The organism is Arthrobacter sp. TWP1-1, assembly GCF_049897845.1.
Taxonomy (GTDB): domain Bacteria; phylum Actinomycetota; class Actinomycetes; order Actinomycetales; family Micrococcaceae; genus Specibacter.
Map to the genome: position 1 here is coordinate 115343 of NZ_JAFCXC010000009.1, position 57671 is coordinate 173013.

The 57671-nt window shown below is 60.1% G+C and carries 51 protein-coding genes (1 of these 51 cut by a window edge); 22 read left to right on the forward strand and 29 right to left on the reverse strand.

The window, feature by feature from the left end; all coding sequences use genetic code 11:
• On the reverse strand, window positions 1-651 hold the 5' portion of the coding sequence (locus ACP7B9_RS14790; RefSeq protein WP_425864582.1) for an ROK family protein. Its footprint begins 573 nt before the window's first position; the window shows 651 of its 1224 coding nt (coding positions 1-651); it begins with the start codon at window positions 649-651; its stop codon lies off the left edge, out of view.
• A 338-nt stretch (window positions 652-989) separates the two neighbouring features.
• Here ACP7B9_RS14790 and xylA point away from each other — a divergent pair, with 338 nt between their 5' ends.
• From xylA to mmsB, 5 genes are all read left to right on the forward strand, one after another.
• Window positions 990-2180: a xylose isomerase gene (xylA, locus tag ACP7B9_RS14795; protein WP_425864584.1), complete on the forward strand. Its 1191-nt coding sequence runs from the start codon at window positions 990-992 to the stop codon at window positions 2178-2180.
• Window positions 2181-2184: 4 nt separating this feature from the next.
• Window positions 2185-3642, forward strand: coding sequence for a xylulokinase (gene xylB / locus ACP7B9_RS14800; RefSeq protein WP_425864586.1), 1458 nt, complete (start codon window positions 2185-2187; stop codon window positions 3640-3642).
• A gap of 332 nt (window positions 3643-3974) precedes the next feature.
• A complete protein-coding gene (gene chvE, locus ACP7B9_RS14805) occupies window positions 3975-5099 on the forward strand; it encodes a multiple monosaccharide ABC transporter substrate-binding protein (RefSeq protein ID WP_425864588.1) in 1125 nt (374 codons plus the stop codon).
• Between the two features lie 106 nt (window positions 5100-5205).
• The gene (gene mmsA / locus ACP7B9_RS14810) at window positions 5206-6723 is read left to right on the forward strand and encodes a multiple monosaccharide ABC transporter ATP-binding protein (protein WP_425864676.1); all 1518 of its coding nucleotides are present in this window, start codon (window positions 5206-5208) and stop codon (window positions 6721-6723) included.
• Window positions 6723-7910, forward strand: coding sequence for a multiple monosaccharide ABC transporter permease (gene mmsB, locus ACP7B9_RS14815; protein ID WP_425864590.1), 1188 nt, complete (start codon window positions 6723-6725; stop codon window positions 7908-7910). Before mmsA ends, mmsB begins: the two co-directional genes overlap by 1 nt.
• Before the next feature lie 89 nt (window positions 7911-7999).
• Here mmsB and ACP7B9_RS14820 read toward each other — a convergent pair whose 3' ends face one another.
• The 3 genes from ACP7B9_RS14820 to ACP7B9_RS14830 form a co-directional block, all read right to left on the reverse strand.
• On the reverse strand, window positions 8000-9031 hold the full coding sequence (locus tag ACP7B9_RS14820; RefSeq protein ID WP_425864591.1) for a LacI family DNA-binding transcriptional regulator: 1032 nt from the start codon (window positions 9029-9031) through the stop codon (window positions 8000-8002).
• Window positions 9032-9143: 112 nt separating this feature from the next.
• Window positions 9144-10205, reverse strand: coding sequence for a LacI family DNA-binding transcriptional regulator (locus tag ACP7B9_RS14825; protein ID WP_425864593.1), 1062 nt, complete (start codon window positions 10203-10205; stop codon window positions 9144-9146).
• 20 nt (window positions 10206-10225) lie between these two features.
• The gene (locus tag ACP7B9_RS14830) at window positions 10226-11458 is read right to left on the reverse strand and encodes a Gfo/Idh/MocA family protein (protein ID WP_425864595.1); all 1233 of its coding nucleotides are present in this window, start codon (window positions 11456-11458) and stop codon (window positions 10226-10228) included.
• Between the two features lie 154 nt (window positions 11459-11612).
• Here ACP7B9_RS14830 and ACP7B9_RS14835 point away from each other — a divergent pair, with 154 nt between their 5' ends.
• The 5 genes from ACP7B9_RS14835 (at window position 11613) to ACP7B9_RS14855 (ending at window position 17426) form a co-directional block, all read left to right on the forward strand.
• Window positions 11613-12557, forward strand: coding sequence for a carbohydrate ABC transporter permease (locus ACP7B9_RS14835; protein WP_425864596.1), 945 nt, complete (start codon window positions 11613-11615; stop codon window positions 12555-12557).
• Window positions 12558-12569: 12 nt separating this feature from the next.
• A complete protein-coding gene (locus ACP7B9_RS14840) occupies window positions 12570-13472 on the forward strand; it encodes a carbohydrate ABC transporter permease (protein WP_425864598.1) in 903 nt (300 codons plus the stop codon).
• A 74-nt stretch (window positions 13473-13546) separates the two neighbouring features.
• Entirely contained in the window at window positions 13547-14881 is a 1335-nt protein-coding gene (locus ACP7B9_RS14845; protein ID WP_425864600.1) for an ABC transporter substrate-binding protein, read from the forward strand.
• Window positions 14882-15005: 124 nt separating this feature from the next.
• A complete protein-coding gene (locus tag ACP7B9_RS14850) occupies window positions 15006-16820 on the forward strand; it encodes a hypothetical protein (protein WP_425864602.1) in 1815 nt (604 codons plus the stop codon).
• 42 nt (window positions 16821-16862) lie between these two features.
• The gene (locus ACP7B9_RS14855; protein ID WP_425864604.1) at window positions 16863-17426 is read left to right on the forward strand and encodes a hypothetical protein; all 564 of its coding nucleotides are present in this window, start codon (window positions 16863-16865) and stop codon (window positions 17424-17426) included.
• A 114-nt stretch (window positions 17427-17540) separates the two neighbouring features.
• On the opposite strand, the gene ACP7B9_RS14860 is transcribed toward ACP7B9_RS14855, so the two are convergent.
• The 4 genes from ACP7B9_RS14860 to ACP7B9_RS14875 form a co-directional block, all read right to left on the reverse strand.
• Complete coding sequence (locus ACP7B9_RS14860) at window positions 17541-19265, reverse strand: ABC transporter family substrate-binding protein (RefSeq protein ID WP_425864606.1); 1725 nt, start codon at window positions 19263-19265, stop codon at window positions 17541-17543.
• Between the two features lie 83 nt (window positions 19266-19348).
• Window positions 19349-21466, reverse strand: a complete 2118-nt coding sequence (locus ACP7B9_RS14865) for a dipeptide ABC transporter ATP-binding protein (RefSeq protein WP_425864608.1) — start codon at window positions 21464-21466, stop codon at window positions 19349-19351.
• Window positions 21459-22385 carry an ABC transporter permease gene (locus ACP7B9_RS14870; protein ID WP_425864609.1) on the reverse strand — a complete coding sequence of 309 codons (927 nt, stop codon included), beginning with the start codon at window positions 22383-22385 and terminating at the stop codon, window positions 21459-21461. The genes ACP7B9_RS14865 and ACP7B9_RS14870 overlap by 8 nt, the downstream gene beginning before the upstream one ends.
• A 2-nt stretch (window positions 22386-22387) precedes the next feature.
• Window positions 22388-23371: an ABC transporter permease gene (locus tag ACP7B9_RS14875; RefSeq protein ID WP_425864610.1), complete on the reverse strand. Its 984-nt coding sequence runs from the start codon at window positions 23369-23371 to the stop codon at window positions 22388-22390.
• A gap of 540 nt (window positions 23372-23911) precedes the next feature.
• Here ACP7B9_RS14875 and ACP7B9_RS14880 point away from each other — a divergent pair.
• Window positions 23912-25723 carry a hypothetical protein gene (locus tag ACP7B9_RS14880; RefSeq protein WP_425864612.1) on the forward strand — a complete coding sequence of 604 codons (1812 nt, stop codon included), beginning with the start codon at window positions 23912-23914 and terminating at the stop codon, window positions 25721-25723.
• Between the two features lie 37 nt (window positions 25724-25760).
• Window positions 25761-26318, forward strand: coding sequence for an isopentenyl-diphosphate Delta-isomerase (idi, locus tag ACP7B9_RS14885; protein ID WP_425864614.1), 558 nt, complete (start codon window positions 25761-25763; stop codon window positions 26316-26318).
• 14 nt (window positions 26319-26332) lie between these two features.
• Here idi and ACP7B9_RS14890 read toward each other — a convergent pair whose 3' ends face one another.
• The 11 genes from ACP7B9_RS14890 to ACP7B9_RS14940 form a co-directional block, all read right to left on the reverse strand.
• Complete coding sequence (locus tag ACP7B9_RS14890; RefSeq protein ID WP_425864616.1) at window positions 26333-27172, reverse strand: SDR family NAD(P)-dependent oxidoreductase; 840 nt, start codon at window positions 27170-27172, stop codon at window positions 26333-26335.
• 10 nt (window positions 27173-27182) lie between these two features.
• Window positions 27183-27890 carry a hypothetical protein gene (locus tag ACP7B9_RS14895; RefSeq protein ID WP_425864617.1) on the reverse strand — a complete coding sequence of 236 codons (708 nt, stop codon included), beginning with the start codon at window positions 27888-27890 and terminating at the stop codon, window positions 27183-27185.
• 73 nt (window positions 27891-27963) lie between these two features.
• Entirely contained in the window at window positions 27964-28701 is a 738-nt protein-coding gene (locus tag ACP7B9_RS14900) for a TetR/AcrR family transcriptional regulator (RefSeq protein WP_425864619.1), read from the reverse strand.
• Between the two features lie 9 nt (window positions 28702-28710).
• Complete coding sequence (locus ACP7B9_RS14905; RefSeq protein WP_425864621.1) at window positions 28711-29514, reverse strand: triose-phosphate isomerase family protein; 804 nt, start codon at window positions 29512-29514, stop codon at window positions 28711-28713.
• 34 nt (window positions 29515-29548) lie between these two features.
• Entirely contained in the window at window positions 29549-30898 is a 1350-nt protein-coding gene (locus tag ACP7B9_RS14910) for an MFS transporter (RefSeq protein ID WP_425864623.1), read from the reverse strand.
• A gap of 199 nt (window positions 30899-31097) precedes the next feature.
• The gene (locus ACP7B9_RS14915) at window positions 31098-31877 is read right to left on the reverse strand and encodes an SDR family NAD(P)-dependent oxidoreductase (RefSeq protein WP_425864625.1); all 780 of its coding nucleotides are present in this window, start codon (window positions 31875-31877) and stop codon (window positions 31098-31100) included.
• Window positions 31878-31911: 34 nt separating this feature from the next.
• Window positions 31912-32889, reverse strand: a complete 978-nt coding sequence (locus ACP7B9_RS14920; protein ID WP_425864627.1) for a 3-hydroxyacyl-CoA dehydrogenase family protein — start codon at window positions 32887-32889, stop codon at window positions 31912-31914.
• Between the two features lie 2 nt (window positions 32890-32891).
• Window positions 32892-33380 carry a ribose-5-phosphate isomerase gene (locus tag ACP7B9_RS14925; protein ID WP_425864629.1) on the reverse strand — a complete coding sequence of 163 codons (489 nt, stop codon included), beginning with the start codon at window positions 33378-33380 and terminating at the stop codon, window positions 32892-32894.
• Complete coding sequence (dhaL, locus tag ACP7B9_RS14930; protein WP_425864630.1) at window positions 33377-35119, reverse strand: dihydroxyacetone kinase subunit DhaL; 1743 nt, start codon at window positions 35117-35119, stop codon at window positions 33377-33379. The genes ACP7B9_RS14925 and dhaL overlap by 4 nt, the downstream gene beginning before the upstream one ends.
• Before the next feature lie 16 nt (window positions 35120-35135).
• Window positions 35136-36137, reverse strand: coding sequence for a sugar phosphate isomerase/epimerase family protein (locus ACP7B9_RS14935; RefSeq protein ID WP_425864631.1), 1002 nt, complete (start codon window positions 36135-36137; stop codon window positions 35136-35138).
• A gap of 376 nt (window positions 36138-36513) precedes the next feature.
• The gene (locus ACP7B9_RS14940) at window positions 36514-37197 is read right to left on the reverse strand and encodes a GntR family transcriptional regulator (protein WP_425864633.1); all 684 of its coding nucleotides are present in this window, start codon (window positions 37195-37197) and stop codon (window positions 36514-36516) included.
• Window positions 37198-37281: 84 nt separating this feature from the next.
• Here ACP7B9_RS14940 and ACP7B9_RS14945 point away from each other — a divergent pair, with 84 nt between their 5' ends.
• The gene (locus ACP7B9_RS14945; protein ID WP_425864634.1) at window positions 37282-38337 is read left to right on the forward strand and encodes a hypothetical protein; all 1056 of its coding nucleotides are present in this window, start codon (window positions 37282-37284) and stop codon (window positions 38335-38337) included.
• 196 nt (window positions 38338-38533) lie between these two features.
• On the opposite strand, the gene ACP7B9_RS14950 is transcribed toward ACP7B9_RS14945, so the two are convergent.
• From ACP7B9_RS14950 to ACP7B9_RS14985, 8 genes are all read right to left on the reverse strand, one after another.
• Window positions 38534-39223 carry an FMN reductase gene (locus ACP7B9_RS14950; protein ID WP_425864677.1) on the reverse strand — a complete coding sequence of 230 codons (690 nt, stop codon included), beginning with the start codon at window positions 39221-39223 and terminating at the stop codon, window positions 38534-38536.
• A 55-nt stretch (window positions 39224-39278) separates the two neighbouring features.
• A complete protein-coding gene (locus tag ACP7B9_RS14955) occupies window positions 39279-40790 on the reverse strand; it encodes an amino acid permease (RefSeq protein ID WP_425864636.1) in 1512 nt (503 codons plus the stop codon).
• 52 nt (window positions 40791-40842) lie between these two features.
• Entirely contained in the window at window positions 40843-42276 is a 1434-nt protein-coding gene (gene aspA, locus ACP7B9_RS14960; RefSeq protein ID WP_425864638.1) for an aspartate ammonia-lyase, read from the reverse strand.
• 75 nt (window positions 42277-42351) lie between these two features.
• Window positions 42352-43320 (reverse strand): asparaginase, encoded by a 969-nt coding sequence (locus ACP7B9_RS14965; RefSeq protein ID WP_425864639.1) that lies wholly within the window; start codon window positions 43318-43320, stop codon window positions 42352-42354.
• Window positions 43317-44024, reverse strand: coding sequence for a FadR/GntR family transcriptional regulator (locus tag ACP7B9_RS14970; protein ID WP_425864640.1), 708 nt, complete (start codon window positions 44022-44024; stop codon window positions 43317-43319). The genes ACP7B9_RS14965 and ACP7B9_RS14970 overlap by 4 nt, the downstream gene beginning before the upstream one ends.
• A 205-nt stretch (window positions 44025-44229) precedes the next feature.
• Window positions 44230-44691 (reverse strand): hypothetical protein, encoded by a 462-nt coding sequence (locus ACP7B9_RS14975; RefSeq protein WP_425864641.1) that lies wholly within the window; start codon window positions 44689-44691, stop codon window positions 44230-44232.
• Window positions 44684-45568, reverse strand: coding sequence for a TIGR01777 family oxidoreductase (locus tag ACP7B9_RS14980; RefSeq protein WP_425864679.1), 885 nt, complete (start codon window positions 45566-45568; stop codon window positions 44684-44686). Before ACP7B9_RS14980 ends, ACP7B9_RS14975 begins: the two co-directional genes overlap by 8 nt.
• Before the next feature lie 5 nt (window positions 45569-45573).
• Window positions 45574-46239 carry a TetR family transcriptional regulator gene (locus tag ACP7B9_RS14985; RefSeq protein ID WP_425864642.1) on the reverse strand — a complete coding sequence of 222 codons (666 nt, stop codon included), beginning with the start codon at window positions 46237-46239 and terminating at the stop codon, window positions 45574-45576.
• Between the two features lie 86 nt (window positions 46240-46325).
• Here ACP7B9_RS14985 and ACP7B9_RS14990 point away from each other — a divergent pair, with 86 nt between their 5' ends.
• The 9 genes from ACP7B9_RS14990 to tcuA all read left to right on the forward strand — a co-directional run bounded on the left by ACP7B9_RS14990 (window position 46326) and on the right by tcuA (window position 53966).
• A complete protein-coding gene (locus tag ACP7B9_RS14990) occupies window positions 46326-46880 on the forward strand; it encodes a GNAT family N-acetyltransferase (RefSeq protein ID WP_425864644.1) in 555 nt (184 codons plus the stop codon).
• A 35-nt stretch (window positions 46881-46915) separates the two neighbouring features.
• The gene (locus ACP7B9_RS14995) at window positions 46916-47452 is read left to right on the forward strand and encodes a hypothetical protein (RefSeq protein WP_425864646.1); all 537 of its coding nucleotides are present in this window, start codon (window positions 46916-46918) and stop codon (window positions 47450-47452) included.
• 89 nt (window positions 47453-47541) lie between these two features.
• Window positions 47542-48210, forward strand: a complete 669-nt coding sequence (locus tag ACP7B9_RS15000) for a GNAT family N-acetyltransferase (RefSeq protein ID WP_425864648.1) — start codon at window positions 47542-47544, stop codon at window positions 48208-48210.
• Window positions 48211-48375: 165 nt separating this feature from the next.
• On the forward strand, window positions 48376-49032 hold the full coding sequence (locus ACP7B9_RS15005; RefSeq protein ID WP_425864650.1) for a GntR family transcriptional regulator: 657 nt from the start codon (window positions 48376-48378) through the stop codon (window positions 49030-49032).
• 165 nt (window positions 49033-49197) lie between these two features.
• Window positions 49198-49947: an amino acid ABC transporter ATP-binding protein gene (locus ACP7B9_RS15010; protein ID WP_425864652.1), complete on the forward strand. Its 750-nt coding sequence runs from the start codon at window positions 49198-49200 to the stop codon at window positions 49945-49947.
• Window positions 49948-50008: 61 nt separating this feature from the next.
• Entirely contained in the window at window positions 50009-50875 is an 867-nt protein-coding gene (locus ACP7B9_RS15015; protein WP_425864654.1) for a glutamate ABC transporter substrate-binding protein, read from the forward strand.
• A gap of 8 nt (window positions 50876-50883) precedes the next feature.
• Window positions 50884-51528, forward strand: coding sequence for an amino acid ABC transporter permease (locus ACP7B9_RS15020; RefSeq protein ID WP_425864656.1), 645 nt, complete (start codon window positions 50884-50886; stop codon window positions 51526-51528).
• A complete protein-coding gene (locus tag ACP7B9_RS15025) occupies window positions 51525-52382 on the forward strand; it encodes an amino acid ABC transporter permease (protein WP_425864658.1) in 858 nt (285 codons plus the stop codon). Before ACP7B9_RS15020 ends, ACP7B9_RS15025 begins: the two co-directional genes overlap by 4 nt.
• Window positions 52383-52469: 87 nt before the next feature.
• Window positions 52470-53966: an FAD-dependent tricarballylate dehydrogenase TcuA gene (tcuA, locus tag ACP7B9_RS15030; protein ID WP_425864659.1), complete on the forward strand. Its 1497-nt coding sequence runs from the start codon at window positions 52470-52472 to the stop codon at window positions 53964-53966.
• A gap of 109 nt (window positions 53967-54075) precedes the next feature.
• On the opposite strand, the gene ACP7B9_RS15035 is transcribed toward tcuA, so the two are convergent.
• Together ACP7B9_RS15035 and ACP7B9_RS15040 are read right to left on the reverse strand one after the other, a co-directional pair.
• Window positions 54076-54705 carry a CG0192-related protein gene (locus ACP7B9_RS15035; RefSeq protein ID WP_425864660.1) on the reverse strand — a complete coding sequence of 210 codons (630 nt, stop codon included), beginning with the start codon at window positions 54703-54705 and terminating at the stop codon, window positions 54076-54078.
• A gap of 40 nt (window positions 54706-54745) precedes the next feature.
• Complete coding sequence (locus tag ACP7B9_RS15040; protein WP_425864662.1) at window positions 54746-57622, reverse strand: hypothetical protein; 2877 nt, start codon at window positions 57620-57622, stop codon at window positions 54746-54748.
• Between the last annotated feature and the right edge of the window lie 49 nt (window positions 57623-57671).

The following is a 57671-nucleotide window of genomic DNA, read 5'->3' on the forward strand; positions in this document are numbered from 1 at the left end:
AATGTGCTGACGTGCCCCACGGCCGGAGCCAAAGGTGCTTTCCGCAGAGATTGCCGCGGAGGCATCGTTGGCAGAGACAACGGGAAGGCCCAACGCGTCGCTGAGCATCGCCGAAAAGGGGACGTTGTGCCAGTCAAGGTGCGGGGCAACAACAACTTCACCATCGGTACCGCGGACCAGCCCCGGCACGGCAACACCCACACCCACGGTACGGAATGAACTATCCAGCTCACCGCGCATGCCCGCCACCACGGCGCCAACAATGTTGACCACTTCCTCGGGGGTGGGAACGCGGGCAGTGTCATATCGAATGCGCTTGAGGACCTTGCCCGAGAGTGAGACGAGCCCAATGGTCACGGCATCAATTTCAGGGTTGACGGCAATGGCGACAATGTCCTCGCGGGGAACGATGATGGCACTTGGCCGGCCAGCATGGTTCGCTGCGCCGGGTTCCTGCTCAACCACCAGCCCCAGTTCCACCAGCTCGGCAACGAGGCCGCCAACCGTCGAGCGGTTCAGCCCGGTCATCCTGGTGACCTCCGCACGGGAAACCCTCCCCCGCACATGGGCCAGCCCCAGCACGATGGCGAGGTTGTTGCGCCTCACGTCGTCGAGGTTGTTGCCCCTTTGTGCCGGACGGGCTTGTTCCATGGCTGCCACTCGATTCACCTCTTTCAATACCAATAAACACTGCCAATAAGCGTACTGTGCTGCCAACTACCCAGGCCTGTCGTTGCCTGCCGGCGCCGCCGCGCAGCTGCCGCCTGGCACCAGACCCAAGTGCCGGCGTCGTCCGTGGAAGAACGTCGCTGGCAGGCATTTGATTACTTTAGCAACTTAATGCCTAATTCCCCTTGAATATTCAAGCATTATGAGTGATCGTACCCGAGAAATCACCTCACGCAAGCTGCTTGACTTGAGTCATTTCCTGCAATATGTTCTTACTCAGAACTTATTTACTTGAGACGCACATCACCCGGAGGAATCCCATGGCACTGCAGCCAACCCGCGAAGACAAATTCTCATTCGGCCTCTGGACCGTTGGATGGGAAGCACAGGACCAGTTCGGCTCCGCCACCCGCCCCAAGCTTGACACCGTTGAGGCCATCAACCGCCTCAGCGATCTGGGCGCCTATGGCCTGACCTTCCACGACAATGACCTGTTCCCGTTCGACGCCACGGCAGCCGAGCGTCAGCACGAGATCGACCGCCTCAAGGGTGCCCTTGATTCCACCGGCCTGATCGTGCCGATGGTGACCACCAACCTCTTCAGCCACCCCGTCTTCAAGGATGGTGGCTTCACCTCCAACGACCGCGGCGTGCGTCGCTTTGCACTGCGCAAGGTCATCGAGAACATCGATCTGGCCGCCGAGCTCGGCGCCGAAACCTTCGTTATGTGGGGCGGTCGTGAAGGCAGCGAATACGATTCCGCCAAGGACATCCGCGGCGCGCTGGAGCGTTACCGCGAGGCCGTGAACCTGTTAGGCGATTACGTCACCGACAAGGGTTACAACATCCGCTTCGCGATTGAGCCCAAGCCGAACGAACCCCGCGGCGATATTCTCCTGCCGACCCTTGGCCATGCGATGGCATTCATCGAAACCCTGGAACGCCCCGAAATGGTGGGTATCAACCCGGAGACCGGCCACGAGCAGATGGCGGGATTGAACTTCACCCACGGCATCGCCCAGGCGCTCTACCAGGGCAAGCTGTTCCACATTGACCTCAACGGCCAGCGCTCCATCAAGTTCGATCAGGACCTGGTCTTCGGCCACGGCGATCTGCAGAACGCGTTCTCCCTCGTTGACCTGCTGGAAAACGGTGGCCCCAACGGCGGCCCGTCCTACACCGGCCCGCGCCACTTCGACTACAAGCCCTCACGCACCGAGGACATGACAGGTGTTTGGGATTCCGCGGCCGCCAACATGCAGACCTACCTGCTGCTGAAGGAACGCGCCACCGCATTCCGCGCCGATCCCGAGGTCCAGGCGGCCCTGCTCGCCTCCCGCGTGGAAGAGATCAACGAGCCCACCCTGAACCCCGGCGAGGGCTGGGAAGCTCTCCGTGCCGACAAGGCCTCCTACGAGGACTTCGACACGGAATCTTACTTCGGCGGCAAGGGCTTCGGCTTCGTCAAGCTGCAGCAGCTCTTCATCGAGCACCTACTGGGCGCTCGGTAACCCCATGGCACTGGTTGCCGGGATCGATTCCTCGACCCAAAGTTGCAAGGTTGTCATCGTCGATTCCGGCACCGGAGCCACCCTCCGCACCGGCCGGGCATCCCACCCGGATGGAACGGAGGTCAGCCCCAGCTTCTGGTGGACTGCCTTGCTAGAAGCAATGCACGACGCCGGAGGGCTGGCTGATGTTTCTTCCCTCGCCATCGCTGGGCAACAGCATGGCATGGTCCTGCTGGACGCCGAAGGCCGTGTGGTCCGCGACGCCCTGCTGTGGAACGACACTCGTTCAGCAGTTTCGGCCGATGCCCTGATTGCCGAGTTTGGCGCCTCGGCCTTGGTTGAACGCTGCGGCTCGGTACCCGTGGCCTCTTTGACCATCACAAAGGTCCGCTGGGTGCGCGACAACGAACCTGCGGTGGTTGCGCGAGTGGCGGCCGTTGCACTCCCCCATGATTGGCTGTCGTGGCGGCTCCGTGGTTACGGGCCTGCCGACGAGAGCCCGCTGGGCCCGGATCTGGAACAGCTCGTCACCGACCGTTCCGATGCCAGTGGCACAGGCTACTGGTCTCCGGCGCGTGAGGCTTACGATCTGGAATTATTTGAGGCTGCCTTCGGGCGGTCGGCCCGCGTGGCCGGCTCGGCCAGCCAGGCTGGGACGCATGTTGTGCTGCCCAAGGTTGCAGCGCCGTCGGACGTCATTGGCACGGTGCATGCGGACCATTCAGGCGGCAGCGAGATCGTGATTGGTGCCGGAGCTGGCGACAACGCGGCCGGCGCCCTGGGCCTTGGCATCAGCGCTGGCGACGTGGTCATTTCCTTGGGCACCAGCGGCACGGTCTTTGCCGCGGCGCCTGCGGCCGTCAACGATCCTTCGGGAACGGTGGCCGGGTTTGCCGACGCCGCCGGCGCGTACCTGCCGATCGCCGTCACCTTGAACGCGGCACGCATCCTCAGCTCGGTAGCCGAGTTGCTGGCCGTGTCCTTTGACGAGTTCGCGGATCTGGCACTGGCGGCGGAACCCGGCAGCGCCGGCGTCGTTCTTGTCCCGTATTTCGAGGGCGAGCGAACACCGAACCTACCCAATGCGAAGGCCAGCTTCCACGGCCTGACCATCGCCTCAACCACCCGGGCCAACACGGCCAGGGCGGCCATCGAGGGCATGTTGTGCGGATTGGCTGATGGTCTGGATGCCGTGGTGGCCTCCGGCGTCACCGCAGAGCGATTGTTGCTGATTGGCGGCGCGGCCCAAAATCCCGCCGTCCAGGCAGTGGCAGCACAGGTGTTCGGTGTACCAGCGATCGTGCCAGCGCCCGGCGAGTACGTGGCCCGCGGTGCGGCCGTACAAGCGGCCTGGGCGTTGTCCGGTGAGCGTCCCGCATGGGAACTCGAGCTGGACGCCGCACCTAGTGCTGACCACCACCCGGTGATCCGCGAGCAGTACGCCGTCCACTCAGGGTCCTGACGACCCTGCAAACCCTAGAGATCCCGGCTGGATAGATCGTCTTGATTGATGATCGGCCAGCAGGGATCTCTAGGTTTAATGCTTGATTTAGTGCGGCATGAGCGCTCACAATTTTTCACGCATAAACTCCCCTATTCTGGACTCACCGCACAAAACCGTCACTTCAGCGCTGGCGCTTGACAGGGTGGATGTGTCGTGAGTTACACTAATCATGAATGTTAGCGCTAACAATGTCGATCGGCGCGACTTCCCTTGTTGGGACTACACGTCAACAACTCGCTGAACCTACTATCCCGTGGCAATGACGCTCACAGGGCGTAAAGGAACTCACCATGAAATTCAAGAGACTAATCGTTGGTGCCCTGGCACTCGGGCTCACCTTGGGAGCCACAGGTTGTGGCACACGAGGCGGCGCAACTACGGATGCCGACGCAGCTGGCGATAACAGCGGGGCATTGATCGGCATCGCGATGCCGACGAAGACCTCCGAACGCTGGATCAAGGACGGCACCGCCATCCAGGCATCCTTGGAAAAGTTGGGCTACAAGACCACTCTTGAGTATGCCGATGACAAGATTCCGCAGCAGGTGCAGCAGGTCAGCAATATGATCACCAAGGGCGCCAAAGTCCTGATCATTGCCTCCATCGATGGAACCGCGCTGAGCGATCAGCTGGATGACGCCGCCAAGGCTGGCATCAAGGTCATTGCCTATGACCGCCTCATCAACGGCAACGCCAATGTGGACTACTACACAACCTTCGACAACGAAAAGGTTGGCGTAGACCAGGCCGCCTCACTGCTGACCGGCTTGGGTATCCTGGACGAAGCTGGCAAGGACACCGGCAAGACCGGCCCGTTCAACGTTGAACTGTTCGCGGGAAGCCCGGATGACAACAACGCCACGTTCTTCTATGACGGCGCCATGAAGACGCTCAAGAAGTACATCGACAACGGCACGGTGGTAGTCAAGAGCGGCCAGACCGGCTTCACACAGATCGCCACCTTGCGCTGGGACCCGGCTACGGCCCAGAAGCGCATGCAGAACCTCATCGCCAGCACCTACTCTTCCGGTGGCGCCAAGGTTGACGGCATCCTCTCCCCCTACGATGGAATTTCCATCGGCATCATCTCCGCTCTCGAAGCTTCCGGCTACGCCAGCGATGCCCTGCCGGTCATCACCGGCCAGGACGCCGAGGCCGCATCAGTGAAGTCCATCATTGCCGGCCAGCAGTACTCCACGATCTACAAGGACACCCGCAAGCTGGGCGACCAGGCAGTGGCCATGGCCGATGACCTACTCAAGGGCAAAACCCCTGAAGTGAACGACACCACCAGCTACAACAACAAGATCAAGGTTGTTCCGACCTTCTTGCTGCAGCCCGTAGTTGTCACGAAGGCCAACTACTCGAAGGAACTCATCGATAGCGGTTACTACACCGCCGACGAACTCAAGTAATAAGCCCTTTCCGGTTGCGGCGGCATGTGCCGCCGCAACCGGAACGAATGACATTCCCATCACGAACGCGAAATGAAGGTCCATCGTGACATCAACGATCCTTGACATGCGTGCCATCACCAAGACATTTCCAGGGGTCAAGGCCCTTCAGGATGTTTCGCTCGAGGTCAAACGCGGACAAGTACACGCCATCTGTGGCGAAAACGGCGCCGGCAAGTCCACGCTGATGAAGGTACTTTCCGGTGTATATCCGGCAGGAACCTTCGACGGTGAAATCTGGTTTGAGAACAATCTCTGCCAGTTCAAGGACATCAAGTCCTCAGAGGCAGCCGGCATTGTCATCATTCATCAGGAACTGGCACTGAGTCCGTTCCTTTCCATCGCCGAGAACATTTTCTTGGGCAACGAGCTTTCCAAGAATGGCTTCGTTGACTGGAACAAGACCAACTTGGAAGCCTCGAAGCTGTTGGCTCGGGTTGGTCTGAACGATCACCCCACCACCAAGGTTTCCGAGCTCGGAGTTGGCAAGCAGCAGCTCGTGGAAATCGCCAAGGCGCTCTCCAAGCAGGTCAAGCTACTCATTCTGGACGAGCCCACGGCTGCCTTGAATGACAGCGATTCGGAGAATTTGCTGAACCTGATCAAGCATTTGCAGGGCCAGGGCATCACCTCGATCATGATCAGCCACAAGCTCAACGAGATCAAGGCCGTTGCTGACAAGGTGACCATCATTCGAGATGGCCAGACCATTGAAACCTTGGACATGCACGCCGATGACATCTCTGAGGAGCGCATCATCAAGGGCATGGTCGGGCGGGACCTGAACAGCCGCTACCCCGATCACACGCCCACGATCGGTGAGGAACTCCTGCGCATCGAAGACTGGACCGTCCATCACCCGGTGGATCAAAGCCGCCAGGTAGTCAAAGCAGCGAACCTCAAGATTCATGCCGGTGAAATTGTTGGCATCGCCGGACTCATGGGCGCCGGGCGAACCGAGCTGGCCATGAGCGTTTTTGGGCGAACCTACGGAACGAATATCAGCGGAACCGTGTACAAAAACGGTGTCCCCATTGAGACAAAAACGGTCGCCGCAGCTATCAAGCACGGTATCGCCTACGCAACTGAGGACCGTAAGCACTACGGTCTGAATCTTTTGGACAACATCCGGCGCAACATTTCCGGCGCCGCCCTCGCCAAGCTATCCCGCTGGGGTTGGGTGGACCGCCACAAGGAACACGTTGTTGCGGACGGATTCCGTAAGAGCATGAACATCAAGGCACCCGGCGTTGGTTCCATTACCGGAAAGCTCTCCGGCGGAAACCAGCAAAAAGTTGTTCTTTCAAAGTGGATGTTTGCCAACCCCGATGTCCTCATCCTGGATGAGCCCACGCGTGGCATCGATGTTGGTGCCAAATACGAGATCTACGGCATCATCAATCAACTGGCTGATCAAGGTAAAGGCATTCTTGTCATTTCCTCTGAGCTGCCCGAACTGTTAGGTATCTGCGACAGGATTTACACCCTGGCCGAAGGCCGTATCACGGCCGATGTACCCAGAGCCCAAGCAACAGCAGAATACCTAATGCGTTTCATGACCCAAGCAAAGGAGCAGGACATCTGATGACTGCCGTAAATTCCGCCCTTCAATACCTCACCGGACAACTCCGGCAGGTAGGGCTCTTCATCGCGTTGATCGTGATCATCATCTTCTTCCAGATCACCACCAATGGCATCACCCTGGCACCCATCAATGTCTCCAACCTGATCGTTCAAAACAGCTACATCCTCATCCTGGCTGTTGGCATGGTCATGGTCATTATTGCTGGGCATATTGACCTTTCTGTTGGCTCCGTGGTGGCGTTTGTTGGCGCAATGGCCGGCGTCATGATTACCCAGTGGCACATGCCTTGGTGGCTTGCAATCATCGCCTGCCTGGTACTCGGTGGTCTGGTTGGTGCGTGGCAGGGCTTCTGGATTGCATATTTCGGCATACCGTCCTTCATCGTCACCCTTGCTGGCATGCTCACGTTCCGTGGATTGGCGCAGATCGCCCTTCAGAACCAGCAGATTTCACCTTTCCCGGATGAATTCCGGGCTTTGGGCAGCGGATTCCTCCCCGACCTGGGCGGCGGAACTTCATTCCTTGAACCGCTCACTATGGTGCTGGGTGTTCTTGCTGCTGCGGCGTTTGTCATCGCAGGCATCAAGCAGCGTTCAAATCTCAAGAAGTACAACCTAGCTGACGAACCGACAGCCTGGTTTGTCGCGAAATTGGTCTTCACCGCTGGCTTGATCTTGCTCATCGCGTACCTGCTGGCCAGCTACCGTGGCACGCCGATCGTCCTGCTGGTCATGGGCATTCTCATGGTGGGCTACTCGGCCGTCATGGCGAACTCCATCTGGGGCCGTCACATCTATGCCGTTGGCGGTAACGCCCACGCAGCCGAGCTTTCCGGTGTGAACACCAAGCGCGTCACGTTCACCCTGTTCATCAACATGGGTGTCCTGGCCGCCTTGGCTGGACTGGTCTTCACGGCCCAGCTCAACCTCGCCAACCCGAAGGCCGGCGAAGGTTTTGAGCTCGACGCGATCGCAGCCGTCTTCATTGGTGGCGCGGCCGTAACTGGCGGCGTCGGAACGGTGATCGGTGCCATCATTGGTGGCCTGATCATTGGAATCTTGAACAACGGTATGTCCATCATGGGTGTCGGTACCGAGTTCCAGCAGCTCATCAAGGGCTTGGTGCTGCTTGCAGCCGTCGCGTTCGACGTCTTCAACAAGCGTAGGGCCAAGGCAACGCTCAAATAGCTTCACGACGAACAAACAACTGTGTGGCTCCGCTGAAATTGCGGAGCCACACAGTTTTTTTGTTGTCCGGATGCGGCCGTCAGCGCAGGTCAGTGCAGTGGTGGGGCCGTGGATGCGCGGACAATGAGCTCTGGCTCCACAACAGCAGTCTGTGGAGTCGTTGCCGATTCAAGCTGACTCAGCATGACCTCGAGACAGCGGCGCCCCAATTCCTCAAACCCTTGGCGGACCGTTGTCAGCGGCGGAACAAGGTAAGCCCCTTCCGGGAGATCATCGACACCAACCAAGGAAATGTCTTCGGGAACACGGATTCCTTTTTCCGTGAACGCCCGCAGCAATCCCACCGCCATCTGATCGTTCGCCGCAAACACGGCCGACACTGCCGACGATTCCGCATTTTGCGCCAACTCGAGCCCGGCCAGATAGCCCGAGGCTGCGGTCCAGTCCCCCTTGATGAGTGGGCCTTCCTCCAGCCCTGCTTGTTCAAGGACACGTCGCCACCCCGCTACCCGAGCAGCTGCGTCAATCCAGCCATCGGGTCCGGTAACGTGGGCGATCTTGGTGTGGCCAAGATCCACGAGGTGCTGCACGGCCGCGCGGGCGCCTTTCTCCTGATCCACCATGACTCCGCTGAGGCTTCCGTCCGCGGCAGTGCCAATGACAACAACAGGAACCCCAAGGTTCAGCTCTTGGAGCATGGCGGGAATAGCGGCATGGGGCACCTGCACCACGATTCCCTCCACCCCCTGGTCCAGGAATCGTTGAAGAGATTCGGCGATGGCCTCTTGTGAGACTTCCCGGATTCCGGCAATGCTCACAAAATATCCGGCTTCACGGGCGGCTTCCTGGACGGCCAGCAGAATATTGGATGGGCCATATTCATTCATACCGTTCGCCAGAAGGCCGATGATCTGAGACCGTCGCGTCACCAACGCGCGGGCCGCCGTGTTCCTCCGATAGCCCAGCTCGACAATTGCTTGCTGAACCTTTTCCCTGGTTTTCGGGCTGACGCTCGGGCTGTCGTTAAGGACCCGGGACACGGTTTGGTGCGAGACGCCTGCCCGTTGAGCGACGTCCTCCATAACAGGGGCACGGTGTTGCCCGGTTGACGGGGGAAGCATGCATTAAACCCTACGCTGACGAATCAGGGGTGGGCCCGCGACACAACTCCGAAAACAAGATTCGAGCCGGAGGTGGCCGAATGTCTCATTGCGGAGAGAGGCCAAGCTTCTGCTAATGACAACCGCAGGATGTGCGCAGTACCAGCTCGGTGGGGAAGATGTTGGTTTGGGTTTCCTGCCCGGGCTCCGGGGTTAGGAGAGCGTCCAGGGCGGCCTGTGCCAGATTGGTTATGGGCTGGGCGACTGTACTGAGTCGCGGCCAGGTGAATTCAGATTCGGGCGCACCGTCAAAGGAGAACACGGCGAGGTCCTCGGGTAGCCGGAGGCCGGCCTCGTGTAGGGCACAAAGGAGACCCGCGGACTGTTGGTCGGAGCTGACAAAAACGGCTGTGGGCCGCTCGGCGCGAGCCAGTAGCTCTTGTCCTGCGCGGTACCCGCCCTCGCGGGTAAACGGCACTCGAATGATCGGACCCTCTGTAAGGCCAGCATCCTGGATGCCCTGATGCCAGCCGACCTCGCGTGCATCAAGCTCACTGTCGGCATTGCCACCCATGACCAGCCCGATCCGCTCGTGTCCGTGGCCGATGAGGTGCTCGACCGCCATGCGTGCTCCGTCCTGGAATGCCACTCCGACGGAATTGGGGACGGGGTCTCCCACTCCGTGTTTCATGACGGCGGGACTGCCTGCTGTGGCGAGGTCGGTGGCGTGGTTCAGGAGCACAACCGGGATGTCCACTTGTTCAAGGTCCATAAGATCGGGCTCCAACAGCAAGCTGCAGAGGAACACGCCATCCACCCTCCGTGCGGCGAATTTTTTAATGAGGCGGCGCTCTGTGCGGAGCGAGTCCTGGGAGTCCGCCAACAAAAGGGTGTAGCCCCGCTCGGCCGCGGCATTCTCAACGGCGCGGGCGAGCGAGGCGTAGAAAGGATTGATGGCATCGGAGACGATCATAGCGATCATCTCACTGGACCCCAAGGCAAGCGCCCTGGCTGCCGCGTTGGGCCGGTAGCCCAACGCCTTAATTGCCTGCCGCACCTTAGCCTCGGTCCCAGGCGAAACAGCTCTGGGACCCCCGTTGACCACGTAACTGACGACGGCGCTACTGACGCCAGCCAGCCGGGCGACATCATCGCGTGTAACTGTGGATTTGGCGTGTGAGGTGGGGTGCGGCATGGCAACCATGCTAGCGGCTTTTACTTAGCAGACTTGCTAAGTTCCGCGATAGGCAGCTCCGCCGGGGCGTCACCGAAGTCCGGCACCGGAAGGCGTTCGCCGCCACTCAAGGCAGACTGATGGGCGATGATGCCCGGCAAAGTGTACCGGGCCGCTTCCCAAGCATTGATCGGAGGCAGGCTGCCGGTATTGATGGCCGTGACGAAGTCGTCTGCGAGGAAGTGGTGGCTGCCCTCGTGGCCGTTGGGCAGGCCGCGGAACTCCGCCGGCAGGCGATCGGCGTCGTGCACTGACGCCATGCCGGAAACAAAAGCATCACGCAATGCAGGAGCCACGTTGGCCAGCATTGGATCATCCATGTCCATGGTTGCCTGAGTCTCAAGGTCACCACTGATGTCTGTAACGGTTTCCTTGTCCTGCCAGACACTGACAAGCGCCAGCTGCTCCATGCTGGCCTCGGTGCCGAAGTAACGGAACCGGGATTCACGGATGTGGGACGGGTATCCCACGCGTCGCATCTCATTGATTCGCATGGCGCCGCCGTCATTAAGCTCAAACAAGGCCGTGGCGTTGGAGAAATCATTGTCAAACATGCTGACATCACGGTCGAAAACACCGTCCTGGCGCTGATCCCTCACGCCGATGCAACTGACGCTTACAGCGTGGCCACCGGTGGCTCCGAGCACGCCGCCCACGGAATGGGTCGGGTAGAGCATGGGCGGGTAGCTAGCGGTGCTCTTCCAGTTTTCTCCGCCACTGTACTCGTAGGCGTCGTAGAAGCCGAGATCCATGTCGTGGACGTAGTCACCCTCGGCGTAGAAGATCCGGCCAAAGGCGCCTTCGGCCTGTTTTTTGCGGGCAAAGACGGTAGCGGGGTTGTAGTAGCTGGTTTCACCCATCATGTATGTCAGGCCAGTCTCGCGGACAGCCTCGATAATTTCTGCGATCTCCGCCTCCGAGATTGCCATGGGGACTGCCGAGTAAACATGCTTACCTGCGCGCAGTGCCTGTACTACCAAGGGCCCGTGGGTCCAGCGCTGGGTGAAGATTGCCACGGCATCGACGTCGCTTTCCAGCATTGCCTCAAAGCTTTCGAAAGTCCCTGTGGCGCCGTAGGTACTGGCTTGCTCCTCGGCGCGCTCCTTAATGAGATCGGTGAAGTAGATGTCCGAGATTCCGGGGTGTGCAGCGAAGAGTTTGGCGAAAACGCCTGCGAACTGTCCTGCACCAACGATTCCAATTGATTTTGTCATGGGAACAGCATGCATCAAAAATCTACGCGCGTCAACTGTATTTTCCGAATCAATTTAAAGTCCCCTAGATTTCGAACCATGGGTTGCTTTAATCAGAACTACGCGCGTAGAGTCACTGCAGCTTGTTACCTACCTCACAGGAGAGGGATTAGACATGAGTACCGCTACCAAAACCGCAATAACCCCCGCGATCAATAAACGGCCGCGTCCAACAGCCGGCCATCGGATGGCCAAACTGCGCGATATGAAGGTCGCATTGTTGTTCATCCTCCCGGCAATGATCGGACTGGTTGGTTTTACGCTGGTCCCCACCGTCCGCGGCATCTACTTGAGCTTCACCGAGTACAGCATCCTCGGGGAGCCCACTTGGATCGGCATCGATAACTACACGGCGATCTTCAAAGATGAGCTCTTCTGGAACGCCATGAAGGTGACCCTCCAGTACGTGGGAATCAATATCGTCTTCCAGATACTCATCGCTCTGGGTTTGGCCCTTCTGATGCATCACGTAGCAAAATCCGCGCTCATCCGAGGCGCGTTACTACTCCCGTTCCTCGTGGCCAACGTCGTTGTTGCGCTGCTGTGGTTCTGGCTCCTGGACTACCAGATCGGCATCGTCAACGAATTCATCAGCTGGATGGGGTTCCCCCGAATTGCCTTCTTCGGAAGCGAACAATGGGCCATCCCCACCATCGCCTTCGTCAACGTCTGGCGCCACATGGGCTACACGGCCCTGCTCATCTTTGCGGGCCTTCAGTCCATCCCCCGTCAAGTTTACGAAGTAGCCTCCCTAGACGGGGCATCCCCCGCCCGAACATTTCGGAGCATCACTTTGCCGCTCCTACGCCCCATCCTGGCGCTGGTCATGATAGTTACCGTCATCGGATCTTTCCAGGTCTTCGACACCGTTGCCGTAACTACCCAGGGCGGTCCGATCAACGCCACCCGCGTCATCCAGATGTACATCTACCAAAAAGCCTTCGCCGAATCAGACTTCGGCTACGCCTCGGCCCTGTCAGTGGTTCTCTTTGCCATCCTCGCATTCGTGGCCTTCATTCAGATGAAGTTCTTCAAGGGCAACCAATCGGATCTGGACTAAGGAACTTTTACCATGACCACTCAAATACGCTCCACCCGCCAACCTCTCAACTGGCGCCGAATCGGCGCGTGGATCCTCGTCGCCCTGGCACTCATCATCACCATCTTCCCGTTCCTCTGGATGATCCGCACGGCTCTATCCAGCAACCACTCACTCGCCTCCAACTCCACGAATCTTCTGCCGGCCGATTTCTCATGGGGCGCCTTCAAGCGTGTCTTTGGATTGCAAAGCACAGAAGAGGCCATGGCCGAAGGTGGGTCCGGGGCGCACATTGACTTCTGGCTGTACCTGCGCAATTCGATATTCTTTGCCACCATCACCACCTCAGCTCAGGTCCTATCCAGCGCACTGGCCGCCTACGCCTTCGCCCGGCTCCGCTGGCCCGGGCGTGACAAGGTCTTCGCCGTATTCTTAGCCACCATGATGATCCCAGGGATCTTCACCGCCCTGCCCAACTTCCTCATGATCAAGAACCTGGGCCTGCTGAACACCTTCGCCGGCATGATTCTCCCCTTCTTGTTCATGTCAGCGTTTGCCATCTTCTTCCTGCGACAGTTCTTCCTGAGCATGTCCAGGGAGGTCGAGGAGGCTGCCATGCTCGACGGCGCCAAGCACCTGCGCATCTTCTTCCAGATCGTGCTGCCCAACTCGGCCGCACCCGTCGCGACCCTCTTGCTGCTGACATTTATTGGCCAATGGAACGAATACTTCTGGCCATTGCTGGTAGCCAACGACGACAACCTCCGCGTCCTCACCGTGGGCCTCGGCGTCTTCAAATCCCAAGCCCCACAGGGTGCCCCCGATTGGTCCGGGCTTATGGCTGCCACCCTCGTGGCGGCAGTTCCAATCCTCATCCTCTTCATCGCCCTCGGAAAAAAAGTAGTCAACTCCATCGGATTCTCCGGCATCAAATAGGCAACTCGCACCAACCGCCACCACCCGCCACACCACTCACCGGGCAACGTCACGCCCACATCGAAAGGTCAACCATGAAAAAAATCCTTACCGGCGTCGCTGCGGCCGCCGCCATCGCTCTCTCCCTAACCGCCTGCGGAGGCGGCTCATCGGCTTCCGCCGATGGAGAAATCAACTACTGGCTGTGGGACGCCAACCAGCTGCCCGCCTACCAGCAGTGCGCAACCGATTTCACCAAGGCCAACCCGGACATCAAGGTCAAGATCACCCAGCGCGGCTACGGTGACTACTGGACCACACTGACCAACGGATTCGTGGCCGGAAACGCCCCTGACGTCTTCACCAACCACCTCACCAAGTTCCCGGAACTCCTCAAGACCAAGCAGCTTTTGTCACTCGACGATGCACTCAAGGACAGTCCCGTTGACCTCTCGGCCTACAACGAAGGCCTTGCCGATCTCTGGGTAGGCCAAGACGGCAAGCGCTACGGGCTGCCGAAAGACTGGGACACGGTAGCCGTCTTCTACAACAAGACCATGACCGCCGACGCCGGGATCGGCGACGATCAAATGGCTAACCTTAGCTGGAACCTCGAAGACGGCGGCAGCTACGAGAAGACCATCGCCCACCTGACAGTGGACAAAAACGGCAAGCGCGGCGATGAGCCCGGCTTCGACAAGAACAACGTCGCTGTCTACGGCATGGGCCTCAACGGCTCGGGTGCCGGCATGGGTCAGACCGAGTGGAGCTACCTCACCGGAACCACCGGCTGGAGCCACACGGATAAGAACCCGTGGGGCAGCCACTTCAACTACGACGATCCCAAATTCCAGCAGACCATCGCTTGGTACGCCGGTCTGGTCAACAAGGGCTATATGCCTAAGTTGGAGACCACTGTCGGGGCAAGCACGGCCGAAATCTTCGCCGCCGGAAAATCAGCCATCAATGTCAACGGCTCCTGGACCATTGGCCAGTACACCACCAGTAAGGGGGTCGATGTGGGCATCGCCCCCACCCCCACCGGCGAGGATGGCAAGAGGTCTTCCATGCTCAACGGTCTGGCGGATTCCATTTGGGCGGGCACCAAGAAGCCTGCTGCCGCCGCGAAGTTTGTTGAATACCTTGGATCCGCAGCCTGCCAGGACGTCGTCGGCGCTAAGGCCGTGGTCTTTCCAGCCGTCAAAACCTCAGCAGACAAGGCAACCGCAGCATTCAAATCCGAAGGCGTCGACGTCAGCGCCTTCACCACGCACGTCAAGAACGGCACAACGTTCCTCTTCCCCATCACCGAGAACGCAGCTAAGGTCGACGGCATTATGAGCCCCGCCATGGATGCAGTCGTCGCTGGCAAAAAGGACGCGAGCAGCCTCACGCTGGCCAACGAACAAGTCAACGCCCTCTTCAAGTAACGCCACCTGATGCCACGGCGGGACGGGCCCTTCCGGTTCCGTCCCGCCGTGGCATCAACGATTCCCCCTCAGGACCACCCAGACACCGAGTACGGAACTCACAATTCAACCAACGGAGGCCCCCTTGACCTTGGATCCACACAAGAACAGCACGCACTTATTCTCAGCCGCAGGGATGGACATCTCGATCGATTCTGCGCGTCAGATCCTCACCCTAGCCACCCCCGACGGCGCATCCCTCGCGCGCCTTCGCCTGCTTTCCAGCATCAATACGACCGCCGGCACCGATGAAATCCGGGTTACCGACGTCGATGTCCAAACCACCGACGGCAACTTCACCCGGCTCGGAATCACGGCGGAAAGCTCAATATGGCAGCACCACCGCACCCAGTTGAGCGTTGAAGGCGACGCCCTCGAACTCACCACCACGGTCCAGGGCGCAGGCCGAATCACCTCCATCCAACAGCTCGGAGCCCACGTGGCCGGCGCCGGATTACTGCCCAGCGACCTGCTGCACAACTCCGTCTTCTCCCCCAACCCGGACAGGCCATGGCAGATCCTCCGCCCCGCCGGGGAATCCGCCGCCCTAGGCGTAGTCGGGGACGGTGGCCAGCCCGGCGTCGGACGGTGGCTTTTCACCCCGCCCCCACTGTGTCTAGCCCTATCCTCAGCTACACCAGAAACTTCCCCAGAAGCTACGGGCCGTTGTCTGATGATCGGTGTAGCGGCCAAGCGACGCCCCTTCACCCAGCTCACCTACGACGCCGTCACTCCAGGCTTCTCCCTCCGCTACGACTACGACGGACACACCTCTGTCGAGGGCCAATTCAGCACCCCCACACTCCTGCTGTTCCTCGCCGATAACCCCTACGACGGGCTCAAACGCTACCGCGAACTGCTCGACTCGCGCGGACTGCTGCCTGCCCGCACCCAGGCTCCGCCCTCACCAGCGTGGCTCGAACCAATGTTCTGCGGCTGGGGCGCCCAAAACGTCGACGCGATGGCCTCCATCGGCGGCCCGGGCCCGGCAGTCAATCGGGCACGCCAGGGCGAATACGACGGCTATCTCAACACGCTCGAAACGCACGGAATCGTGCCCGGAACCATCGTCATTGATGACAAATGGCAGCAGGCCTATGCCACATGCCAGCCGGACACAGGGAAATGGCCGGACTTGGCCGGTTGGATCCGGAAACGGCAGGATGCCGGCCAGCGAGTCCTGCTTTGGTACAAGGCCTGGGACACGGAGGGCGCGCCACCGGAGGCATGCGTGCTTGACCACACGGGCCATCCCGTGGCCTTGGACCCGGAGTCACCGGCCGGACGCAAGATAATCCAGCAAGCCGCACGAACCATGATCGGCGAGCTCGGTGCCGACGGAATCAAAATAGACTTCACTGCCTCCACACCTGCAGGATCCGCACTAACCCACGCCGGGCCGTCATGGGGCATAGACCTGCTCCACGAACTGCTCGCTGTCCTCTACAAAGCCATCAAGGACATCAATCCCGATGCCCTCGTAGTCACCCACACACCAGACCCCGGTTTTCAAGACGTCACCGATATGCTCCGCCTCAACGACGTGCTCATGCTCGACCAGCCAGGCGGCCACACCGAGCCACTCAACACCACCCCTGGCACCGGAGTAGTCGACACCATGACCCACCGAGCGCTGGTTGCCAAGGCGGCCTGCCCGGAACTACCCATCGACACCGACGGCTGGGCCCTGCCCAGCCAAGCCGCCTACCAGAGCTGGACCTCGACGCAAGCCAGCTTCGGGGTTCCCAGCCTCTATTACACCGACCGTCTCGATGTAATGGACCCCGGCGAACAACCCATCCCGCCGTCGTCACTGCAGGCAACTGCCGAGCACTGGTCAGCGTACCGAGCCAGGCTGGCCGTCCACACCAATTCGCATGGCACACCCATAGGCAGTTAAGTCCCCTTCGGCAGGGTAAATCTCTGGCATTCTTGAACCACCATGGAAACAGTCCCGAATACCCCACGCACCAGATCCGTTCATTCCACACCCACCCGGATTCTGGCCGCTGTAGCCTGGCTGTTTTGCGCCGCGTTTGCCGTGAATCTGATGCTGACGGGCACGCCCGGATCTATCTGGAAGTTTCTGCCCTGGCTGCTCTTCATCGCCTGGGGAATCTATGCATTGCTGTGGCGCCCGTGCCTCTTGATTCGCATGGACGGCATCTTCATCCGAAATATCTTGCGGGACCATGAGATCCCCTTCGCCGAGCTCAAGGCCATGCGCGTCATCCAGAACGTCAGCTTCGACACCACGGCGGGCAGCATCCCCAGCTGGGGCGCACCCGGCGCCGGCAAATTAGGGCCGAAGATATCGTTCGGTCCCGGCGCCATGGCCGCATTGCCACCAACCCAAGCCGCCGTTCAAACCGCCTGGGATTCTTGGGAGCACAGCCTCGATGCCCAGCCAGAGCAACAGGCGAAGGTGGCGAGCAGCTGGAACCTGCCGTCCGGCGTCGTCGGTGTCCTTTTGCTGGTGCTGTGCATCGCCAGCGCGCTGAGCTAGGTCTCGACAAGCTCGACCAACGGGACAAGGCCGATCAACGGGGCAGGCTCGATCAACGGGAAAAGGCTCGGCCCGCTCATAACGAGCGGGCCGAGCCTTTTTGGATGGAGCGGGTTAGGACTTGAAGCCCACTGCGGTCCAGTCGACTGACTGGAACTGTGCGGCACCGTAGTTGACCAGGCCGTTCGTTACACCAAAGGTGTTCGGAGTGGGGGTCAGCGGAATGACGGGGGTGTAGGCGAAGATGGCCTTGTCGATTTCGTTGGCCAGCGCAATGCGCTTTTCGGGATCGAGTTCAGCGTTGGCCGCAGCCCACAGGTCACCGAGCTTGTCGTCGGTAATTCCAGTGAAGTTCTGTCCGGCATCAGCCGGGTAGAAGATCGACTCCGTGGAGGCTACCGGGTACGGGGTCCCGGACCAGGCGAAGCCGGTCATGTCGAAGTTGGACTTGAGAACGTAGTCGGAGAAGAACTTGTCCTCGGGTACGGTTTCGTTCTTCAGGGTAATGCCGACAACTTTCAGGTTGGCCTGGATCTGCTTGAAGATCTGCTCTGACACTGGGTTGTTGGCATCGAGGGTGTACGTCAATTCGAGCTTGGCGCCATCCTTTTCGTAGGTACCGTCGGCAGCCTTGGTGTATCCGGCTTCCTTCAGCAATTCCTCGGACTTGGCCGTGTCATAACCGATGACGGACGTGGCATTGTCTGCATAACCCTTCTGACCGGGCATGTAGATGTAGCTGTTCTGGCTGGATACCGGGGCGCCGATGGGGCTCAGGCGGCTGGCGGAAATGGTGTCTCGGTCAATGGCTCGGGCCACGGCCTGACGTACCTTTACATCGGCAAGCGGGCCCTTGGAACCGTTCAACGTAACGTGGTTCCACGTGAGGCCACCGGACTGCTGGACGGTTCCATCAGTGCGCTTCTTGGCGGTGTCGTAGTTGTTCTTATTGGTGCCGATCCGGAACGCGTCGAGTTCCTTGTTGGCGTAGGCCTGAGCCAGACCATCACGGGAGACAACCTTCATGATGATCTTTTCGAGCTTGGGCTTTTCGCCCCACCACTTGTCATTCGGGGTCAGGGTGACAACCTGGCCGGCCGTGTCAACGTTAGAGACCTTGAACGGTCCGCTGGAGGGAAGCGGCTTGGACTTGTAACCCTCATTGAAGGCCGTCACATCGGCGGCCACGGCCTCGGGCAGGACTGCGGCTGTGGCTCGGCTAGCCGTGCTGCTGCCGAGGATCGAGGACCAGTCTGCATTCTTGTTCTTGAACGTGATCTTGAAGTCGAAGTCGGTGTCACCCTTGGTGACCGATTCGATGTCCTTGAAGACGTTGTCACCAACAATCTGGTAATCCGCGTTGCTGCCATCATTCGCTTTGAAGGTAGCGGCGTAGTCCTTATAGGTGATGGGCGTACCATCCTCCCAAACAGCCTTGGGGTTCAGCTTGACGTCAACCACCTGTGGATCTTCGCTAGTGAGCTTCACCTCTGTGGCGTAGTCAGGGTTGACCTCCCAGCCGCCGTCGATCGTTGTCCGGACCGGACCGCCAAGGGTGGGGTCCATAATCTCGGCGCCAGCGGTGACGTTGCCATCGACCTGCAGGGTGTTCCAGTTGTCCGGCAACTGGTCAATGGCCAGCGTCAGGGTGCCGCCATCCTTAACGTCGGCATAATCTGCAACGGTCCAAGCGGTTGTAGGCAGGGCGGCCGTGTCGGACGCACCCTTGCTGCTGTCAACGGTGGCTTTGTTGCCGCCGCCACCACCGGCGCTGCAGCCGGTGACTGTGAGGGCAAGAGCCAGAACTCCGGCTCCCACCATCTTGTTGATGTGTTTCATTTCATTCCTCCCATTGAATGTTCCCGGCGGATCATTGGTGCTGTTCCGGCGGGTTGGTGGTTGCGATGAGTTACTTTCGCTGCTTACGCAGGGGTCATGAGGTCTATGCGTTCGGCGTGATGGCAGGCTACTTCGCTGCCGTTGACGGAACGTTCTTCGGGGTCCTGATTCCGGCAGCGCTCCTGGCCAGCCTCATCCATAAGCCGGTACAGGGGACAACGGGTGCGGAAGTTGCATCCCGTGATGTCCTCGGTGGGGCTAGGCAGGTCGCCATCCAAAATGATGCGCGTGCGGCTGCGCTCCACGGCAGGATCCGGAACAGGCACGGCGGAAAGCAGCGCCCGTGTGTAGGGATGCTGCGGGTTGTCGAAAATCTGCTCCGCCGGGCCGCTTTCCACGATCCGGCCCAGATACATGACGGCCACGTCGTCGGCAATCTGCCGCACCACGGCCAAGTCATGAGCCACGAACAAATAGGACAGCCCCAGTTTTTCCTGCAGGTCCTGCAGCAGGTTGATGACACCTGCCTGAATGGAAACATCCAGGGCCGAAACCGGCTCGTCCAGCACCACGATCTTGGGGTCAGTCACGAGGGCCCGGGCAATGCCGATGCGCTGCCGCTGGCCGCCGGAGAATTCATGGGGATACCGCGATGCCATGGACGGGTCCAGGCCCACGAGCTCCAGAACATCCGCAACTTTTTTCAGCCGATCCTTCGCCGAAACTCCGTGGACCGTGAGCGGCTCGCCCACAATGTCTTGCACCGGAAGCCGCGGATCCAGGGATGCCATGGGGTCCTGGAACACCACTTGGATGTCCTGACGCAGTGCACGCCGTTCCTTGGCCGTGAGGGTTGCCACGTCCCGGCCGTTGATGATGACCTTGCCGGCCTGCGGCTTGGCCAGCTCCAGAATTTCCATGATGGTGGTGGACTTGCCGCAGCCGGATTCGCCCACCAAACCGAGGGTCTGGCCGGCCTTGATCTCGAAGCTGACACCGTCAACGGCACGCACCGTGCCGATGGTGTGCTTGAAAATGGAACCCTTGGACAGCGGGAAATGCCGCTTAAGCGAGGAAACTTCCATGACGTTTTCCGGCGCAACGTTGGCACGTTCGGCAGCGGCTACGGGTGCTGGTATGGGGTAGATTTCCCCACGTTTGAGCTTTTCACTGGCAATCTCGGCTACCCGCAGACACGCCGAGGCATTGAGCGGGTCATCGTTGATCATGGTCAGCGGCGGCTCGGAGGTGAGGCAGGCGTCAATCGCAACGGGGCACCGTGGTGCGAACGGGCAACCGGGTGCAAGATTGCTCAGTTGCGGCGGACGTCCTTCGAGCGGCACCAGCCGGGTATGTCCGGCCGTGGCAAGATTCGGCATTGAGCGCAACAGGCCAATGGTGTACGGCATGGATGGTGCGCGGAACACCTGGTCCACGGTGCCGGTTTCCACAATCCGTCCCGCGTACATGACCGCCAACCTGTCGGCATTGCCGGCCACGACACCTAAATCGTGGGTAATTAGCACCACCGCGGCACCCGTCAATTCCTTCGCCTTTTGCAAGACCTCGAGGATTTGCGCCTGGATGGTGACGTCCAGCGCCGTCGTGGGTTCATCGGCGATGATCAGGCGAGGGTTGTTGGCGATGGCAATGGCGATCATGGCGCGCTGGCGCATGCCGCCGGAGAATTCGTGCGGGAAGGCCTGGGCGCGGCGCTCCGCGTTGGGGATGCCCACAATCTTGAGCAATTCCACGGCGCGGGCGTTGGCTGCAAGCTTTGACAGCTTGCTGTCATGGAGCAGGAGAGCCTCGGCGATCTGCGTACCGATCGTGTACACGGGGGTCAGCGCCGAGAGCGGGTCCTGGAAGATGATGGATATACCCTCGCCACGCAGCTTGGATAGTTCCTTGTCGCTACGGCCCAGCAGGGACTTTCCCTCGAAGAGGATGTCCCCGGTGACCTTCGCCGAGGAGGGCAGCAGCCCCATGACGGCCAGCGATGAGACCGATTTTCCGGAACCGCTCTCCCCCACGATGCCAAGGAACTCGCCCTTGTCCACGTGATAATTGACGCCGCGAACGGCCGTAACCGCACCACCGGGCTGGGGGAACGTGACACTGAGATCGCGCACCTCCAGCAGGTGATTGGACTGCGTTGTGCCGCGGGGCGCGGTTGAAGAATTAGTAAGAATGTCAGTCACGGTTGACTCCGGAGGTAGGGTCGACGGCGTCGCGCAAGGCATCGCCGACAAGGCTGGCCGAGAGCACCGTAAATACGAGAATGGCCGCGGGGAAGACGAACAACCACGGGCGCGTTGCGGCGGCACCTTGACCGGCAGAGAGCAGGGTTCCCAAAGAGACATCAGGTGCCTGAATTCCGAAGCCAAAGAAACTCAGAGTGGTCTCGCTCAAGATGGCTCCGCCAACACCCAATGTTGCGTCGATGATCAGTAGTGAAGATACGTTCGGTAGTACGTGGCGCCGGATGATCGTCCAAGTATCAACACCCATGAATCGGGCCGCCTTGATGAAATCGCGTTCGCGCAGGGACTTGGTCTGCGCCCGGATCACGCGGGCCATGATCATCCAGCCGAAGCCTGACAGGAGGAAGATTAGCGCAACCCAGGACAGCGACTTGAAGATGGGGCTGAGCAGGATGAACAGGAACAGGCTCGGCAGAACCAGCAGGAGATCGATGACCCAGACGATTGCCCTATCCCACCAGCCACCGAGGTACCCGGCGATGGCGCCGACGATGCCGGCAATGATGGCAGCCAGCGGTCCCACCAAGAGTCCAATGATCAGCGACTTGCGCAGGCCAACAATGGTTTGGGCGTAAATGTCCTCGCCGATGTCGCTGGTACCAAACCAATGGAGCGCCGACGGGCTGACGCCCATGTTGTTGACATCAAGGTCCGTGTAGTTCCAGGCATTGGGAACGAGGCCAAAGATGGCCCACAAAGTGATGAGGCCCAGGCCAATGATGCCAACCCAAAAGCGCGGCGTACTTCTCAGCCGGGACAAGACCAGACGGAAGCGCGACACCGGTTTCCTGGACTGAATAATCTCGGGGCTAGCGGCGGCAACGTCGGGGACGGAAACTTCTTCAAGCATCGACATGGCTACACCCTCACTCTCGGGTCAAGGGCGGCGTACACAACATCGGCCAAGGTTCCGGCGATCAGAATCAAGATGGCGTTGAACAGGATGGCGCCGGTGAAGGCATTGATGTCGCTCTGTGAAATGGCCTGCACCAGCATCTCGCCCATGCCATGCCAGCTGAACACGAGCTCGGTGACGGCGGCACCGGCCAGGACGGTGGCGAAGGAGTACGCAAAGTAAGTGGACATGGGGATCAGTGCCACCCGGACTCCGTGGCGGACAAGTGCGGACCCGCGGGTACGCCCCTTGGAACGAGCTGTTCGAATGTAATCGGCCGAAAGAACGTCAAGCATTGCGCTGCGCTGGTATCTGGAATAGCCAGCGGCTCCCATGAGGGCCAAGGAGATCGTAGGAAGCAGGAGGTGCGCGGCGCGGTCCCAGAAGTGAACCCACCAGCCGCCATCTAGCCCTGCGGTGTATTCACCTGTGAAGCTGATCAGCTGGATGCCCAAGACATTGTTGAACGAGGTGGCCACGATCATCAACAGGATGCCGATGACGAACGACGGCATGGCCAGGACCGTGAACGATGCGTAGGAAATGACCTGGTCGCTGGCCTTGTACTGCCGTACAGCTCCCCACACACCAAGGATCACACCGACGAGCGCGGCGATGATGGTGCCCAGAATGAGCAGTCGGAGGCTGGTTCCTGCGCGTGCAGTCATCTCGCTGATGACGCTGGTGTTGTGGATGGTGTCGCCGAGGGAACCGTGCGTTACCAGATTCACGATCCATGCCCAGAGCCGCTCAATGACGGGGGTATTGGGGTTGACGCCCAAGCCGTCCATGATCGCATTGATGGTCTCATCGGAGGGGCGCGGATTACGGCCGAGGTACCTGCTGGCCGGGTTCAGGATGAGACTGGCTAAAACGTATGCACTCAGGGTCGCGATGGCCGAGAGGATCGCGTAATTGATAAACCGCTTTGCGATGAAGCCGATCATGGGATCAGCCTCCGCAATACAGCAGTGGGAGCATCGCAGTCTTGATGCGCCCTCCGCCGCGTGGGTGAGTGCAGTGGCATTAAGTCATCCTTCAAGCTGGCCCGCTGCGGTGACCATGGGTGACGGCCGGGCCTCAACGAGGGTTGTTCGTTTTCTTGGCGCTGCAGGGAATGTTGCCCCCGTCACACACTGTCAGGCAAATGTACCGCAGCTCACACGGCGAAATGCCGATCAAAAAGTGACCCCTAGCCAAAAGGACTACTCGTCGGTAACTCGTTAATATGTCCGTAACGACAAATCTGCAGGAATCCGGGGAAGTTATCTATATCACAGTGACCAAACCGTGACCCAAGCGTTATGCGCTTAATGCGCGTGCCGTTGCTCGCGTCACCGAGCACCCGAGGTTCAACTCAGGGCCCGGGCCAATAATGTCGCCGTCCGCGGCGGCGTAACCAAACAAAATTTGACAGGTCCCATCCCCACCAGCGTTGTAAGGTAGGTCACTAGCACCCTCCGACAAGGCTGACGGAAAGGAACCCCATGCCTGCGCAGAAAAACAGGAACAGGTTCCACCAGCCCGAAGAAGTTCCGTTACCTCCTGTCGTCACCGAAGTTCACCATCTGGGCGGCAGTGCCCTTGCCCGGCACTTGGTGGATCCACACCGGAGCCACACGGCCGTGGTTATCTCTTACAAAATTGGGGAACTCGTTCGCATCGATGCCGAGGCGGTGGCCTCTCAGGTAGGGCCCGAGACTGAGGTTTTTGAGATCGCCAACGGCTTTGAAACGCGTCAGTTGCAACGCGGCCTGCCCGAAGAACTTCACATCTTTGGCGCCGGAGCACGCGTCTATCCGCACGGACCCCTTTGGGCGGCCAAGACGCCACAGCCACACCTGATCCGCCGCGCCTCCGAGCTAACCTCCCTGTATCGGGACCTCGAGAACGAGGTGTTGGCAGCGGTGCCCATTGAGCCGTCTGTGCCTCTCACCACGGCACAGTTGCCGGTGATTACCGAGGCAGTAGTCCAGGGGTTCGCGGGCACCGACAGGGCCATGGCCACGATCTCGGCCGGTGGCGAAAATGCCCTCATCCGCGGCGAGGACCTCCTGCCGGGGATCCCGCTCGACTGGCTCATCAGCAAGGGCCAAACCTTGACCGGATCCCTCGATCCGAGCACAAACATCCTGGATATCAAGCAACTCCTGCTCCCCCGCGCTTCCCCCGTCACCGTATACAAGCACGGCAATGTGGCGCTGGCCCGCGTCAAGTCGGTCTGCCCCACCCACGCCACGGTTTACCTGTGGCCCAACAGTGATTTCCGCATCGGCGTGGAACGGATTTCCTCCAACGATCTGGATTCCGCCGAGGACCTCCTGACCGAGGGCGAGGTTGTCCGCGTCCGGGTCCTCTACGAGCATGGCGCCGTGCGGTTGTCCATGCTGGACGTGGACGACGACGAACCCGCCGTCCCAGCCCCACCTCTCCTCCGCGGTGGGCCGCCATGGCTCGAAAGCCACAGGCCTTATGCGAGCTTGTTCACCGCCGAGATCTCTGTTGTGCCCGCCGCCCTGGGCGTTTCCGATGCCAGCAGCGAGAGCGAGCCATCCGGCGTCGTACATGAAAAAGCGGAAGCTCTGCCCACTTCCGCCGAGCGGCGCACGGCCCTGCAAAGCACCCAAATGCAGTTGGAAACGGCCCGGCGAACCATCGACGAGCTGATGGCAGCGGCCAAAAAGCAAGGCGCAACGGATCAGGTGGCGCGGGCGTTGCAGGACCAGTTGGAGGGTGAGCGCCGGGCGGCTGCGGACTTGGCGCGGGAGCGGAATGCGGCCATCCATCAGATTGATGCGCTCAAGGGTGAGTTGGCCAAGGCCAAGGCTTCCCTGGTCCAGTCGCGGCAAAAACGGCGATCGGCGAGTTCCCGGACAGAAAACTCCCCGGAAACGTTGTTCCTGGAACCGGCTGAGCAGTTCAACTTTGACTTGCAGAATGCCTGGGCGCAGGTTGTTACGGCGGCTGACAAGGCCGCCCATCCTCTTGGAAAATACAGCTGCAGCCCGCAATTTCTGGCGTCGTGGGCTCAGCTGACTGAGCAGCAACGAGGGAAAACGCTCCGGGCAGTTGTGGATCTGGTGGCCGATCGAAAGGGGCCGCTGCGCAAACGCGAACCTCACCTACTCAGGGTCAACGAGGGCGCCCATGCCGGTGTCACACTGCGCGGCGACGATGTGTGCTGGCGCCTCTACGTTGAACAAGGGACGGCGGCGGCGCTGCGGCTGCACTATTGGAAACTGGCTTCGGGCGGTCTCGAACTGCATGAGGTGGTCCCGCACGACGTGGTGAAACCATAGACTTAAGGGACACGCGCAAGAAGGAGCTGGTCCCACCATGGGTCAAAATATTGAGCTGGTCAGGTTGCTGGACGACTCCGGGGAAGAGATCGGAACCGCTGACAAGGCCCTGGTCCACACCACGCAAACGCCCCTGCACCTAGCCTTCTCGTGCCACCTTCTGGATTCGCAGGGACGCACACTGCTCACCCGCCGGGCGCTGTCCAAGCTGACCTGGCCCGGCGTGTGGACCAATTCGTTCTGTGGACACCCGGCCCCCGGGGAATCCTTCGAAGAGGCCATCATCCGCCGTGCCGCCATGGAACTGAACATCACGGTGACCGGAATCCAGCCCGCGCTCCCCCACTTCCGCTACCGCGCCGTTGATGCGTCCGGCATTGTGGAAAATGAAATCTGCCCCGTATACACGGCCACCTATGAGGGCGACGGCGTCATCTCCCCGAACGCCGATGAAATCTGTGACTGGGCGTGGGCGGATGTGGTCGACGTGGAAGAGGCCGTTACGGCAACGCCGTTTGCCTTCAGCCCGTGGCTCGTGGAGCAACTCTCTGAGGGCATCTACACCGGCGGTCGTTTTCCTACGCAGCAGCGCTAGCCTACGCAACGAGGCTAAACGCCGTCGGCCTGCTCAAACACCGCAATCATGGCGGCACTGCGTTCCCACAACTGCACGGCAAGTGTTGAATCAGCAGCCGTTTTCGTCACCTTGGTGACCTTTCGCTTGAAATAGTATTCCCCCGGTGTCCACTCCGCGACCGGCGGGCTCGTGGCCAACCAAACGAGAGTGTCAGCCCCCTGAATCGGGCTGATCATGAAGCGTCGAGAAAACACGCCATAAGCAAGCTTGATAACCCCCGCCGATTCCGCAGCGAAGTTGCTGCCCACAATGCCAGGGTGAAATGCGGCGGCATTTAGCCCTTGTTTGCCATAGCGCCGTTGCAATTCCTTGGTGAAGAGAATGTTCGCCAGCTTCGCATTCCCGTAGGCGACACTGGCGCTGTAACGCTTCTCGGCATCGAGATCGTCAATGTCGAACTTGGCCATGAGCCTGTGAGCCGCGCTTGAGGTGTTGATGATGGTTGCGCGGCTGGCCACCAATGTCTCGATCAGCGCAGTGGTGAGCAGAAACGGCGCCAGGTGGTTCACCTGAAAAGTCTTCTCGTGGCCGTCAACCGTAACTTCCCGCGGCCCCATCACACCGCCGGCATTGTTGACCAGAACATCGATGCGCGGGTACTTTCGGGCGAGGGCCACCGCCAGAGTCCGTACTTGGGCCAGATCTGTGAAGTCGGCCAGGAAGTAGTCCGCTCCCAATTCACGGGCAACGGCCATTGTCTTCTCAGGTGATCGTCCTACGAGAACCACTTGGTCGCCGGACTCGGCCAACATTCGTGCCGCGGCCGCCCCGATCCCGTCGCTGGCTCCCGTAATGACTATTGTGCGTGGCATGGTTGTCACCCTACTTTGACCCGTCAATCATCCGGGCGACCTTTTGTTCCAGGGCAGCCAGGGTGACATCGGGCAGCACGATCAGTCCATCGAGTTCCTTGCGAGCCCGCTTGTAGGCCGTTTGGCGTTCGGCCGGGCTGGCAGCATCATTTTCGGCGATCTTCACAAGTTTGCGTGCAGTTCCCAAGCGCTGCCGTTCATCTTCATTGAAGGCAGAATCCTTGATCCGATGCGCCTCCTTCTCCGCCACCTCGAACGCCACCACGTACGCGTTCACAGCGTTGCGGTAGTCGTCCCATCGGCTCTTGGCAGAGATCTCGGCGCCGTCAAGCGGCCGCAAGGCATCGGCGTCGCGCTTTGCTCGCAGAAAAGCCACGGTCAGCGGCTCGCGGACATCGCTCATCATGGGGAAATCGATGAGCTTTGCGACGTCAAGTTCATAGCTGAGCCAACGCTTGTTGACGGCATCATGCTCGACTTTGATGTTGGCAACATCGGCCTGGGAGTAGCCGTCCTCCGGTGCGGAAAGTTCGACGGCGGCAGGCTTGTAAGCGGAAACGTCCAGGCCCGCGACCTCCGGATGCTGCAACCTGTACATCTCAATTTTCCGCTGGTGGACGCGCTCCCGGTTGGCGGACAGCGCCTTGAATCCACCGGCGACCATCCCGCCAAGGGGAAACAGGACCCACCAATAACCAAGAATTTCAGGAAAGACCATGCGTTCATCGTGCCACTTCGCGACCCGTGCGCCAATAATTAGTGGCGGCGCGTTGACACAATTGACGGGTGCACTAGTTGCCCGCGAGCACCCGGACACCTGTGGACGAATTGCAAATCAGCTGGAACGCCGCCTCGGTGATTTGTTTGGTGTTGGCCGAAGTCCCACCACGCAATGCGTCAAGGATCATGTTGTTGACCCCGCCCACCATGGCGACGCCTGTCAGCCGGGCAAGTTCAAGGACATCGGCGAGCGAATCGTCCACGCTGTCGGAATTGGCGGCCACCTTGGGGTTCACACCACCCAGAAGCAAGACCAGCTGGCTCGACTCCGCGGCGAAATCGGTCATTGACTGGTGGCGTTTAGCTTCCAACTCTGGGGAAACACCCACGATCTCCACCATAATGATCTGGGCATGGCGCGGATCATCCAACATGAAGTTGACCACGGTTGCCATTCCTGCGCGGACGGACTCGGTCAGTGTCCTACCCGGCACCCGAAGAACCTGGACCACCTGACGCATCAACTCTGAGGACAGGTGGTCATACACCGAGGTGAGCAGTTGCTCGCGGGATGCGAAGGATTCGTAAAAGTAACGCTCGCTGAGGCCGGCGCTCTGACAAAGGGTTTTGATCTTGGATGCGGCATAGCCGATCGAGCCAAACACCTCGATGCCGGCCTCAATCAGACGTCCGCGCCGTTCCAAGGCCCGATCCTCGGATCGCAGGCCCGAATAGACTCGGCCAAAAGCAGCACCCGTCGACTGTTCATCAGCGGTGGTCTTAGCTACCTTGGGAGCCTGGAAGGTCATTCGCCCATTCTAGTGGGCGTTCCCATTGTCCGCAGCCTCCGCAAGCGCCTCATCTAGGACGGCGCCGAAATTCTTTGCATCGTGGGCAAACCGGCCAAGGAACAGGCCCGATACGTGGTCAAGTTCGGGCAGGAGCCCCGGCTTGGCCGAACCACCATAGATGATGGGAAGCGAGCCCATGCCATGCCGCCCCAAAAGAATCCGCACGGCGTGAACAACTGCAGAAATATACCCGGCCTGCGCCGGCTCGTCAGCGCCGATCGCCCAAACGGGCTCGTAGGCAATGATGATTGACGCAGCCGCCCCCCAATCAACCACGGCTGCGGCAATTTGCTCGTAAACCACGGCGGCAGCATCGGCTGGCTCCGCATGTTCCAGCTCGCCAACGCAAAGCAGCGGAGAAATCCCGGCAGCCAACGCGGCCGTAACCTTTTTAGCCACCATGGCATCGTCTTCATGAAAATAACGACGGCGCTCGGCGTGCCCCAGCTCCACGAGGGTAACGCCCAATTCGGCGAGCATTGACGGCGCCACTTCCCCTGTCCACGGTCCGTCTGCCCACCCCGCGTTTTGCGCGCCCAGCACCAAGGGTGAACCGGCAAAAATCTCCGCCGCGGCAGGCAAGACTGGGAAGGATGGGATGACAAACGGGACCACCCGCCCGGCTGCAAGAGCCGGGCGGGTGTCCACTTCATGACGCACTGCCCGCAACCAGCGCAGGCTCTCGGCGTAGCCCATGTACATCTTGGTGCTAACACCTACATACCTGGTGGTTGCTGGGTGGGTGGAGTCTGCGGGACTAAGTTGCGTCACAGTTTTTCTACTTTCACGTGCTATTTGTTGCGGTCTACTTCTCGAGCAGCTCGTCAGCCTTGGTCTTGAAACGGCGGGTGCCCCACATCATCGCTGCTGCAACGAACGGCAGGATACCCAAGGCAACAATTCCCATTGCGCCGGATTCCGAGGCAAACGTCTCATTGATGTTGGTACGCATGATCGGTGCCACGAAGCCGCCAAGGTTACCCAAGGAGTTGATGAGGCCGATGCCGGCTGCAGCGGCCGTTCCGGTGAGGAACGCCGTCGGATATGACCATGTGATGGGGCCAATGGCAAGGAAGCTGCAAACCGCCAAGGTGATGAAAATGATGCCCAAGGCCGGGAGGTGGTTTGCCCCGGCCCATGCCGAACCGATGATGCACAGGCCGGTGGAGACGAACAACCAGGTACCCAGCACCCGACGTCGAATGACAGTTGTGGCGTACCGGCCGACGAGGATGCAAGCGAACATTCCGAAGAACCACGGCACGGCGGCGAGGAGACCAACGGCCATACCCACTTTTTGGCCGGTGAGCTGCGCAACCTGCTGCGGAAGATAGAAGGTCACGCCGTAAACGGCGATCTGCAGGCAGAAGTAGATGAGGGTGAAGTACCAAACACGGCCGCTGGACAGCGCCGCCCGGACACCTGTGGGGCCTGATTCCTTCTTGATGCCGTCTTCCTGTTTCATGGCATCCGTCAGCGCGTTCTTCTCATCCTGGCTGAGCCATTTGGCCTTCTGTGGACCATCGATGAGGAGGAAGAACGCAAAGATACCGGCGATGATCGCCAAGGATCCTTCAACGAAGAACATGACCTGCCAGCCGTGCAGGCCGGGCACCTGATCACCGATGTTAATGAGCCAGCCGGACAGAGGTGAACCGATGACCTGCGAGAACGGCTGAGCCAGGTAGAAGATAGCGAACATCTTCACGCGGTGCTTGTTGGGGAACCATTCGGCTAGGTACATGATGACGCCGGGGAACAATCCGGCTTCCGTCACACCGAGGAGGAACCGCAGTGCGATGAAGGAGGTGTCGCCCTGGACGAACGCGAAGCAGGCCGAGACGATGCCCCAGGTGATGGCAATGCGGGCCAGCCAGAACTTGGCGCCGACCTTCTTCATCATCAGGTTGCTCGGGATTTCGAAAATTGCGTAACCGATGAAGAAGATACCGGCACCCAGAGCGTAGGCTCCGGCGGTGATGCCGCGGTCCATTTCCAGTGCTGCTTCTGCGAAGCCAACATTGGTGCGGTCAAGGAATGCGACGATGTAAAGGATGACCAGCATCGGCATGAGCCGGAAGGTCGCCTTAGATATTGCGGATTTTAGTGCCGGAGATTCCAGCAATTTCGTTTCTTGCTTTAGTTGAACAGCCATTCAAAACTCCTCGTTGAGTCAAAATTGAGTCAAAACCTTGAAAACTTCTTTCTGACGCGTTCTGTATTGAACGCGGATGCGCTTAGCGCGGGTAGGCCATCATGACGATTGCGACGCCACAGATGACGATCCCCACCGCGAGGTACAACTTGCGTGCCATGGTCCACTTGGTGGAATTCGTGTTATTCATGGGATCCTCCTAGTGCATGTACAGTCCGCCATCCACATTCAGCGTCTGGCCGGAGATGTAGCCGGTGTCCTCGCTGATCAGGAAGTGGATAGCTGCTGCGATGTCCCGGGTGCTTCCCACCCGGTTGACGACCAAATCTTTGACCAATTCGTCTTTGCGATCATCTGAAAGCGTTCCGCCCATGATGTCTGTATCGATGGGGCCGGGAGAGATCGCGTTGACTGTGATGTCATACGGGCCCAGTTCGCGGGCAGTGGAGCGGGTCAAGCCAATGACGCCGGCCTTCGCCACTGAGTAGGCCGTCTTGGAGAATGTCCCGCCACCACGTTGTGCCGATACGGAGGAGATGTTTACGATCCTCCCGATCCGGTTTTTCACCATGGTTTCGGCGACGCGGCGGGTTGCATAGTGAACGCCGTTAAGGTTGATGTTCAGCACCCGGTTCCACTCTTCAGGAGTGACTTCCAAGTAGCCGACGGGCGAGCTGACGCCGGCAACGTTGGCCAGCGCAACGATCTGCGGCAATTCTGCTTCCAACTCGTCGATGGCCTTGCGAACGGATGCTTCGTCGCCGACGTTGGCGCCAACACCGTGAGCTTTGACCCCGAACTCTGCGGCGACTGATGCGGCCACTGTTTTGCAGGCTGCATCATCGAGATCGATGATGCCAATGTTCCAGCCGTTTTCAGCCAGGTAGTTGACGGTTGCCCGGCCAATTCCACGCTCGGACACGGCGCCGGTGATGATGGCGGTACGTTCCTCGGGGAACTTTACGTTCGTTGCAGACATGATTTCTCCTAAAAAGTTTGTGAGCCGAGGCCGATTAGTGAATCGGGGCCGGGCCGAGGTCTTCGAGCAAAGCCGACATGGCAACGTAAGCCTTGTTGCGGTAGGCGATGAGCTCTGCCGTCCGCTCAGCCGGGACGTTCAGGAAGCCAGCGCCGGTCTTGGTACCGAGCTTCCCGGCGTCGACCAAGTCCGTGAGGATCTTCGGTGTGGCAAAACGCTCCGGGAAGCCGGTCTGCAGGGACTTGTAGCAGAAGTCGTAAACATCCAGTCCGGCCATATCGGCAATCGCGAAGGGGCCAAAGAACGGCAAGCGGAAGCCGAAGGTCGTGCGGACCAGGGTGTCGACGTCGTCCGCGGTGGCGATGCCCTGCTCAACCAGCTGGGCAGCCTCGTGGAACAGCGCGTACTGGAGCCGGTTCAAGACAAAGCCCGTGACGTCCTTGACGACGGCCGTCTGCTTGCCCGTGGAGTGGACCATGTCGCGAGCGGCACCAACCGTGGCACTGGAGGTCTCAGCGTGAGGGATGATTTCCACGCCGGGAATGAACGGCGACGGGTTGGAGAAGTGAACGCCAAGGAAGCGTTCCGGGTTGATCACGGGCACGGCCAGGTCGGCGATGGAGATCGTGGAGGTGTTGGAGCCGATGATGGCGTCGGGACGGGCAGCGGCGCTGATGCGGGCCAGCGTTGCATGCTTGATCGCGAGAACTTCCGGGACGGCCTCCTCGATGAAGTCCGCGTTGGCGACAGCCTCCTCGATGTCCTTGGCGGCCCAGAGGTTCTTGCGCAACGTCTCGGTGGCACCGGCGGGGAACAAACCGTCGGCCACAAACTGGTCAGACTCGACCAGCAGGCGCTCGTAGTTCTTGGCCGCGATCTCTTCCGAAACATCGGCGAGTGCCACGCGGGCACCACCCAAGGCCAGAACCTGAGCGATTCCGCCGCCCATGTAACCCGAACCCACGACGGCGAACTGCAGCTGCTTCTCGGTGTTTTCTACGTTATTGCTCATGATCAGACTGCCTTCGTGTAAGTGGGTTCGTAGGAACAAATTGCTTCGACTTTTTCCGCCGAGGCCGATGCTTCATCAAAAGAGTAGGACAGCCATTCGGTGACCAATTTTTTAGCCAGTTCCAGGCCGATGACGCGCTGGCCCATGGTGAGCACCTGTGCGTTGTTGCTCAGCACCGAGCGTTCTACGGAGTAGCTGTCGTGTGCGGTGACAGCACGGATTCCGGGGACCTTGTTGGCGGCGATAGCCACGCCAAGGCCGGTTCCACACACCAGCAGCGCCCTGTCAGCTTCTCCGTCAGCAACCTTACGTGCCGCATCGACTGCAACGTGCGGGTAGGCGCGGGAATCGTTGCTTCCCACCCCGATATCCGTAACAGAGTGCACGCGGGGATCTGCCTCAAGGAGCGCTTTGAACGCGTTCTTGTATTCGACGCCGGCCTCATCGTTTCCTACGACAATCCGGTAACCAGTTGCTTCCGTGGCGCTCATGCTCGCGTCCCACTTTCCATTAGTTCTTGTTCAAAGTGTTGGCCCAGTCGCTCCACGATCAGGCCGAAGGAGACAGCCCCGGGATCGGGGTGTCCAAGGCTCTTCTCCGCCAAGGGGCGGGCTCGGCCCTTGAGCGGACGAAGTGCTGAGGTTGCCGTAGCCGCATCTCGGGAGACGACGGCGGCTTCCTTGAGTGAATCGATGACCTCGGTGCCCGAGGAGATCGCAGCCAGGAAGGCATCCCGGAACGGCAGAATCGCGTCAACCATGGTCTTATCCCCCGGTTCCGCCTTGCCCAGAGTGGTGATGGCGTTGGCGAAAGCACCCACGGCCTCGGCAGCATCCTGGCTGGAGTACGAATCCTTATTGCCCAACGCGGCTGCGGCGGCGATGAACGCCGTTCCCCACAAGGCACCGGAGGTTCCGCCAGCCTTTTCCGACCAAGCCTCACCGGCTGCTGTCAGGACCGCGGCCACCGAGGTACCGCCGGGAAGATCGGCCGTCTTCTGCGCCGCTGCTGCGGCTGCATCGACGCCGCGGCGCATGCCGATCCCGTGATCGCCGTCGCCGGCAATCGCGTCTAGGTTGCCGAGCGCTTCCTCGTGTTCAATAACAACATCGCGGATGGCTGCAACGGCACTCACGGCCTGCAAACCCAAGGCGGCTGCGGCCGGCGTCGGGATTTCCAGCTGAGCGGCTTCGACTTCAGCCGCCGCAGCCACATTGCGCTGAGCCCGCGGGGCTGAATTGCCCTTGCGGAACGCCGGGGTGTCAGCGGGTGCTGCCCAATATTCCTTGAGTTCTTCATCAAGCCACAGCAGAGTCAGGGACAGCCCCGACATGTCCAGGCTTGTCACCAACTCGCCGCATTCGGGCTCAACCACCGTCAGGCCAGCCGCTGTCAGGAGCTTTTCAATCCGGCCGAACAACAGGAACAGCTCGTCATACTTGACGGTTCCCAGGCCGTTTACGATCGCGACAACTTCGTTTCCAGCGTCGTCGGGCTTGTCCGCCAGCAGCTTCGAGACCAGCAGTTCTGCCAGTTCCGACGCCGTCGGCATGGGGTGCTCGGAAATGCCCGGCTCCCCGTGAATGCCCAAGCCCAGTGCCATCTTTCCCGCGGGAACGTGGAACAGTGCCTCCTCCGCGCCGGGCAGGGTGCAGCCATCAAAGGCCACTCCGAGTGAGCGGGTGCGGTAGTTGGCCTTGATGGCGAGACGTTCGACGTCGTCCAGGTTCAGACCCGCTTCGGCTGCGGCACCGGCGATCTTGAAGACCGTCAGGTCTCCGGCAATGCCGCGGCGCTTCTCCAATTCCTCAATGGGTGCGCTGGCAATGTCATCGGTGACCACGACCGTGCGCGTTTCAATGCCTTCTGCATTGAGCCGCACCTGAGCCTGACCGAAATGCAGAACATCACCGGCGTAGTTGCCGTAGCTGAGCAGAACGCCACCATTCATAGCGGCAGCCTTAGCGACGCGGTAGATCTGGCCGGCAGCCGGCGAGGCGAACATATTGCCGCACGCCGATCCGGCGGCGAGGCCCGGACCTACCAAGCCAGCGAACGCCGGGTAGTGGCCGGAGCCGCCACCCACAACGAGGGAGACCTGGTTCGGATTCATCTCGGTGGAACGAACTACTCCGCCATCAACTCGGGCGACGTAGTTCCGGTTTGCTGCAACGAAGCCGTCGAGGGCATCGTCGGCAAATTCAGCCGGGTTATCGAAGATCGTAGTCATGATTCCTTCTTGAGCCCTAGGCGCTGAGCAGCGCTGCGGAGGGAACCTGGCGGCCCTGGGCTACCTGGCTGGTGCCCAGTGCGTAGCCTGCGGTTTTCGGCAGAACCTGTGAACGCAGGTATTCCTGGTTGCTGGCCGTAACGCTGAGGCCGTCTCCGCCGTAGTGCTCCGTGCAGATGATGCCCTGGAAGCCAACCGACACCGCCACCTTGAAGGCTTCGCGGTAGCTGATCAAGCCGCTTTCCATGGGTGCCGGAATGGCCGTGTACTGTCCACGAGCCACGTTTTCATCGCGGATGTAATTCTTTACGTGCCAGTAGTTCGAGTACGGCAAGGTCTTCGCGACAACTTCACGCCAGTCCTCAATGGGACGGTGCAGGCGGATGAGGTTGCCAATATCCGGGTTCAGGCCAACATTGGCCAGATCGATGTCCTGAACGAGCTGAACTGAGGAGTCCGCGGTTCCGAGGTAGGTGTCCTCGTACATTTCCAGGGAGAGCAGCAGGCCGGCGTCGGCTGCGTGCTGGCCCAGTTCGCGGAGGCGTGTGACGGCCTTGTTCCAGGTTTCCGTGTCTCCGACGGGATCTGTGTGTCCCTGAACGGTCCAGAACCACAGCTGCTTCTGCTGTTCTGCCGTCAGCGCCTGGTGCAGGCCAACAGAGACAACTTCACAGCCCAAGGCTGCGGCGGCGTCGATGGTGCGGTGGCTGTAAGCCAAGTTGGCTTCCCAGTTCGCTTCTTCAATGACGCTGCTACGGATAGCGGAGATAACCGGGATTCCGATGCCCACGTGGTCAGCAGCTGCCTTGAATTCCTGCAAACGGGATTCGCTCAGATCGCCGGGGCGTACCCAGCTATCGGTCAGGTCCGCGTTGGCAAAGCCAGCATCCTTGACCTCCTGGAAAACATCAACCCATGCTGACGACTCTGCATCGTTGATGTGTACGCCGGCGGCGCTGGTTCCCGGGAACTGCAGCAGGGCCGCGGTGATGGGCCAATTTTCGGCTGTGTAAGCCATGTCTCTCACTCCTTCGTGATAAATCCTGTTTCCTATAGGATCTACTATCGTGAAGATCGGCGGATATGTCAAGCGTCACAATCTCGAGGGGTGGTGAAGGCATTGAATCCGTTCAACTGAACTCATCAGAGCGAACGGCGGCTGCTGCTCTAGGCGAGAAAAACCTGCGCCAATCCGCGGATTACTTGGCCTTGAAAGCCAGCGCAACCCGTTTCTGCGCAAGAGTTGGGCGCCCGCGTCACGGCCGCGTCACAATTCGTTCTTTGTGATGGCTACTGGTGGCGGCCTCGGTCAGGGCACAGCAAAGCCCGCCATGAAACATCACATGGCGGGCTGCAAATTTAGGGCTTCGGCAGGTTTAGGGACTCCGGCGCGATTAGGCCTCGGGTGCGTCAGCCACCGCTCGGGCCCGGACATTGGAGACATGCTCAGTCATCTTGGCAGCAGCCTTCACCGCATCACCGTCGCGGAGCGCATCGAAAATCGCATGATGCTCCGAGATCGCATGATTGGCGTCAGTGATGCCCACGCCACTGAACAAGCGAAAGCGTTGCACCTGGCCACCCAGGGCGTTGTAGGCCGCAAGCAAAAAGGGGTTCCCGGCGTTCTCGGCGATCAGCCTGTGAAAGCGCTCATCGGCATCAAAATAGTCCCGGAATTCCGCGAACGATGGTCCCCTAGGCGCCGTTTCCAGGTCATGGATGGATTGTCCCAGGGCCGCTAGGGTCTGCTCAGTCATCCTTTCGCTGGCCAGCTTCGTGTTGACGGGTTCGATCACCAACCTGGCCTCCATCAACTGGGCAAGTTCCTCCGCGGTCGACACAGGCGCCACCTTGTAGCCCTTGAGTGCCACACGCTGGACCAGCCCGGTGTGCTCCAACCGCGCCAATGCTTCCCGAACGGGCGTGGGCGAAACTTCCAGGTCGCGGGCGGTGCCATCGATACTGACCGAGTCACCGGGCATCAACCGCCCGTCCATCAACGATTCCAAGATCTCGTCATAGACGTGGTCTGCCAACACCTGGCGGTTGACTGCGTGGGATGCGTTCGATGACTTCATGTGGCAAACCCTATAGGATCGCCACCGACTTGGCGGAATTGATCTCAGCGTCCGGCGGGCGTGGAAGAATGAAATTGATTCACGATGACAGCGAGCACAGCACTGACCAGCAAACAGCAGCAGGGCGGCAATCAAGAGAAGCCGACCCCTGTTGCCAAGCGCACCCATCAGATTCCGGACGTCCCGCGCCGGATGTTCTTCCTGACAATGGGCGCCGCGGCCGTGACCACCGCTTTTCAGGCCAATATCGTCGCCGATGGCATGCTGACCGAACGCACCCAGTACCGCGTAACGACTCCGGATAACGCTGAAAATCAAGCTGCGGCGGCACGTTTCCCGGGTAAAACCTGGTATCTCCTGGGCGGCTTTCGGGTCAGCTACCGCGATACCGGCCGCAAGCTCGCGGCGCTGCAACCGGCCATGAATCAGCGGGCGCCGGCCTCGTACATTGGCTATTCCAACGACGGCATCGACGTCGCCCAGCTGTTCATCGCCATTCGGCGCGATGTGTTTGAGCGAAAAATCGACACCGTCTATTTCTACGGCGACAGTTTTGGCGGCATGGTTTCGGTGGTGCTGGGCTCGTTACTGACCCAAATCGGGCTCACCGTGAAATTGATCGTGATGGGTTCGAGCCCCAGCAACGTGGCCGACACTCTGGATCCCGGCAAGGAATACATCTCACTGGCCGGTCAAATCGTGCCGTATCTGGGCGTGCTTGGACGTTTGGGCGCGGGCCTCTGGGCCGGGCTGGCCAACCCGAACGGTCAGGGCATGTACAGCGCTGCCCGGCGCGGGATCGCAGGCTCCTTCGATCTGAACAGGAATTCGCTTATTCTCAGCACCAGCCAGGCGACATTCCTGCAGGCCTTCCCAAGACAGTACGACGGCGGAATCCCCACCTCCACCGGCATCGGACTTCTGTACGACCCCGGCGATTTCATTGTCGATGCCGCATCGGCAACCCGAGGCTGGGAGGCACTATTTCCGCGGAACCCACGCTTTTCCTACGACATGCCCAAGACCGGGCACGCCAGCCCGGAGATCAATCCGGAGATCTACCGGACGGCGTTGCGCGTGGTGTTGGATGAACTGGATCCGCCGCCGGTGACCTCGAAGCCGCTCCAGCCGATCTTCTAGCCGCTTCGCCGGGATCTCTTAAGCAGCTCCTGTGGGTGTGAACGTCGCTTTGGAATCGCTTAAGCAGCTCCTGCGGGTTCCGGAGGCAACTACCCACAGGTACTGCTTAATGCTTTCGGCGCTGCCCACAACACCCACAGGAGCTGCTTAACACATTCGGCAGCGGAAGCAATTTCCGGTACCTGAACGAAAAAGGTCAGCGGCGCTGGGTTTGTGCCAGCAGTTCCTCAAAGGGCAGCGACGTCATCTCCGTGCGTTCACGCTGGGCGCGCTTTTCCTTGTGGTCTGCGAGAACCACCGAAGGGGCGTCCGGCGTCGAGCCGTCCGAAGAGCCAGCCGATGCACCGACGGCCAGCACGGCCGCCAACTCCCCCGCACCCTGAGCAATCCTGCGTTCCAGAGTATTGCCGCCGGAACCACCCCAGTCCTCGGGCGATGCGTAGACGGCAGTCGCCATGGTGTTGGCGCGGAGGTAGCTGAACAGGGGGCGGATGGCCAGGTCAAGAACCAGTGAATGGCGGGACGAGCCGCCCGTGGCTCCAAAGAGCACCGGCATGCCGTCAAGGAATTTGGGATCGAGTACGTCAAAGAACGATTTGAACAACCCGCTGTAGGAGGCGCTGAAGGTGGGAGTCACTGCGATCATGGCGTCGGCGGCCTCGACACGCTTGACCACCTCGGCCAGTGCGGGACCTGCATAACCGGAGACCATATTGTTGGCGATGTCCGTGGCGTAATTGCGCAGGTCAATCACGTCGAGCACGGCCGTGACGCCCATCGCTTGCAGCTGCGACTGGACCTCGGCGCCCATCTGATCCGCCAACATGCGGGTGGAGGATGGGACGCCGAGACCGGCCGAAATGACTACTACGGTACGCTGCATTATGACTCCTCAGTTCATGCGTTTGCATCTACTGGAGTCAACGGCGCACCACCGAAGGTTATTCCCCTTCGCCTGCGTGGTGCGCCTTAACCGGGTGTCCGTGCGTGTCCGAGTGCCGGGCCGCAGCAATCTCGTTGATCCGGCCGCGGCTGAGGTACCAGCCGATGATGAGCGCCGGAACAATGACGACAATCGAGCCAATGGTCCAGGTTCCAACGGGGCTGTCGAACGCCATCAGGACCAGAACAGCCAGCAGGAATGCCAGTGTCAGGTAGCCCGTGTAGGGGGCGCCGATCATGCGGAAGGCCGGGCGGATGGCCTGACCCTTCTTCACCAGGCGGAACAGAGCCAACTGACACAGCACGATCATGCCCCACGAGGCGATGATGCCCAACGCCGCCATGTTCAACACAATTTCGAAGGCCTGGGCCGGGACAATGGCGTTCAAGATGACACCGAGGAACGCCACCGCGGCCGTGAGCAGGATGCCACCATAGGGCACGCCACTTCGGTTGAGTTTGGCCGTGAACTTGGGCGCCGAACCGGACAGTGCCATGGAGCGAAGAATACGGCCGGTGGAGTACAGCCCGGCGTTCAGCGAGGACATGGCGGCAGTTAGCACCACTAGGTTCATGATCGAATCCATGCCGTCCACACCAATGGAACCGAAGAACGTCACGAACGGGCTCTCGCCAGCCTTGTAGGCGGTGTACGGCAGCAGCAGCGAAAGCAAAACGAGTGAGCCAACGTAGAAGACGGCGATACGGATGATGACGGTGTTGATGGCCTTCGGCATAACCTTTTCGGGGTTCTGGGTTTCACCGGCGGCCGTACCAATCAGCTCAATCGATGCGTAAGCAAACACCACGCCCTGCATAACCACTACCACCGGCAGCAGCCCGTTCGGGAAGAACCCGCCGTTGTCGGCGATCAAGCTGAAGCCAACCTGCTGACCTTCGACGGGGGTTCCGAAGATGACGAAGTACGTGCCAACCAGCAGGAAGCCCACCAGCGCCACCACCTTGATCAGCGCGAACCAAAACTCCAATTCACCAAAGACTTTTACGGAAACCAGGTTCAGTCCCAGCACCAGCAACAAGGCACCGAGCGCCCACACCCACTGCGGCACGGTCCCGACCCACGGGATGTACTTGGCGAAGAAATGCATGTAAAGCGCGACGGCGGTGATGTCAACGATCGCTGTCATCGCCCAGTTGAGCCAGTACAACCAGCCGGAGACGAACGCGGCTTTCTCACCAAAGAACTCACGAGCATAAGAGACAAACGAACCCGACGAGGGACGGTGGATAACCAGCTCTCCCAGTGCCCGAAGGATCAGGAAGGCGAAGAAGCCACAAACCGCGTAGCTGAACATCAGCGCCGGACCTGCTCCGGCCAAGCGCCCGCCGGCCCCCATGAACAGTCCGGTTCCGATGGCACCGCCAATGGCGATCATCTGGATCTGGCGGGATTTCAGGCCCTTGTGCAGCCCGACGTCCTCCGCCGTCAATGCGGCATTGGGTGCATCTTGAACTAAGTCAGATGTTTCTAGTTGTTCCTGGTGTTGCATGGTGGAAATCCTTTTCGTCAGGCGCCGTCGGCTTCATTGCCGGCCGGCAGGGTCAGTCGCCGAGATTGGCGAGGTACTCCGGTCGCAATAATTCATCGAGTTGTTCGGCGGTCAGTAGCTTGTGTTCCAAGACGAGCTCGGCAACGCCACGGCCGGTGGACAGGGCTTCAAGGGCAATGGCTGTTGAGGTGGTGTAGCCCAGGCGCGGATTGAGCGCCGTGACAAGTCCGATCGAGTGTTCCACCTGGGCACGCAGCTTGTCCTCGTGGGCCGTGATGCCGCGGATGCACTTGTCGGCCAACGTCATGCAAGCGGCCTCGAGGTGACGCATGCTCTTGGTCAGGCTGTGCACAATGATCGGTTCAAAGGCGTTGAGCTGGAGCTGCCCGCCCTCGGCTGCCATAGTGATGGTGACGTCGTTGCCAATGACCTCGTAAGCCACCTGGTTCACCACTTCCGGGATCACCGGGTTGATCTTTCCAGGCATGATCGAGGACCCGGCCTGCACTGCCGGCAGCGTAATCTCGCCAAAGCCGGCACGCGGTCCGGAGGAGAGCAGCCGCAGATCGTTGCAGATCTTTGACAGCTTCACGGCCACGCGCTTAAGGACACCTGAGAGGTGCACAAAAGCGCCGACGTCGGAGGTGGCCTCGATCAGATCAATGGAGGTGGTGAGCGGCAGGCCCGAGATTTCAGCCAGGTGACGGCACGCCAGGGCGGAGTAACCCACAGGCGCGTTGAGTCCCGTGCCAATGGCGGTGGCACCAAGATTGATCTCGTGGACCAACATCGTGGATTCGGCCAGGCGGGCCCGGTCCTCCCCCATGGTCACCGCATAGGTATTGAATTCCTGCCCCAACGTCATGGGGACGGCGTCTTGGAGCTGCGTGCGCCCCATCTTCACCACGGTGCGGAACTCCACGGCCTTCGCCGCAAACGCATCGCAGAGGTACTCCATGGCAATCACCAACGATTTCGCACCGAAAATGGTGGCCACATTGACGGCCGTGGGGTACACATCGTTGGTCGACTGGCTCAGGTTGACGTGGTCATTGGGGTGCAGGTACTGGTATTCACCCTTGTTGTGGCCAAGGATTTCCAGGGCACGGTTGGCGATGACCTCGTTGGCGTTCATGTTCGACGACGTCCCGGCACCTCCCTGGATGACGTCCACCACGAACTGATCATGTAGTTTCCCGGCGATGATTTCCTTGCAGGCCGCAATGATGGCGCCGGCTCGAACATCATCCAGCAACCCCAGTTCATGGTTAGCCTGGGCGGCAGCCTGCTTGACCATGGCAAGGCCGGTGACCAGATGCGTGTTGCTGCTGAGCGTTGTGCCGGTAATCGGGAAGTTCTCCACGGCGCGCAGGGTGTGCACACCCCAGTAGGCATCCACGGGAATGTCGCGATCACCGATGAGGTCATGATCGCGGCGCGTCAAGACGGGATCGGATACCGGGTAGTTTGAAATGTTCTCAGTCATGGTTCTCCTTGATGGTGGCGCGTCATTGCGCAGCAGGAATCTTGCTTGAAAATGGGGGGGGGGGGAAGAGGAAAATTAGTTGGCGAGTGGCAGCCCGCGCAGCTCACCCACGGGGTGTCCGCCGCCGTAGACGGGCAGGTGGTTGAAGGGCGTCAGCAGCGCAGGGTCAACTCCCATGGTCAACAGGGCCGGTACTGCCGCTGGCATCCGGGCGCGGTCCCCGCCATCGGAAATCTTCAGGGCCAGGGCGGAGCCGTTCGCGAGGGCAATCATCTGGATGCCTTCGAATCCGTCCTTGGCCAGCAGCCCAGGAACGGCCTCCATCAGCGCGGTGACGTCCCGTCCGATTCCGGCCACCATGTCCGGATGTGCCCGCATGGCATCGGCCACCAGACGCTCCGGCGTACCAGGCGCGGCGGTCACCAATTTGCTGAAGGCTCTGGCCATTCCCGTCAGGGACAACCCGAAGACCTCGGTGCCGCAGCCGTCCGTGCTAATTACGGTCAGTTCCTCGCCGGTCAATTCCGACACCACCTCGCGTATAACAGTGGGCAGCGGATGATCCGCGTCCAGATACGTCTCCAGCGGCCAGCCGTTCTTGACGCATGTTGCCAGCATCGCGGCGTGCTTGCCGGAGCAGTTTTGGGCCAGCTGTGTTGGGCCCTTGCCCTCGTTCAACCAGGCCTGCTGTTCGGCGACACCATAGGGAAGATCGGTGGAGTTCCGCAGATCCTCGGGCACCACGCCTGCATCGGCGAGGATCTTGGCCGCTGTTTCCTGGTGCTGCTCGGAGCCCGAGTGGCTGGCAGCGGCCAGCGCCAGCTGATCGGCAGGAAGCTCCAGTCCGGCCCGCAGCATAGCCACGGCGATCAGCGGTTTCAGCGCGGATCGGGGGTACACGCGGGCGCCGGGCTCTCCCCGCGAAACGAGGCTCCCGCCGTCGGCCGTGATGGCGGCAAGTGAACCGAAATGAACACTTTCCACCAGCTCGCCTCGGGTCTGCACGGCGAGGGGCGCGTGGGCGGGAAATTGGTTGTTGGTCATGCTTGTTGTACTCCCGTGATGATGCTGAGTGCGGCGTCGACCGCGGTTAGATGGACGGCCATGGCGCGGCCAGCGGCTTCGGTGTCACCGAGGGCGATCGCGTCAAGGATCAGCTGGTGTTCGATGTTTGATGTGCTTGCGCGCCCGGTGATCAGGTTGATGGTTTCGGATTGCTTGGCCATGGCGTCGCGGATGTCGTTGACCACGCGTTCGAACACGTCGTTGCCGCTGGCCTGTGCGATGGCCGCATGGAAACTGGCGTCTAGGCTGACCCAGATTTCAGGATCGTCCTCCTCGGCCATGAGGGCAAGGATGCCGCGCATCTGATCAAGTTGCTCGGCCGTACGGCGGGTAGCGGCGAATTCGGCTGCGGGCACCTCGATGTGCGGGCGGGCCTCCATGAGGCTGCGAGCCGAATATTGGCCGAGGACCAGATCGCTCGAGGCGCGACTTGCAATAACGAAGGTGCCCTTGCCCGTGAGGGTTTCCGTCAGACCCAGGGCAGTGCAGGATCTCAGTGCTTCCCTGATGACCGAGCGACTCACGCCGTATTGCTGGGCAAGTGTTGTTTCGGAGCTGAGTTTGCTGCCGATCTGGAGTGCACCGTTTTCAATGGCTGTGCGGATGGCCTTGAATACGGCCTCGGCAGCACTGACCCGGACGATGGGCCCTTGTCCTGCTGTCCAGTTGTCTGACAGGTTCATAGTGGAAACTATGACACCCCTCACAACCACCTGTCAATACTCCTCCCCCAACGCCGCATCACTTTCCGGCTGTTTTTGACGGACGCTGCACCACTTTCAGGCGGTTCGATGCATGCTGAATTGATTGCTCGTCGGAACATCCTCACCCGGTCACTCTTGGCGCCCCAGATCGGTGAGCGCCCTTGCCCGTGCTCGCGGTGGACGATTACCGGCCGTAACGAACCACCATGGCTGGATCCGATTGCTTCACCAGAGCATTTTTCCGGGCAACCATCCTGATGACGCTGGCCCGGCCAATTGCGGTGCAGGCCGCGACACCGAGAATAATTGGCGTAAACGGCAGCACCGCTTGGACTCCCCCGAAAATCAACGCGAGAACCGCCGCAACTCCCCCAATTCCCACGGCGAAGCAAAGAACGTGGATCCATTGGTTGCGCACCTGCCGCAGCGGCCATGCAATCAAGAGGCACAACGGAAGTCCAACCACGACTGCCACAGGCAAGCCATACAGTAGTGAAATCGGAATCAGGTACCACCCGATACCTGTGTCGCCTCCGCCAAGAGAAGCCACAACTGAGAGTCCCACACAAAACAGCACGAAGGTGAGTAGCCATCCGATCAGTACGGCCGGGGCGCCATATTGCATGCGGAACTTCACCTCACTCATGAGAGCCGCCGGCAATGTCCGCGAGCGCCCCAGCCAATTCAGGATGCCGCCATTCAAAGCCAGCGTCTCGCAGTTTTCGCGAGGAGACCCAGCGGCTCTTCAGGACAAGTTCGGTCTCGGTTCGGATCATCACGGCGCCCAGCCTCAGCAACCATGCCGGCGTGGGCAGCCCGAACGGCGCCCGGTTCACCCGGCGGACGGCAGCCATGAGCTCGGTATTCGTCACCACCTCGGGTGCGGCGAGGTTCACCGGTCCGGTGATCTCCGGCCGACCATGAAGGAACAACACCGCACGGAACAAGTCGTCGACATGGATCCAGCTGTACCTCTGCCCGCCGTCGCCCATGTGCCCACCCAATCCCAGACGGGCCAGGTTATTGAACGGGCGCATCACACCGCCACCCGGACCCATGACAATCGTCATGCGCAACGGGATCTTTCGCGTCGCCGGCGTGGCCGCGGCAGCCAACGTCTCTTCCCATCCCCGCGCCACGTCAACGGAAAAGCCGGTGCCAAGTTCGCCGTCGTACTCATCTTGGGGACGGTCCCTGGCATCACGATAGATGGTCCCGGTGCTGGCATTGAACCAGTCGCGCGGCGGGCGGGCGCAAGCGGCGACGGCACGGGCCAATTCCGCGGTGGTCTCGAGCCGGGACCGGAAGATTTCCGCCTTGTTGGTGGTGGTGTAGCGGCACGAGACCGACTTTCCGGCCAGGTTGATGAGCAAATCCGCGCCCTCGAGCAACGCAGTTATGGCGGCCGTGTCACCCCAGACCGCATCCCCCGTGCGCCCCACCGTCTGCACCTGCCACCCGAGCTCGGCGAACTGGCGCCGAAAATGCTCACCAATAAATCCTGACGCCCCTGCAATGACCACCTTGTTCACGACTGCACCTTCTTCTTGAGCGCCAAGGCTTCCTCCACCATCGGCTTCACAACGGGCAGCCGCGAGAAGGAGATGAGCCTTGCGATCAGCGGTGCTGCACCATCGATCAGGGTGCGCGTACGGCGTTGATTGTCAGAGCGGTCGTAAACCCAGAACAACACCACGCCCATATACGCCAGCCAGAGAAGTTCCGGAAGTTGGGGGCGGAGAAATGGCGGGACCTTGGTGCCATCAATGACGTCACTGAAAATTCCGACGGCGTTCTCCCGGACTTGGCTTGATGCCTCACCGAAGGGGTTCGTGGCCGATTGCGGCGGGAGGGCGCTACTCATGAAGGCGCCGCCGAAGTCGTGGTACGGAGTCAGCGCGTCAACGCCAGAGTGCAGAGCGGCCTTGAGCCGGTCCGCCATTCCGGTGGCGCTCTCCAGCGCCAGCGATGCTGCTGCGCGTTGTTCGGTGACGGATTCCCGATATAGCTCCAGAACCAGTTCATCCTTGGATGCGAAGTAGTAATACGCACTGCCGAGTGAAACCCCAGCCTCGGTGGCGATGGCCCGCATGGTGGTTTTCGCGAAACCTTTACTGCGGAACATGCTGAGCGCCGTTGCGAGCACCAACGCCTTGGTTTGGGCACTCTTGCTGTCCATTGCCTTGCCAGCCATATCCATCCCCATCTTTTGAACGTGTTCAGTAATGAGTATTGCAGGCATTTTGAACATGTTCAAATATTTCTGACCGGGCATAATGGATGAATGAACTCAGCACCAACGGCCGGCTCCTGCACCGCGACGAAGAAGCAACAATGAGCGCCCCTCACATTCGGCCCATGAGCGAGAGTGACTGGGACACGGTGGAACGCATCTATTCCTTGGGAATTGCCACGGGTAATGCCACCTTTGAGGATCAGGCGCCTTCGAAATCCGCCTTCTTCGCGTCCAAGATCCCCGAATTGTGTCTTGTCGCAGAGGATGCCGACGGAACTGTCGCCGGATGGGCGGCTGCGTCATCGACCTCCAGCAGGGCCGCCTACCGCGGCGCTGTGGAACACTCCATCTACATTGATCCAAGCCAAGGCGGACGGGGCATTGCCAAACTCCTGCTTCAAGCCCTCATCGACGATGCTCGGACGCACGGCTATTGGACCATCCAGTCTGGGATCTTCGCCGAGAACACCGCCAGCCGGGCCCTCCACCTGAAAATGGGATTCCGCGAGATTGGCTACCGCGAACGGATTGCCCAGCTGAGTTCCGGACCGCGCGCCGGAGAATGGCAAGATACGTTCCTCTACGAAATCCGTCTCTAGCCGGATCGGCGAGTGGTTCAACGTAACCTAATACAGTGAACCAAGAACAAGACGAAGCCACCGTCACGTCCGGAAAGCGCCGCGTCCCAGATTCCACGCACCGCGCCGAAGCCTTGAAGGAGCGCATCTACGTCATCTTTACGGTGCTTGCCGTAACCATCGCCTTCGAACGCGACGCCTCGCATGCCACCGTGGGCGGCGCTGCGTTCACCATTGCGGTCACAGTACTGGGAACACTGTTGGCCGTATTTGTAGCAGACATCATCGCCCACATGGTGGCCCATAGTTCCCTCCCAACGCGGCGGGAACTGGCGCGTCTCCTTCATGTGTGCTTTGGATCCTTGAGTGTAATCGTGGTGCCAATGGCCGTTCTAGGCCTCTGCGCGATGGACTTGTTTGAGCTGAAAACGGCGCTTCGGACCATCACGATCACCCTGGTTGCCACACTGATTGTTGTCACGCTGATTGCCGTGCGGCGCCTCCCCGTCAGGAGCTTTCACAAGGTTCTGGTGCTGGCCATCGTGGCGGCCCTCGGTAGCGCAGTCCTTGCGATAGAGCTCGCCGTCCACTAACCGCGTCTGAGCAACACCGAACCGCTTCATGCTCAGCGGTGCCCGGTCACGAAGTACGTCCGCAGACGCCCTGCTAGTTAGAATTCAGGATGATCTCCGAAGCCGAGCTGTGGCCACCCTTTGAACTGCAACTCGCTACGCCCCGATTGCTCATGCGCCCCATTCGTGATGCGGACATTCCGGCCATGGTCCACGCTGCCTTGAGTGGAATCCACCCCGTGAACGCCATGCCCTTCTCCTACCCTTGGACAGAAGCCCCAGCTGACGAGCTCCCCGCCAATACAGCCCGCCACGTTTGGCGAACGCGTACCGAAATGACCAAGGACAGCTGGACCTTACAGCTGGGAATCTGGCATGACGACGAATTCATTGGCTGCCAGGATCTCGGTGCCAAGGATTTCAAGACCCTCAAGACTGTCGTGACCGGCTCTTGGCTTCGCCAGAGCGCGCAAGGGCACGGATTCGGGAAAGAAATGCGCGCTGCCGTGCTCAGTTACGCTTTCGATTGGCTGGGCGCTGAAGTCGCCGAAACCGATGCCGCGGTCTGGAATGCGGCATCCCTGGGTGTGTCAAAATCCCTGGGGTACGAACCCAACGGCGTCTTTCGGCACTCGTGGAAGCCGGATGAAGTGACCGATGTCCAGCAGTTACGGCTGACAACAACGAGCTTTAAGCGGCCCGATTGGACGCTATCGGTGATCGCAAGCGAAGCTACTGCCGCCCATCTCGGGATCGTGCATGTGAACACCGAAGACTAAGCTCTGTGTACTGTTGGATACAGACCCATTAGATGGGTATTCTTAGTGGCACTTGAAGTATTGCACCATTCCCAGAATCATCAACTGCCAGTCCGCACTCACGTCGCAGCTAGCTTTTGCAGCCCCTTGAACGGACATGAGCGCCTAGTCGGGAGATTCATGCCAATGTCACCAAATCTGATACGTCACGATGGAGATTCCATTTATCGTGAGCTTCGTGCGGAGATTCTTGCCGGCGCACTGCCTCCGGCAACACCGCTGAGGGAGGTCGCGATCAGTGAGCGCTTTGGTGTTTCGCGCACTCCTGTTCGCGATGCCCTCCGCCGACTCAAGCACGATCGACTGCTCGAACAGGGCGCCCGCGGACTACAGGTCCATCAGGCCACAGCCAAGGAAGCCATCCAGGTCTACGACGTGCGTATCCTTCTGGAACAAGAAGTAGCAGCTCAGGCGGCTACCTCTCGTGACATCACCGACGTGGTTCGCCTTGAGGGCCTGCTGGCACGCGACTTAGCCCTCATCAACCCCGACGACGCCACTCGAGCCTCGACTAACCTGGAATTTCACGCCGCGGTCTGGGCAGCCGCCCACAATCCGGTCTTGGAGGACCTTCTCCAACGACTCTCCACACACCTCATTCGCACACCTCACTCGACCCTGTCGGTTGGCGATCGTTGGACGGAGGCCCTGACTGAACACAGCCTTCTCGTTGACGCCATTTCAGCCAAGGATGAAGCTAGGGCCCGAGAGCTCTCCCGAGCACATATGGAAACCGCACGCACTCTTCGCCTCGGATTATTACGTGACTCCATGTCGCTCTAAAACTGGCGTAAAACCGGCGAATTAACCGCTTGCCGAACCCCTCAATAATCACTCAATGAGTCCTTCTGGATTAATTTTTCCCCTACTCCCCTTGCAGTGACTCACATCACCGTGTCACACTGTATTTCAATGTATACAGTCGTATCCAATCAAAGGAGATAGATCATGACAGCGATTACAGAAACCGACACCATCGTCGAGTTCCGCGGCGTTGGCAAACGCTTCGGCACGATGCAGGCACTGTCCAACATCAATCTGTCCGTTGAACGTGGCGAGGTCGTTGTTATCCTGGGTCCCTCCGGATCGGGAAAATCAACTCTGTGCCGCTGCATTAACCGCCTCGAGGTCATCGATGAGGGCGAGATTCTCATCGACGGCCATGTACAGCCACTTGAGGGCAAAGCGCTCTACAAGTTCCGTACCGAAGTGGGCATGGTCTTTCAGTCCTTCAACTTGTTCTCCCACAAGTCGATCCTCGACAACATCACCATGGCACCGCGCAAGATCCGCGGCATCGACAAGCACACCGCCGAGGCTCGTGCTCGCGAACTCCTCAAGCTCGTAGGGATCGAGAACAAGGCCGGCAGCCGGCCGTCCCAGTTATCCGGTGGACAGAAGCAGCGTGCAGCTATCGCCCGGGCCTTGGCCATGGAGCCGAAGGTTCTGCTCTTTGATGAGCCCACCTCGGCCCTTGATCCTGAATCAACGCAGGAAGTTCTCGCCACCATGAGGAGCCTGGCCCAGAACGGCACCACGATGGTGGTCGTCACGCATGAGATGTCCTTCGCCCGAGCATTCGCGGATCGCATCATCTTCATGGCCGAGGGACAGATCGTCGAAATGGCAGATCCCGAATCGTTCTTTACCAATCCCCAGAGCGAACGCGCCCAGGCGTTCCTTTCTTCAGTTCACTAATTACCCGCTCCCCCACCAACCACTCATTGATGCGACGAAGCATCACACAAGAGGAGTCCCAATGAAGCGCACTCGTTTACTCTCAGCTTTGGCCATCATGGCTACCCTCGCTTTTGGCATCACCGCATGTGGCAACGACGCTCCCGCAGCGACCGGCCCCGTCCAGACGTTCCCCGCCGGCAGCACCATGGCGAAGATCCAGGAGCGCGGCAAGGTCATCGTTGGCGTCAAGTTCGATCAGGCGTTGTTCGGTGTCAAGAACCCCGTCTCCGGCACCATGGAGGGCTTGGACATTGAAATGGCCAAGATCCTGGCCAAGGATCTCACCGGAAGCGCCGACAACATTGAATATGTAGAAGCCGTCACGAAGAACCGCGAAGCCTTTATTACGCAGAACAAAGTCGATGTAGTCATCGCTTCCTACGCCGTGACCGAGGCTCGCAAGAAGGTCGTCAGCTTCGCTGGACCGTACCTTGAGAGCAACGTCGCCCTTTTGGTGCGCAAGGATGACACCTCTGTCGAGAAGCCGGAGGATCTGTCCGGCAAGTCCGTCTGCTCGACCACAGGTGCCCGCGCCTCGCAGTTGATCGAGGAAGCCGTTCCGGACGCCAAGCTGGTGCTCTTCAGCACCTACAGCGAGTGCGCACAGGCTCTGAAAGACAAGCGCGTTGACGCCGTCACAACCACCGAGGCAATCCTCCTCGGTGTCCAGTCGCAGAACCCCGACTCGTTCCGCATTGCCAGCGGACACCTGGCCGACGCGGAAGAATTCGCCATCGGTTCAGCCAAGGACGACACCGTGTTCCATGATTACCTGGACGGCGTCCTCACCAAGGCCATTGCCGACGGCGAATGGCAGAAGGCGTATGACGCCACCATCGGCAAGGTCAAGCCGGGAACTGTTGTTCCCCCGAAGATCGTCCTCTAGGACCTCCCATGTCTTTCCTTTTCAATCACGCAGGCGACTTTGGCCAAGGTATTTTGCTTACCCTTGGACTGGTTGTGCTTGGCGGCCTCGGATCCCTGGTCCTGGGAACGCTCATTGCCGCCCTGAAGACCAGCCCGATTCGGGTTGGCAGGGCCGTCGCATCGGCCTACATCTTGGTATTCCGCAATGTCCCCTTGCCGGTGCAGATGGTGCTGTTCGTCTTTGGCCTCCCGCAGTTGGGAATCCAATTCTCGCTGTACGCTTCGGCAGCCATCGCCTTGGTTCTCTACACGGCACCGTTCGTGGCAGAGACCATCCGCGCCGGTCTGAACACGGTAGATCAAGGTGAACTGGAGGCCAGCCGAGCTCTCGGCTTCGCTCCCCTGACCTCGATGCGAATTCTGGTACTCCCGCAGGCTTTCGCTACCGTCATCCGACCGCTGGGCAACGTGTACATCACGATGCTCAAGAACACGTCCGTTGCCGCCTTGATCGGCGTCGCCGAACTGACGTTCCTCTCGGACAAGCTCGCCATTGACGAAGCGTCCCCGTTCCTGGTCTTTGCAGGAGCAGCAATTTGTTACCTGGTCATGGGCTTGGTTATCGGCCGGCTCATTGCAGCAATCGACAATAAGGTGGCGTTCAGCCGATGAGTAGAAAAACGCTTTTCGATCCCGCAGGACCTCGCACCAAGCGTCGTCACCTGGCCATTGAAATTGTGGCTGGCCTAGCACTAGCGGCACTCGCCTACCTCATGCTGGCAACGCTCACCAAGAAGGGTGTATTTAGCGCCAACGCGTGGGCACCGTTCAAGGAACTTGGACTCTGGAAACTGCTCGGCGAAGGACTGTGGAACAACATTGCCGCAGCACTCGTGGGCATGGTGCTCTCCCTCACCGTGGGTTGCATCCTCGCCTTTGGCCTGGTGTCAACGAAGTCTTGGCTCCGTCGCCTCAGCCGCATCTACACGGATGTCTTCAGCAGCATCCCGCTCTTGCTCCTGCTCTACTTCACATCCTTGGTCCTGCCAAACTACGGACTCAAATTGGGTGACTTCTGGTTCCTTGTCATTGCCCTGACCCTGTACAGCGGCGCCGTCATCGGTGATTTGATCCGCTCCGGTATCGTGGCCTTGCCGCCAGGACAGTCCGAAGCTGCTCTCGCTTTGGGTTTCTCCCACGTTGGAACTTTGATCCGGGTACTGCTGCCGCAGGCTTTGCGCTCCATGAGCCCGGCCTTGGTCAGCCAGCTCATCATCCTCTTCAAGGGAACGGCTCTGGCGTACGTCCTAGGTGGCTACATGGAACTCCTTCGATCAGCCACGGTCATCGGGCAGTACTACACCCAGTCACTCCTGCAGGCACAGTTCGTTGCAGCCATCGGCTTCCTGATCATCAACGTCCTCCTCGGAGCATTGGCAGATGCGCTCGAACGGCGACAGCGCAGGCTCGAAACCCAGGTTTCACCCATCGCCAGCATTCCCGCCATCTTGCTCGATAACCGCTAAGTAAACCTTTTCAAGGGATCCCCATCCCTTTCCGATTCAATGTATACATGCGAATACATTAGTATTCACGTCAAGAAATGAGACCCAATGACTACCCACAATGACGAACAGTCAACACAGTCCATCGACGCCGATGTCATCGTAGTAGGCGGAGGTAACGCGGCCTTCACCGCAGCCCATGCCGCGGCCAAGCGTGGCCGAAAAGTTCTCTTGCTGGAAAAGGCTCCTAAGGAACTGTTTGGTGGCAATAGCTTTTACACAGCAGGAGCCACTCGTATCCCTCACAACGGTCTCGCAGACCTGCAAAGCTTCATCGATGACGATGACCGGCACGCAGCAACCGAGGTGCCGCCCTATTCCGCAGCCGAATACACCTCAGACCTCGTCAAGGTGACAGAGGGCCGCAACGATCCGGAGCTCACAGCCGTATTGGTCGATGAAGCAGCCGATGGCCTGCGTTGGCTCAACACGCTGGGACTCAAGTACCGCCTGATGTACGAACGCCAGGCCTACAAGCGCCCCGATGGCACCTTCCTGTTCTGGGGCGGGCTGCATGTTGGCAACACCGGTGGCGGCGAGGGACTCATGGCCGATCATGTTCGTGTAGCCCAAGAACTTGGCACCGAGGTGCGATACGGTCAGGACGTCTTTGGCCTGATTCAAGAAGGCAACACCATCAAGGGCGTCAAGATCCGCCAGACCGACGGTACAGTTCAGGAAATCCGTGCTGAGTCCGTCATCCTCGCGGCCGGCGGTTTCGAGGCCAACGCAAAGATGCGTCAGGAAAACCTCGGAGAAGGCTGGGAAAACGCCAAGGTCCGTGGCACCCCGTTCAACACGGGTGAAATGATCACCGCAGCCCTGGAATCCGGCGCCGCCAAGGGCGGAGACTGGGGCACGTGCCACTCAGTTCAGTGGGACGCATTCACCGCCAATAACGAATCGAACCGGGAACTGACTAACCGGCTAACCCGCCAGAGCTACCCCCTGGGTGTCATCGTCAACCGCGACGGCAAGCGCTTCCTCGACGAGGGTGAAGACTTCCGCAACTACACCTATGCCAAGTACGGCAAGGTTATCCTGCAGCAGCCCGGATCCATTGCCTACCAGGTCTTCGACGCAACCCTGCGCCCGGCATTGCGCACAGAAGAATATGACATGCCCGGCATCTCCGTGGAGCAGGCTGACACGATCGAGGAACTGGCCGCCAAGATCAACGTCTCTCCCGAGGCCCTGGAGAAGACGATCAACGATTACAACACCTCGATCGACACCTCCATCACTTTGGATCCCACAGTGAAGGATGGCCGCCGTGCGGATACGGTACCCGTCAAGAGCAACTGGGCGACACCGCTCATCACCGCCCCGTTCTATGCCTACGGCGTTACCTGCGGCATCACGTTCACCTTCGGTGGTTTGAAGTCAGATACCCACGGCCGCGTCCTCAACGAAGGCGGAGAGTCCATCCCTGGACTGTTTGTCTGTGGTGAGATGCTCGGTGGCCTTTTCTCCACCAACTACCCCGGCGGCTCCGGGCTGGCCGCGGGTGTGGTCTTCGGTCGGCGCGCCGGAGCCCTAGCGTAAATAGCGCAGGACCTATGGGCGGTACCGAGGAAACCCTCAGTACCGCCCATTGTTGCACCCGTTGATTCCTCGCCGCCCGAGGAAATGGCGGCACTGCAAAATAGCGGCTCTAGGAAATAGCGGCCGAGGCGATGAGCACCGGTGAAGCTTGGCCATCCCAAACGGCCGTCAGCCCGTAACCTGCCGTCGGAACACCTGCCAGGTCCAGCTCACGCAGTACTCGGAGCTCAAGATTTCCTGCACTGATGGTGCTCACGCCGGCGACCGTCACGGTCTCGATGGCGCTGAAGGCCGGAACCGTCTCGAGCGGGACTCCCGTGGCAGCGATGGTGGCGGTCTCGGGCAGGACTGTTGTTTCGCCGTCGGACTCCTGGATCTGCACGGCCTGCGGGGCACCGGCAAGGACAGCGTCCGCAAGCGCGGCAACGTAGACGGGATCGCCCGTGGCGTCATACACCCAGCGGTCCCCCAAGACAGAGTGCTCCATGGTGCCGATCAGAAACGCCTCTGCACCTTCCAAAGGCGCTCCCCTGTACGTCAGGGGCACATGAAAAACGTTGCGGCCGGCACCAACAAGTTGAGTCTCAATACCCACCTCGCCCGCCGGATCATCGAATCGGAACGAACCAAGGCGAACCAGCTCCTCCTCGCTTGTCACAAACCAAGGCTGTTGGGGCAGCCAGACGGCGAGAAGTTCCATTTTTGAAGGGCGCAGCTGCGCAGCATAAACAATAGCCATGCCACCCAGTGTAGGGGCGGTGCTGCTTAAGCGAAGTGGATTACTGGCGTTTCCGCCCGGCCTCGGCTTCGGCGCGCACACTGGCGGCCTCAGCCGTCCTTCCAGCGGATTCCAGGCAATCGGCCAGCTGGTGCCGGATCACTTCCTGGCCCTGCAGGTCCTCGGCCAAGGAATCGATGACCTGCTTGTACAACGCGATGGCATCGTCATAGCGAGTCGCGTTGTCCAGCATGTGCGCCGCCTGGAGCAGCGCCCACGCAGTCTGCTGCTGCGCGCCGTCGAGCTTTTCAAAAGCGCTGGAACCCTGCAGGGCCTGCGCCACGGCACCGTCAACATCTCCGCTCCGGAAAAGATGGGTGGCCCGGATCAGGTAAATCTCCGCGCTCTGGAACGGGGAATCCACCTGCTGCGCCAGAGTCTTTGCCGCTTCGATAGCCTCCAGTGCGCCGGCATCATCGGCCATGCTCAAGGCCCCCGCCAACTGCATCTGGGCCGCGACGAGTGACTGCGGATCGATCTGTTGGTCCTCATCCGCCGACGTCAGCGCAGCAAGCGCGGCCCGCGAATGCTCCACGGCGGGTTCAAAATGTCCCGCCTCTTGATACGTGGCACCGATGGCCAGATGCAACTCAGCGACCCGAGAAACCTCGCCATTGGCCGTGAAATGTTGCAGGCCCATGGTCCACGCGCTCAAGGCACCGCCGAGTTCACCGGAGTTGCGCATGGCCGAACCGAGGAGATCGTATAGTTCGCCGCGATCATGATCGCCGATGTCAACGGCCGTACTCCGAAGCGTCTCGTCAATAAGTTCAATGGCTTCCTCATGGGAGCCGTACTCCACCAAATCCTGGGCCAGCGTGTAGCTCAGGCCAACCACAACAGGGGCCTCGGCGATGAGTGCCTGCTGAATGCCGAAGCGCAGCAGCGCGCGGAGTTCACCCGTGCGGCCCAGATCCATCAAGATCCCGGCGGAGAGCTGGATGGTCTGAAGTGCGGCATCACGGGCGCCAACGCTCAGCAGAAGTTCCGTTGCGGCGTCAGCATCCACCAACGCCTTTTCATTCTCACGCGTTTGAATATACACGCGTGAACGCATCGCCAGGAGGGAAGCCTTCCCCACCACCGATGTTTCCAGCTCAATGCCTTTCTCGAGCCATTCGCTGGCCCCGGCAGCGTCCTGCTCCTGGCCACACAGCTGCAGCATCAGGCCAGCATGTCTGGCCCGCGCACGGAGCAGAGCGTGTTCGGAGGAATGCCAGGGGCCTGCCTCCCAGACGGCAATGGCATTCTCCATGCCCTCAAGTGTGGCCCGTGCTGCCTCCAATTCACCGGTGCCGATCAGGATGCCACCAAGCACCGAGCTGAGCATGTACTGTGCTTCCGGGTGAGGTGACGGCGTATCCAGCTCACTGTTGATTAGCAGCAATTTGGCCTGATTTGTCTCCTCGCTTTCAGGCAAGGCGAGCAGCTCCGAGGCCCGTTCGGTCAGCCCAGCCATGACGTCATCCCCTGCCTCCCGCAAAGCTGCCGCTCGCAGCGCAACGGCTTCCCGCAAAGCAACAACATGGTCCTCGCCGGGCAGATGGGCGTGAATGCTGATGGCTGCATGGTGCAAAGCGGCGAGCTCTCGAGCGTCTTCGGTATTTGCCACACCCTGCGCATAGGCGGCAAGGGCGGCATCAAAATGACCCACTGAGCCCAGATCGAGTGCCCGGCTGCGCCATTCCTCGCTGGTCCGTGGTTCCTGTATTTGGCGCGGTGCCGTGCTGTGGAACGATTCGGCACTCAGCGGGAAGTCGTGGCTTTCCGAGATCATGGCTCTGCGGTTGGCGACATGCTGGGCATGCCAGTCATTGCCATTGCGCGCATCGAACTCTGCGGCCAACGCATCTGCGGCCGCCCAGCACATTGGCGCTAGTTGCGCTGCGCTAAGTACGCTTTCGCGCCGTCCAAAGAATGCATTGAGCAGGGCACTTTCGGATCCGCGGACAGGAACCTCGCCGTGCCCGGCCGCAATGACCTTCTCCAACAAAACTCCCAAGGCTGACAGGAAATTTAGGTGGCTGCGGTGGGCCAGCGGATCATGCGCCAGCCAGGCCAGATGCCGCTCAGCCATGGCCAATCCACGGGCCTCATTGCCCGTGACAGCGCAGAAGGCTACGTGGTTTGCGATGATGCCGATGTTGTCGGCATTGTCCCGGGCCTCACGGTAGCTGCGCATATGAAGCGAGAGTAGATCTTGGTGGTTCTCGCCGCGCAGCAGCGGCACAATGGCCTGAGAGATAGCATTCTCAGGCTCTTCCCCGCAGGTGAAGCCACCCTCCATGAGTGCAGTGAATTCCTTGAGCCCCAGCTCCACGGCACCTGTTCTGAAGTGATAATCCATGGCCACCGATCGGACACAGGCATCACAGTGGGAGTACTCGTCGCGGTCTGTGGCCGTGAGCTTGTCAAAGGCCTGGCGGGCTTCCTCGAGGTGCCCGTTGTGGAAGGCAGCCTCAAACCGGGCCATGGCCACACCGGAGAGCCCAAGGTTGGCACGCTGGTAGTGCTCCTCCATATCACCCAAGACGGCTTGGATCTGCTCCGTTGAGAACTGCGGATCGCCTCCCAGCACCCCCACCATCCACTTGAATTGCCACATGAGGTCGCTGCCGGCGTCGGGCTCGTTGGGAAACCTCACCGGGTCTTCGTCATGCTTGGCCAGGCACCAGGCAAAGTTCGTCAACAGCGCATCGGTGTCACCTGTCATCTGGGCGTTATTGCCCATAAGGAGGCGCACCCGGTACTCACCGGCCTCGTCGCCTTGCTCCTGGGCCAGACCCAAGGCCTTGTCCAAGACGGCGGAAAGCTCAGGTCCCCACATGGTTTCCGTTGCCTCATCGATCAGCTCTGAGAGCTCTTCGCTGGTATTCATTCCGTGGATCCCCTCACTACGCGCCTACGGCACGTCAAAACTTTTATGG

Coding starts and splice junctions, on each gene's coding strand:
- ACP7B9_RS14825 (WP_425864593.1), bottom strand. CDS start 10,205: ATGCCGCACCCCACCTCACACGCCAAATCCACAGTTACACGCGATGAT.
- xylA (WP_425864584.1), top strand. CDS start 990: ATGGCACTGCAGCCAACCCGCGAAGACAAATTCTCATTCGGCCTCTGG.
- ACP7B9_RS14935 (WP_425864631.1), bottom strand. CDS start 36,137: ATGGCTTACACAGCCGAAAATTGGCCCATCACCGCGGCCCTGCTGCAG.
- tcuA (WP_425864659.1), top strand. CDS start 52,470: ATGACTACCCACAATGACGAACAGTCAACACAGTCCATCGACGCCGAT.
- ACP7B9_RS14965 (WP_425864639.1), bottom strand. CDS start 43,320: ATGACCAACAACCAATTTCCCGCCCACGCGCCCCTCGCCGTGCAGACC.
- ACP7B9_RS15040 (WP_425864662.1), bottom strand. CDS start 57,622: ATGAATACCAGCGAAGAGCTCTCAGAGCTGATCGATGAGGCAACGGAA.
- ACP7B9_RS14830 (WP_425864595.1), bottom strand. CDS start 11,458: ATGACAAAATCAATTGGAATCGTTGGTGCAGGACAGTTCGCAGGCGTT.
- ACP7B9_RS14945 (WP_425864634.1), top strand. CDS start 37,282: ATGACAGCGAGCACAGCACTGACCAGCAAACAGCAGCAGGGCGGCAAT.
- ACP7B9_RS14940 (WP_425864633.1), bottom strand. CDS start 37,197: ATGAAGTCATCGAACGCATCCCACGCAGTCAACCGCCAGGTGTTGGCA.
- ACP7B9_RS14990 (WP_425864644.1), top strand. CDS start 46,326: ATGAATGAACTCAGCACCAACGGCCGGCTCCTGCACCGCGACGAAGAA.
- ACP7B9_RS14880 (WP_425864612.1), top strand. CDS start 23,912: ATGCCTGCGCAGAAAAACAGGAACAGGTTCCACCAGCCCGAAGAAGTT.
- mmsA (WP_425864676.1), top strand. CDS start 5,206: ATGCGTGCCATCACCAAGACATTTCCAGGGGTCAAGGCCCTTCAGGAT.
- dhaL (WP_425864630.1), bottom strand. CDS start 35,119: ATGACTACGATCTTCGATAACCCGGCTGAATTTGCCGACGATGCCCTC.
- ACP7B9_RS14870 (WP_425864609.1), bottom strand. CDS start 22,385: ATGTCGATGCTTGAAGAAGTTTCCGTCCCCGACGTTGCCGCCGCTAGC.
- ACP7B9_RS15020 (WP_425864656.1), top strand. CDS start 50,884: ATGTCTTTCCTTTTCAATCACGCAGGCGACTTTGGCCAAGGTATTTTG.
- ACP7B9_RS15015 (WP_425864654.1), top strand. CDS start 50,009: ATGAAGCGCACTCGTTTACTCTCAGCTTTGGCCATCATGGCTACCCTC.
- ACP7B9_RS14860 (WP_425864606.1), bottom strand. CDS start 19,265: ATGAAACACATCAACAAGATGGTGGGAGCCGGAGTTCTGGCTCTTGCC.
- ACP7B9_RS15000 (WP_425864648.1), top strand. CDS start 47,542: ATGATCTCCGAAGCCGAGCTGTGGCCACCCTTTGAACTGCAACTCGCT.
- ACP7B9_RS14970 (WP_425864640.1), bottom strand. CDS start 44,024: ATGAACCTGTCAGACAACTGGACAGCAGGACAAGGGCCCATCGTCCGG.
- ACP7B9_RS15005 (WP_425864650.1), top strand. CDS start 48,376: ATGTCACCAAATCTGATACGTCACGATGGAGATTCCATTTATCGTGAG.
- xylB (WP_425864586.1), top strand. CDS start 2,185: ATGGCACTGGTTGCCGGGATCGATTCCTCGACCCAAAGTTGCAAGGTT.
- ACP7B9_RS15025 (WP_425864658.1), top strand. CDS start 51,525: ATGAGTAGAAAAACGCTTTTCGATCCCGCAGGACCTCGCACCAAGCGT.
- ACP7B9_RS14835 (WP_425864596.1), top strand. CDS start 11,613: ATGAGTACCGCTACCAAAACCGCAATAACCCCCGCGATCAATAAACGG.
- ACP7B9_RS15010 (WP_425864652.1), top strand. CDS start 49,198: ATGACAGCGATTACAGAAACCGACACCATCGTCGAGTTCCGCGGCGTT.
- idi (WP_425864614.1), top strand. CDS start 25,761: ATGGGTCAAAATATTGAGCTGGTCAGGTTGCTGGACGACTCCGGGGAA.
- ACP7B9_RS14895 (WP_425864617.1), bottom strand. CDS start 27,890: ATGGTCTTTCCTGAAATTCTTGGTTATTGGTGGGTCCTGTTTCCCCTT.
- ACP7B9_RS14845 (WP_425864600.1), top strand. CDS start 13,547: ATGAAAAAAATCCTTACCGGCGTCGCTGCGGCCGCCGCCATCGCTCTC.
- ACP7B9_RS14920 (WP_425864627.1), bottom strand. CDS start 32,889: ATGAGCAATAACGTAGAAAACACCGAGAAGCAGCTGCAGTTCGCCGTC.
- ACP7B9_RS14925 (WP_425864629.1), bottom strand. CDS start 33,380: ATGAGCGCCACGGAAGCAACTGGTTACCGGATTGTCGTAGGAAACGAT.
- ACP7B9_RS14855 (WP_425864604.1), top strand. CDS start 16,863: ATGGAAACAGTCCCGAATACCCCACGCACCAGATCCGTTCATTCCACA.
- ACP7B9_RS14910 (WP_425864623.1), bottom strand. CDS start 30,898: ATGGCTGTTCAACTAAAGCAAGAAACGAAATTGCTGGAATCTCCGGCA.
- ACP7B9_RS14875 (WP_425864610.1), bottom strand. CDS start 23,371: ATGATCGGCTTCATCGCAAAGCGGTTTATCAATTACGCGATCCTCTCG.
- ACP7B9_RS14840 (WP_425864598.1), top strand. CDS start 12,570: ATGACCACTCAAATACGCTCCACCCGCCAACCTCTCAACTGGCGCCGA.
- ACP7B9_RS14900 (WP_425864619.1), bottom strand. CDS start 28,701: ATGACCTTCCAGGCTCCCAAGGTAGCTAAGACCACCGCTGATGAACAG.
- chvE (WP_425864588.1), top strand. CDS start 3,975: ATGAAATTCAAGAGACTAATCGTTGGTGCCCTGGCACTCGGGCTCACC.
- mmsB (WP_425864590.1), top strand. CDS start 6,723: ATGACTGCCGTAAATTCCGCCCTTCAATACCTCACCGGACAACTCCGG.
- ACP7B9_RS14985 (WP_425864642.1), bottom strand. CDS start 46,239: ATGGCTGGCAAGGCAATGGACAGCAAGAGTGCCCAAACCAAGGCGTTG.
- aspA (WP_425864638.1), bottom strand. CDS start 42,276: ATGACTGAGAACATTTCAAACTACCCGGTATCCGATCCCGTCTTGACG.
- ACP7B9_RS14890 (WP_425864616.1), bottom strand. CDS start 27,172: ATGCCACGCACAATAGTCATTACGGGAGCCAGCGACGGGATCGGGGCG.
- ACP7B9_RS14975 (WP_425864641.1), bottom strand. CDS start 44,691: ATGAGTGAGGTGAAGTTCCGCATGCAATATGGCGCCCCGGCCGTACTG.
- ACP7B9_RS14820 (WP_425864591.1), bottom strand. CDS start 9,031: ATGCTTCCCCCGTCAACCGGGCAACACCGTGCCCCTGTTATGGAGGAC.
- ACP7B9_RS14915 (WP_425864625.1), bottom strand. CDS start 31,877: ATGTCTGCAACGAACGTAAAGTTCCCCGAGGAACGTACCGCCATCATC.
- ACP7B9_RS15035 (WP_425864660.1), bottom strand. CDS start 54,705: ATGGCTATTGTTTATGCTGCGCAGCTGCGCCCTTCAAAAATGGAACTT.
- ACP7B9_RS14955 (WP_425864636.1), bottom strand. CDS start 40,790: ATGCAACACCAGGAACAACTAGAAACATCTGACTTAGTTCAAGATGCA.